Origin of the sequence: Lutibacter flavus, from assembly GCF_900188355.1 — a bacterium.
Taxonomy (GTDB): Bacteria; Bacteroidota; Bacteroidia; order Flavobacteriales; family Flavobacteriaceae; genus Lutibacter; species Lutibacter flavus.
Genome location: NZ_FZNX01000003.1, coordinates 65,172 through 122,842 on the forward strand (window position 1 = coordinate 65,172; position 57,671 = coordinate 122,842).

The 57,671-nt window shown below is 30.9% G+C and carries 49 protein-coding genes (2 of these 49 cut by a window edge); 19 read left to right on the plus strand and 30 right to left on the minus strand.

Annotated elements, in window-relative coordinates; all coding sequences use genetic code 11:
* Positions 1–1,154: the end of a sialate O-acetylesterase gene (locus tag CHB63_RS09235; RefSeq protein ID WP_089378191.1), read on the plus strand. The gene continues 1,519 nt to the left of window position 1, outside the view; 1,154 of the gene's 2,673 nt are visible here — the last part of the coding sequence; the start codon falls outside the window, past its left edge; it ends in the stop codon at positions 1,152–1,154.
* A 116-nt stretch (positions 1,155–1,270) separates the two neighbouring features.
* On the plus strand, positions 1,271–2,677 hold the full coding sequence (locus CHB63_RS09240; protein ID WP_217898406.1) for a glucuronyl esterase domain-containing protein: 1,407 nt from the start codon (positions 1,271–1,273) through the stop codon (positions 2,675–2,677).
* A gap of 133 nt (positions 2,678–2,810) precedes the next feature.
* Here CHB63_RS09240 and xylE read toward each other — a convergent pair whose 3' ends face one another.
* The 4 genes from xylE to CHB63_RS09260 are packed head-to-tail and all read right to left on the minus strand — an operon-like array spanning position 2,811 to position 8,074.
* Entirely contained in the window at positions 2,811–4,226 is a 1,416-nt protein-coding gene (gene xylE, locus CHB63_RS09245; RefSeq protein WP_089378192.1) for a D-xylose transporter XylE, read from the minus strand.
* A gap of 11 nt (positions 4,227–4,237) precedes the next feature.
* On the minus strand, positions 4,238–5,563 hold the full coding sequence (xylA, locus tag CHB63_RS09250) for a xylose isomerase (RefSeq protein ID WP_089378193.1): 1,326 nt from the start codon (positions 5,561–5,563) through the stop codon (positions 4,238–4,240).
* Between the two features lie 18 nt (positions 5,564–5,581).
* Entirely contained in the window at positions 5,582–7,069 is a 1,488-nt protein-coding gene (locus CHB63_RS09255) for a xylulokinase (RefSeq protein ID WP_089378194.1), read from the minus strand.
* Positions 7,070–7,072: 3 nt separating this feature from the next.
* Positions 7,073–8,074 carry a GntR family transcriptional regulator gene (locus tag CHB63_RS09260; protein WP_176420319.1) on the minus strand — a complete coding sequence of 334 codons (1,002 nt, stop codon included), beginning with the start codon at positions 8,072–8,074 and terminating at the stop codon, positions 7,073–7,075.
* A gap of 108 nt (positions 8,075–8,182) precedes the next feature.
* Between CHB63_RS09260 and CHB63_RS09265 the strand changes: the two genes are divergently transcribed.
* Positions 8,183–9,244: a LacI family DNA-binding transcriptional regulator gene (locus CHB63_RS09265; protein WP_317043600.1), complete on the plus strand. Its 1,062-nt coding sequence runs from the start codon at positions 8,183–8,185 to the stop codon at positions 9,242–9,244.
* Positions 9,245–9,255: 11 nt separating this feature from the next.
* On the opposite strand, the gene CHB63_RS09270 is transcribed toward CHB63_RS09265, so the two are convergent.
* The gene (locus tag CHB63_RS09270; RefSeq protein ID WP_089378196.1) at positions 9,256–11,520 is read right to left on the minus strand and encodes a glycoside hydrolase family 3 C-terminal domain-containing protein; all 2,265 of its coding nucleotides are present in this window, start codon (positions 11,518–11,520) and stop codon (positions 9,256–9,258) included.
* A gap of 234 nt (positions 11,521–11,754) precedes the next feature.
* Between CHB63_RS09270 and CHB63_RS09275 the strand changes: the two genes are divergently transcribed.
* Genes CHB63_RS09275 through CHB63_RS09290 form a run of 4 tightly spaced genes read left to right on the plus strand, consistent with a single transcriptional unit; the run spans position 11,755 to position 18,821 of the window.
* The gene (locus tag CHB63_RS09275; RefSeq protein ID WP_089378197.1) at positions 11,755–13,923 is read left to right on the plus strand and encodes an alpha-glucuronidase family glycosyl hydrolase; all 2,169 of its coding nucleotides are present in this window, start codon (positions 11,755–11,757) and stop codon (positions 13,921–13,923) included.
* Between the two features lie 33 nt (positions 13,924–13,956).
* Complete coding sequence (locus CHB63_RS09280; RefSeq protein ID WP_089378198.1) at positions 13,957–14,694, plus strand: SDR family NAD(P)-dependent oxidoreductase; 738 nt, start codon at positions 13,957–13,959, stop codon at positions 14,692–14,694.
* Positions 14,695–14,706: 12 nt separating this feature from the next.
* A complete protein-coding gene (uxuA, locus tag CHB63_RS09285; RefSeq protein WP_176420321.1) occupies positions 14,707–15,882 on the plus strand; it encodes a mannonate dehydratase in 1,176 nt (391 codons plus the stop codon).
* 38 nt (positions 15,883–15,920) lie between these two features.
* Positions 15,921–18,821 (plus strand): glycosyl hydrolase 115 family protein, encoded by a 2,901-nt coding sequence (locus CHB63_RS09290; protein ID WP_089378199.1) that lies wholly within the window; start codon positions 15,921–15,923, stop codon positions 18,819–18,821.
* A gap of 412 nt (positions 18,822–19,233) precedes the next feature.
* On the opposite strand, the gene CHB63_RS09295 is transcribed toward CHB63_RS09290, so the two are convergent.
* The 4 genes from CHB63_RS09295 to CHB63_RS09310 form a co-directional block, all read right to left on the minus strand.
* Positions 19,234–21,462, minus strand: a complete 2,229-nt coding sequence (locus CHB63_RS09295; RefSeq protein WP_089378200.1) for an endo-1,4-beta-xylanase — start codon at positions 21,460–21,462, stop codon at positions 19,234–19,236.
* A gap of 80 nt (positions 21,463–21,542) precedes the next feature.
* Positions 21,543–22,925, minus strand: a complete 1,383-nt coding sequence (locus tag CHB63_RS09300; RefSeq protein WP_089378543.1) for a glycan-binding surface protein — start codon at positions 22,923–22,925, stop codon at positions 21,543–21,545.
* A gap of 34 nt (positions 22,926–22,959) precedes the next feature.
* On the minus strand, positions 22,960–24,594 hold the full coding sequence (locus CHB63_RS09305; RefSeq protein WP_089378201.1) for a RagB/SusD family nutrient uptake outer membrane protein: 1,635 nt from the start codon (positions 24,592–24,594) through the stop codon (positions 22,960–22,962).
* Between the two features lie 18 nt (positions 24,595–24,612).
* Complete coding sequence (locus tag CHB63_RS09310; RefSeq protein ID WP_245856886.1) at positions 24,613–27,726, minus strand: SusC/RagA family TonB-linked outer membrane protein; 3,114 nt, start codon at positions 27,724–27,726, stop codon at positions 24,613–24,615.
* 573 nt (positions 27,727–28,299) lie between these two features.
* On the opposite strand from CHB63_RS09310, the gene CHB63_RS09315 reads away from it, so the two are divergent.
* On the plus strand, positions 28,300–28,740 hold the full coding sequence (locus tag CHB63_RS09315; RefSeq protein WP_089378203.1) for an Hsp20/alpha crystallin family protein: 441 nt from the start codon (positions 28,300–28,302) through the stop codon (positions 28,738–28,740).
* A gap of 102 nt (positions 28,741–28,842) precedes the next feature.
* Here the strand turns inward: CHB63_RS09315 and CHB63_RS09320 are convergent, their stop codons facing one another.
* A complete protein-coding gene (locus tag CHB63_RS09320) occupies positions 28,843–29,496 on the minus strand; it encodes a BON domain-containing protein (protein WP_089378204.1) in 654 nt (217 codons plus the stop codon).
* Positions 29,497–29,807: 311 nt separating this feature from the next.
* On the opposite strand from CHB63_RS09320, the gene CHB63_RS09325 reads away from it, so the two are divergent.
* The 5 genes from CHB63_RS09325 (at position 29,808) to CHB63_RS09345 (ending at position 35,333) form a co-directional block, all read left to right on the plus strand.
* A complete protein-coding gene (locus CHB63_RS09325; protein WP_089378205.1) occupies positions 29,808–30,326 on the plus strand; it encodes a GNAT family N-acetyltransferase in 519 nt (172 codons plus the stop codon).
* 271 nt (positions 30,327–30,597) lie between these two features.
* On the plus strand, positions 30,598–30,921 hold the full coding sequence (locus CHB63_RS09330; RefSeq protein WP_089378206.1) for an EthD family reductase: 324 nt from the start codon (positions 30,598–30,600) through the stop codon (positions 30,919–30,921).
* 231 nt (positions 30,922–31,152) lie between these two features.
* Positions 31,153–31,818, plus strand: a complete 666-nt coding sequence (locus CHB63_RS09335) for a DNA alkylation repair protein (protein ID WP_089378207.1) — start codon at positions 31,153–31,155, stop codon at positions 31,816–31,818.
* A gap of 139 nt (positions 31,819–31,957) precedes the next feature.
* Positions 31,958–34,753 carry a sugar-binding domain-containing protein gene (locus CHB63_RS09340; RefSeq protein WP_089378544.1) on the plus strand — a complete coding sequence of 932 codons (2,796 nt, stop codon included), beginning with the start codon at positions 31,958–31,960 and terminating at the stop codon, positions 34,751–34,753.
* 97 nt (positions 34,754–34,850) lie between these two features.
* Positions 34,851–35,333 (plus strand): GyrI-like domain-containing protein, encoded by a 483-nt coding sequence (locus CHB63_RS09345; protein WP_089378208.1) that lies wholly within the window; start codon positions 34,851–34,853, stop codon positions 35,331–35,333.
* Between the two features lie 18 nt (positions 35,334–35,351).
* On the opposite strand, the gene CHB63_RS09350 is transcribed toward CHB63_RS09345, so the two are convergent.
* The 15 genes from CHB63_RS09350 to CHB63_RS09420 form a co-directional block, all read right to left on the minus strand.
* On the minus strand, positions 35,352–36,140 hold the full coding sequence (locus CHB63_RS09350) for a patatin-like phospholipase family protein (protein ID WP_089378209.1): 789 nt from the start codon (positions 36,138–36,140) through the stop codon (positions 35,352–35,354).
* 172 nt (positions 36,141–36,312) lie between these two features.
* Entirely contained in the window at positions 36,313–37,155 is an 843-nt protein-coding gene (locus tag CHB63_RS09355) for an OmpA family protein (RefSeq protein ID WP_089378210.1), read from the minus strand.
* Positions 37,156–37,276: 121 nt separating this feature from the next.
* Positions 37,277–38,569: an MgtC/SapB family protein gene (locus CHB63_RS09360; RefSeq protein ID WP_089378211.1), complete on the minus strand. Its 1,293-nt coding sequence runs from the start codon at positions 38,567–38,569 to the stop codon at positions 37,277–37,279.
* Positions 38,570–38,603: 34 nt separating this feature from the next.
* Positions 38,604–38,990 carry a hypothetical protein gene (locus CHB63_RS09365; protein WP_089378212.1) on the minus strand — a complete coding sequence of 129 codons (387 nt, stop codon included), beginning with the start codon at positions 38,988–38,990 and terminating at the stop codon, positions 38,604–38,606.
* A gap of 26 nt (positions 38,991–39,016) precedes the next feature.
* Positions 39,017–40,969 carry an ATP-dependent zinc metalloprotease FtsH gene (ftsH, locus tag CHB63_RS09370; RefSeq protein ID WP_089378213.1) on the minus strand — a complete coding sequence of 651 codons (1,953 nt, stop codon included), beginning with the start codon at positions 40,967–40,969 and terminating at the stop codon, positions 39,017–39,019.
* Complete coding sequence (locus CHB63_RS09375; protein WP_089378214.1) at positions 40,969–41,319, minus strand: carboxymuconolactone decarboxylase family protein; 351 nt, start codon at positions 41,317–41,319, stop codon at positions 40,969–40,971. Before CHB63_RS09375 ends, ftsH begins: the two co-directional genes overlap by 1 nt.
* Positions 41,320–41,330: 11 nt before the next feature.
* The gene (locus tag CHB63_RS09380) at positions 41,331–41,696 is read right to left on the minus strand and encodes an arsenate reductase family protein (protein ID WP_089378215.1); all 366 of its coding nucleotides are present in this window, start codon (positions 41,694–41,696) and stop codon (positions 41,331–41,333) included.
* 10 nt (positions 41,697–41,706) lie between these two features.
* A complete protein-coding gene (locus tag CHB63_RS09385; protein WP_089378545.1) occupies positions 41,707–41,919 on the minus strand; it encodes a hypothetical protein in 213 nt (70 codons plus the stop codon).
* Positions 41,920–41,935: 16 nt separating this feature from the next.
* Positions 41,936–43,153: an ABC transporter permease gene (locus CHB63_RS09390; RefSeq protein ID WP_089378216.1), complete on the minus strand. Its 1,218-nt coding sequence runs from the start codon at positions 43,151–43,153 to the stop codon at positions 41,936–41,938.
* A gap of 9 nt (positions 43,154–43,162) precedes the next feature.
* The gene (locus CHB63_RS09395) at positions 43,163–43,906 is read right to left on the minus strand and encodes an ABC transporter ATP-binding protein (protein ID WP_089378217.1); all 744 of its coding nucleotides are present in this window, start codon (positions 43,904–43,906) and stop codon (positions 43,163–43,165) included.
* A 5-nt stretch (positions 43,907–43,911) separates the two neighbouring features.
* Positions 43,912–45,129 (minus strand): efflux RND transporter periplasmic adaptor subunit, encoded by a 1,218-nt coding sequence (locus CHB63_RS09400; RefSeq protein ID WP_089378218.1) that lies wholly within the window; start codon positions 45,127–45,129, stop codon positions 43,912–43,914.
* A 55-nt stretch (positions 45,130–45,184) separates the two neighbouring features.
* A complete protein-coding gene (locus tag CHB63_RS09405) occupies positions 45,185–45,634 on the minus strand; it encodes a hypothetical protein (protein WP_089378219.1) in 450 nt (149 codons plus the stop codon).
* A gap of 40 nt (positions 45,635–45,674) precedes the next feature.
* Positions 45,675–45,914, minus strand: coding sequence for a lipoyl domain-containing protein (locus CHB63_RS09410; protein ID WP_176420323.1), 240 nt, complete (start codon positions 45,912–45,914; stop codon positions 45,675–45,677).
* 10 nt (positions 45,915–45,924) lie between these two features.
* Complete coding sequence (locus CHB63_RS09415) at positions 45,925–46,950, minus strand: alpha-ketoacid dehydrogenase subunit beta (protein WP_176420325.1); 1,026 nt, start codon at positions 46,948–46,950, stop codon at positions 45,925–45,927.
* Positions 46,951–46,988: 38 nt separating this feature from the next.
* Positions 46,989–47,978: a thiamine pyrophosphate-dependent dehydrogenase E1 component subunit alpha gene (locus CHB63_RS09420; protein ID WP_089378221.1), complete on the minus strand. Its 990-nt coding sequence runs from the start codon at positions 47,976–47,978 to the stop codon at positions 46,989–46,991.
* Positions 47,979–48,122: 144 nt separating this feature from the next.
* Here CHB63_RS09420 and CHB63_RS09425 point away from each other — a divergent pair, with 144 nt between their 5' ends.
* Both CHB63_RS09425 and ppsA read left to right on the plus strand, forming a co-directional pair.
* On the plus strand, positions 48,123–48,965 hold the full coding sequence (locus CHB63_RS09425; protein WP_176420327.1) for a universal stress protein: 843 nt from the start codon (positions 48,123–48,125) through the stop codon (positions 48,963–48,965).
* Between the two features lie 17 nt (positions 48,966–48,982).
* On the plus strand, positions 48,983–51,370 hold the full coding sequence (gene ppsA, locus CHB63_RS09430; RefSeq protein WP_089378547.1) for a phosphoenolpyruvate synthase: 2,388 nt from the start codon (positions 48,983–48,985) through the stop codon (positions 51,368–51,370).
* A gap of 33 nt (positions 51,371–51,403) precedes the next feature.
* Here the strand turns inward: ppsA and CHB63_RS09435 are convergent, their stop codons facing one another.
* A complete protein-coding gene (locus tag CHB63_RS09435; RefSeq protein ID WP_089378223.1) occupies positions 51,404–52,042 on the minus strand; it encodes a hypothetical protein in 639 nt (212 codons plus the stop codon).
* A 186-nt stretch (positions 52,043–52,228) separates the two neighbouring features.
* Between CHB63_RS09435 and CHB63_RS09440 the strand changes: the two genes are divergently transcribed.
* The 3 genes from CHB63_RS09440 (at position 52,229) to CHB63_RS09450 (ending at position 54,458) form a co-directional block, all read left to right on the plus strand.
* Positions 52,229–53,398 (plus strand): baeRF7 domain-containing protein, encoded by a 1,170-nt coding sequence (locus CHB63_RS09440; protein WP_141107293.1) that lies wholly within the window; start codon positions 52,229–52,231, stop codon positions 53,396–53,398.
* Positions 53,399–53,483: 85 nt separating this feature from the next.
* On the plus strand, positions 53,484–53,690 hold the full coding sequence (locus CHB63_RS09445) for a dodecin family protein (protein WP_089378225.1): 207 nt from the start codon (positions 53,484–53,486) through the stop codon (positions 53,688–53,690).
* A gap of 129 nt (positions 53,691–53,819) precedes the next feature.
* The gene (locus CHB63_RS09450) at positions 53,820–54,458 is read left to right on the plus strand and encodes a class I SAM-dependent methyltransferase (RefSeq protein ID WP_089378226.1); all 639 of its coding nucleotides are present in this window, start codon (positions 53,820–53,822) and stop codon (positions 54,456–54,458) included.
* Positions 54,459–54,473: 15 nt separating this feature from the next.
* Here the strand turns inward: CHB63_RS09450 and CHB63_RS09455 are convergent, their stop codons facing one another.
* Entirely contained in the window at positions 54,474–55,049 is a 576-nt protein-coding gene (locus CHB63_RS09455; protein ID WP_089378227.1) for a DUF502 domain-containing protein, read from the minus strand.
* Between the two features lie 184 nt (positions 55,050–55,233).
* Between CHB63_RS09455 and rluF the strand changes: the two genes are divergently transcribed.
* Entirely contained in the window at positions 55,234–56,040 is an 807-nt protein-coding gene (gene rluF, locus CHB63_RS09460) for a 23S rRNA pseudouridine(2604) synthase RluF (protein ID WP_089378228.1), read from the plus strand.
* A gap of 1 nt (position 56,041) precedes the next feature.
* On the opposite strand, the gene CHB63_RS09465 is transcribed toward rluF, so the two are convergent.
* The 3 genes from CHB63_RS09465 to CHB63_RS09475 all read right to left on the minus strand — a co-directional run.
* On the minus strand, positions 56,042–56,389 hold the full coding sequence (locus CHB63_RS09465) for a glycosyltransferase (RefSeq protein ID WP_089378229.1): 348 nt from the start codon (positions 56,387–56,389) through the stop codon (positions 56,042–56,044).
* 29 nt (positions 56,390–56,418) lie between these two features.
* A complete protein-coding gene (locus CHB63_RS09470; protein WP_089378230.1) occupies positions 56,419–56,907 on the minus strand; it encodes a CAP domain-containing protein in 489 nt (162 codons plus the stop codon).
* Positions 56,908–57,162: 255 nt separating this feature from the next.
* Positions 57,163–57,671 carry the 3' portion of a response regulator gene (locus tag CHB63_RS09475; RefSeq protein WP_089378231.1) on the minus strand. Its footprint extends 628 nt past the window's final position, so only the last 509 of its 1,137 coding nucleotides appear in the window; its start codon lies beyond the right edge, outside the window; it ends in the stop codon at positions 57,163–57,165.

Genomic DNA, 57,671 nt, shown 5'->3' on the forward strand with positions numbered 1-57,671 from the left:
TAACTACAGATTTAGGTGAGTGGAATGATATCCATCCGTTAGACAAAGAAAATGTTGGAAAAAGATTGGCTTTAGGTGCTTTAAAGTTCGCTTATGGCGAAAATATTGTGCATTCTGGTCCTATTTTTAAATCATCAGAAATTTATGGAACTAAAATTATTATTTCTTTTGATTCAGTGGGAAGCGGACTTATTTCCAACGACGATGAACCATTAAACAGGTTTGAAATTGCTGGTGAAAATCAAAAGTTTGTATGGGCAGATGCTAAAATTGTTGGAAATACAGTGGAGGTTAAAAGTGAATCCATTTCAAATCCAAAATATGTTAGATACGCTTGGGCAGATAATCCTTTAGGAGCAAACTTATATAACATGGAAGGATTGCCTACATCACCTTTTAGAAATTATAACCCAAACACTTTAAATGACAAACCTTGGCAAGGTAAAAAAGCAGCTGTTATTTTAACTTATGACGATGCTTTGAATGTACATTTAGATAATGCAGCACTGCTACTCGATTCGTTAGGATTAAAAGGAACATTTTATATTTCTTCTTATTCTGAAGCATTTAGAAAAAGAATAAAAGATTGGAAAAAATTAGCCCAAAATGGACACGAATTAGGAAACCACACCATATTTCATCCCTGTACAGGAAATGATAATAGAACTTGGGTAAATGAAAATTATGATATGGGAACTTACACCGTTGATCGAATGGTAGATGAAATAAGAATAAACAATACTTTATTGGAAGCTTTAGACGGAAAAAAAGAAAGAACTTTTGCTTATACCTGTGGAGATTTTACTGTTGGTGGCAATCGTACTTTTATGGATCAACTTAAAGGGGATTTAGTAGCAGCAAGATCAGTTAGTCATGGCTTTAAAAAAATAGATGAAATAGACCTGTATAGTATAAATTGTTATTCTGTAAATGGACAAAGTGGAGAAGAATTAATTGCTTTGGCAAAAAAAGCTATGGAGTCTAATTCTTTATTGGTGTTTTTATTTCATGGTGTTGGTGGGGAGCACGATTTGAACGCAGATTTAGAGTCGCATAAGCAGTTATTGGAATTTTTGAAACTACATGAGAATGATATTTGGACAACCACAATGCTAGAAGTTGTTGAAAATATAAAGAAGAACCAATCTAATTAAACCTAAAACTTTTTAAAATGAAAAAATTATTTTCCCTGCTGTTTTAATATTATTTGCAGTTACACAATCGATTGCACAATCGGATTTATCATTTAGGACAAAAAAACCAAGCTAATATGATGGAACAACTTGGAATAAAAACATTAAGATCTGGACCTAGTGGTAATGCTTCAGCACCTAATTCTGCAAATTATAATGAATTATTGGCGAATCCTTGTCCTCAACTTCCAGAACTTTTAATTACAAATAGAGGTGAAAAAGTAAAAAATTCAAAGGATTGGTTTGAAAAGCGTCGCCCGGAAATTGTTGAAGATTTTGAAAGAGAAGTTTATGGAAGACTTCCAGGAAATATTCCAAATGTGACATGGTCTGTAAAAATAATAGATAATGAATTTGTACGCAGAACACCAGTTATTGCAAAACAATTGGTTGGACATGTTGATAATAGTACATATCCTTCAATAAATGTGGATATAAACGCAATGTTGGTAGTACCAACAAATGTTACTAAACCAGTTCCTGTATTAATAATGTTTGGACATCCCTCCTTTCCATCACCTGCACAACCATCTATGGAAGATCTGGAAAAAATAAATACATCCTTTAAAGATATGATGATTAAAAATGACCCTAAAATTAAGGCCATTTTTGACAAATATCCTGCTTATAGTCCAATAACAAGATTACCACCGCCAAATTTTTGGGCTCCATCACCTGAAGGAGATTTACCTTCAACAGAACAATTATTAGAAGCAGGTTGGGGTTATTTAACAATCGATCCATCAAGTATACAAGCAGATAATTCTGCCGGACTCACAAATGGAATTATTGGGCTAGTTAATAAAGGTCAACCTCGTAAACCAGAAGATTGGGGTGCTTTAAGAGCTTGGTCATGGGGTGCAGCAAGGGCTTTAGATTATTTAGAGAATGATGATTTAATTGACTCAAAAAAAGTAGGTATAGAAGGTGTATCACGCTATGGCAAAGCAGCCTTGGTGACTCTTGCCTTTGAAAAACGTTTTGCAATAGGATTAATTGGCTCTTCAGGAAAAGGTGGAGCTACACTTCACCGACGTATATTTGATGAAGCTGTTGAAAGTTTAACAGGCTCAGGTGAAAGTCATTGGATGGCCGGGAATTATATTAAATATGGGGCTTCAGAGGCTGATTTTGGAAGTAAAACTGGCTGTGATTTACCTGTTGATTCTCACCACTTAATTGCACTTTGTGCACCGCGCCCAACGTTTATTAGTTATGGTATTCCAGAAAAAGGTGATTCAAAATGGTTAGACCAAAAAGGAAGTTATATGGCTACCATTGCTGCTGGATCTATTTTTAAACTTTTAGGTGTTAAAGACCTCGGTGTTACAAATGAATATTTAACGGAAAAAATGCCTCCCTTTAATACAACTATGATGGATGGCCATTTAGCCTGGAGACAACATGATGGTGGACATACAGATTGGCCAAATATGAAATATTTTATTCCTTGGGCAAATAATTTATTGAACTACTCTAAATAATTTAGATTATTTAATAATAAAATTAGATTTATTATTAAATCCATGTGTACTCATTAATTAAGCAAAATACTTTCTCAAAAAAAACCTCCAAAATATAATTTTGGAGGTTTTTTTGAGAAAGGTTGAAATACAATTATTTCTCCCAAATTTTTTCCATTTCTTCTAAAGTTTTCCCTTTTGTTTCTGGCACAAATTTCCATACCAACCACATTGCCAAAACACCCATTAAACCATAAACCCAATAGGCAAAACCGTGATTGAATTTCTCTAATAAATAGGTATTCTTATCCATCATTGGAAATGTCCAAGATACCAAGTAGTTAGAAATCCATTGCGCTGCTACAGCAACTGCTAAAGCCCTTCCTCTAATTTTATTAGGGAAAATTTCAGATAACAATACCCAGCAAACTGGTCCCCAACTCATAGCAAAACTTGCTACATAAATTAACATAAAGATTAATGCTCCCATACCTACCGATTCCATAAAGAATGTAGTTCCTAAAGCAAACATTGATAGTGCCATTCCTAAGGCGCCAATTATCATTAATGGTTTTCTACCGTATTTATCAACCGTCATAATAGCCAATACTGTAAATAATAAGTTAACAGCACCCACTATAATTGTTTGCAACAATGCTGTATCTGTACCTGACCCCATAGTTTTAAAAATTTCTGGAGCATAGTATAACACTACATTAATTCCTACAAACTGTTGAAAAACAGAAAGTAAAACACCTATTACAATTACGGTCATCCCAAAAGAAAATAATTTTCCTGAATGACTTACAACCGTATTTTGAATATCAGCTAAAATCTTTTTACCTTCTTCAATACCGTTTACTTTTATTAAAACGTCTAACGCTTTTTCTGGTTTTGATTGTAATACTAAAGATCTTGGTGTGTCTGGCACAAAAAATAACATAATTAAAAATAAAGTTGCTGGAATTGTTTCCGAAGCAAACATCCATCTCCATCCAACGGTATTTAACCAAGTATCATCTCCTTGTCTAGCAATATAATAGTTTACAAAATATACTATTAACATCCCAAATATAATTGCAAACTGGTTCATTGAAACCAATTTCCCTCTATTTTTTGCAGGAGCAATTTCTGCTATATATAAAGGCGAAAGCATTGATGCTAGCCCAACTCCAATACCTCCAATAATTCTATAAACAATAAACACATAAATAAATGTGTGATCTGCTTCACCAATTGGTTTTACAAACATTTCGGGCATTGAAGAACCTAAAGCTGAAAATAGAAATAAAATAGCCGCTAATATTAAACCATTTTTACGACCTAATTTTTTACTAATTAAACCTCCGGAAATACCTCCAATAACACAACCAATTAAGGCACTGGAAACAACAAACCCCAAACGGGCATTGGCTCCTAATTCATCTAACCCAAAAGGTAAAACGAAAAAACTTTCAAGAGAACTAACAGTTCCCGATATTACCGCAGTATCATACCCAAAGAGAAGTCCTCCAAGTGTTGCTACTATAGTAAGTTTTAATAAATAACTAGAATTTGTTGAAACCGCCATAATTTTATTTATTAAATATATTGATTAATAATATTTTCAAATAATTCTTGCTTTCCGCTTTTTAATGATAACTCGCCATTTTCTTGAGCGATTTTATACAAATCTTGCATAGAAAGTTTTCCTTCTTCAAAAGCTTTTCCGTTTCCTGCATCAAAAGAACTGTAACGATCTTTTCTTAATTTTTCATAAGGAGATGAAGTAATAATTTTATCAGCAATTAGTAAAGCTCTTGCAAATGTATCTGCGCCACCAATATGTGCGTGGAATACATCATCCATATCTGTTGAATTTCTTCTGATTTTAGCATCAAAATTAACACCACCACCTTGTAAACCACCCGCTTTTAAGAAAACAAGCATTGCCTCTGTAGTTTCTTGAATATTATTTGGGAATTGATCTGTATCCCAACCATTTTGATAATCACCTCTATTTGCATCTAAACTTCCTAACATCCCCGCTTTTGCTGCCGTTTCAATTTCGTGTTGGAAAGTATGTTGTGCTAATGTCGCATGGTTTACTTCAATATTCATTTTAAAATCTTTATCTAAACCTTGGTCACGTAAAAACCCAATAGCAGTTGCTGAATCAAAATCATATTGATGTTTCATTGGCTCCATTGGTTTTGGTTCAATAAAGAAGTTTCCTTTAAATCCTTGTGCGCGTGCATAATCACGTGCCATTCTTAAAAACTGTCCCATATGGTCTAATTCTCTACCCATATCAGTGTTTAGTAAAGACATATAACCTTCTCTACCACCCCAAAATACATAGTTTTCACCATCTAAAGCAATAGTAGCATCTAACGCTAATTTTATTTGTCCACCCGCACGAGCAACAACATCAAAATCTGGATTTGTTGAAGCCCCGTTCATATAACGTGGGTTTGAGAAACAATTTGCAGTACCCCACAATAATTTAATTCCAGACGCTGCTTTTTTACCTTTTAAATATTCTGTAATTGTAGCCAATCTTTTTTCAGATTCAGCAAAAGTTGCACCTTCTTGAATTAAATCATAATCATGAAAACAGAAATAATCAAAGCCCATTTTACTAATAAATTCAAAAGCAGCATCTGCTTTATCTTTTGCAGCCTGAACTGGATCTGTTGCTTGATCCCAAGCAAAATTTTGTGTTCCTGGTCCAAATGGATCTCCACCTTGCCCACAGAATGTGTGCCAATATGCTATTGCAAATTTAAAATGCTCACGCATTGTTTTACCAGCCACAACTTGTTCTGGATTGTAATATTTAAACGCTAAAGGATTGTCAGATTCCCTTCCTTCAAACTTAATTTCTCCAATACCTTTAAAGTATTCTTTGTCTCCTAAAACTGCCATTTTTTATAATTTTTATTGTTAATTATTATATTGATTTTCTAAATCTTGTTTCCAAATTTCATACGCTTCGGAATATATTTTTTTATCTTTTAACGGGTTATAAGTCATTACGTGTTCGTTATCTGAAAAAGCTTCATCAAACGATTTAAAATCACCTGTACTAACACCTGCAGCCCTCGCAGCTCCAACCGCTCCAGTTGTATCTATAATATTAATATCTGTATCAACTAAAGTTGCAATCGTATTTGAAAATATTTCAGATCTAAATAAGTTGTCATTTCCTGCTCTAATTGCAGATAAATCAACACCATCATTTTTTAAGATGTCTATTCCATATACAAAGGAAAATGCAATACCTTCTAATGATGCTCTTAGTAAATGTGATTTGTTATGTTTATTGAAGTTTAAATTAAAAATACTGGCTCCTGTATTTTTACTATTTAACATGCGTTCTGCACCATTTCCAAAAGGCAAAATTCGCAATCCATCCGAACCAACGGAAACCGAAGATGCTAAATTATTCATATCATTATATGAATCCTTTGATGCTACCACATTTTGTTTCATCCAACTATATTGAATTCCCGCACCATTTATACATAGTAATTTTCCAATTCTTGGAGCTTCAGTAGCATAGTTTACGTGTGCAAAATTGTTGATTCTTGAGCTTTCTTTGGTTTTTGAACTATCCGTTATTGCGTATACAACACCAGATGTTCCTCCTGTTGCTGCAATTTCTCCCGGATGAAATGCATTTAAAGACAACGCATTATTTGGCTGATCTCCAGCTCTATATAAAACAGGAATTCCTGCTGGCAAACCTATTTCTTCAGAAGCTTTTTTTGTTACTGTTCCTTGATTTGAAAATGTTGGAACTATCGTTGGAATTAAATCTGTTGGTATTCCCAAATAATCAAACAACCAATCTGCTGGTTTATTTTGTTTGAAATCCCACATAATTCCTTCAGAAAGACCTGAAATAGTTGTAGTTGCTTCTCCTGTTAATTTTAGTGCAATAAAATCTCCAGGAAGTAATAATTTATCAACTTTTTCAAAAATTTCCGGCTGATTTTCTTTCACCCATTTTAATTTTGAAAGTGTAAAATTACCTGGTGAATTTAACAGGTTTGAAACACATTTGTCTTCGCCAACACCTTTAAAAGCATCATCTCCTATTTCAACTGCTCTGCTATCGCACCAAATAATTGAAGGCCTTAATACTTCTTGATTTTTGTCTACTACAACCAATCCGTGCATTTGATAAGCAATTCCAATACCTTTTACTTTTTCTGATGAAACTCCAGTTTGTTCCAATAACTTTTGAGTTACTTTACAAATATTTTTCCACCATAAATTAGGGTCTTGTTCTGCCCAACCCGCTTGTTCGGCTATAATAGCCATTTCTGTTTCTGGGAATTGGGTAATTCCTACCGATTTTCCAGTACTCGATTCAATCAAAGCGGCTTTGACTGATGAACTCCCTAAATCATATCCTATATAATACATAACTTATAATGATTCTCTTATAATTAATTTTGTTGCAACATATTCTTGCATTGATTTATCTTCCGTAATAAATTTAGCTGCTTTTGTACCCATTTCTTTAAAATCAGTTGAAATAACTGAAATGCCTTTATAAATAAACTTTTTCATTGGGGTTTCATTGTAAGATAAAAACCCAACATCTTTTCCTGGTTCTAAATTTACATCTCTGCATTGCTCAAGAAATACACCTAACATTCTATCACTCACACTTATGTAAGCAACATTTTTTTCTATCTTAAACTCTTTAGGGTTTGTAATAATCTTAAAGTTAAAAGAATGATTCTTACAATACCTCTTAAAATAAGTTACCGTTTCTAAAGGGTGATTTGTGAAATTGGGATATATAAAAACGAGTTCTTTATACTTTCCAAATAAGTCAGTTGCTCCTTCTAAAGCATTGTAAAAGGATTGCCCAAAATCTTGAAATACATAATTATTTTCAGGCTTAGAAAGAATGTTCCAATCTATTAATAATAGTTTCTCTTGGTTAATTTTTGAAAGTACTGGCGGAATTTCTTTATGATTAAAATTCATAACAACATACTTAAAGTATTTACCAATACTATTGTTAATTATCGTTTTAAAATTATCAATATTATAATGATGAAACTGAACGTCTGTAATAAAATTTTCTGGTAAATTATTTATAAATGAATGGTATAAAACTTCTTTATATGCTTTAAAAGTATCCAATACCAGCAATACTTTTCGAGTCTCATTTGCAACGTAATACCCTTTATTTGGGACCGATTCAATAACTCTTTGTTCTTTTAAAATAGAATAAGCCTTAAAAACAGTATCTCTTGATAATTGATTTGATTTACAAATACTATTTACTGAAGGCAGTGCATCGCCAGTATGTAAAATATTTTTTGCAATACATTCATTAATAGCAGTCACAATTTGCTGATATTTAGGAATATCGCTACTATGATTTATAATTAATTTGAAATAATCTTTTGCCATTTTAATCGTACTGTTCTGTTCCGGTAGGCTAATTTAATATTTTTTTTTAAATAAAAACCGATGTATTTAAAAAATATACCAAATAAAATTTATTTAAAAAATGTATATTTGAATAAGGAATCTCCTTTTTTTATGAAAGAAAATAAAGATGTAACTATTTATGATATTGCCAATAAGTTAAAACTTTCTAGTTCTACAATTTCCAGAGCATTAAAAGATCATAGTAGTATAAGCGAAAAGACTATAAAAAGAGTAAAAGCAGCAGCATTGGAAATGGGTTATCGCCCAAATATTTTAGCTGCAAGTTTGCGTAGTAAAAAAACAAAAACAATTGGAGTGTTGGTTCCAACCATTACTCAACCTTTTCTTTCTTCCTTAATCAGCGGTATTGAAATTACAGCACAAAAGGCAGGTTACAATGTTATTATTACACAGTCTCATGACTCTTACCAAGACGAAGTAAACAACGCCAAAGCCTTATATAACAGTAGGATAAGTGGACTTATTAGTTCTCTTGCTATGGAAACTCAGGACACATCACATTTTCAACAATTTATTGATAAAAATATTCCTGTTGTTTTTGTCGATAGGGTTCCTAAAAATTTTAATACCTATAAGGTAATGATTAATAACTATGCTGCTGGTTTTAAAGCAACTGAACATCTAATTAATCAAGGATGTATAAGAATTGCTCATTTTTATGCAGGATCTGAGTTTGGAAATTTATATAGTGAACGAAAAAAAGGTTATTTAGATGCCTTAAAAAAACATAACTTACCTATTGATAAAGAATTAATAATTCATATGAATGAAGTTACCTATGAAGAAGGTGAAAGAGCTAGCAATATATTATTACACCTAAAAAACCCTCCTGATGGCATTTTTTCCCCAAATGATACAACTGCTGTCGCCGCAATCCAGGTTGCAAAAAAATTAGGCTTTAAAGTTCCTGAAGATTTGGCAATAATCGGTTTTAATGATGATCCTATTTCTCGTATTATTGTTCCTGGTTTATCAACAATTACCCACCCAGCAATTAAAATGGGTAAAACTTCGGCTGAAATTATTTTAAAACATCTAGATTCAACCGAGAAAAATGATATCACTGAAATTACATTCTTAAATACTGAAGTTTTAGCTAGAGAATCTTCAAATAAATTATCAGAATAAAATTTATTTAGTTAATTTATAGTTATAACAGCCTCTGCCATTTTTGCAGCTCCAAGTTCAAAACTTCTTTTCATTGGACTTGAACCCCCAATTTGAATTTTAAAATCACCCGACTCTGTGCTCCTAGAACCATCATTATTTACCATCTCAAAAACTTTTGGTGAAAGTTCAAATATTACTTTTTTAGAAGTTCCTGGCTCTAAATTGATTCGTTTTGTATTAACAAGTTGTGAATTAGGTACCGTGACAGATGCTTCTAAATCTGAAATATAAACTTGGACAACTTCATCTGATTTTACATTTCCAGTATTCGCTACATTAACCTCTACAGTAAGGTTTTCTGTTTTTGAAATTGAAGATGATGAAACTTTAATATCATTATAAGAAAAAGTAGTGTAACTCAATCCAAACCCAAAAGGATATAAAGGATCTTCATTCATATACTTATAAGTTCTACCTATCATTGAATAATCATCATAAGCTGGTAATTGATCCAAAGACTTTGGAAACGTTATTGGCAATCTTCCAGAAGGAGAAACTTTTCCAAAAATAATATCTGCAACCGCCGTACCACCTTCTTCACCTGGATACCAAACAAATAAAACTGCATCGGATAATGCTTCAACTTCAGCCAAGTTTATTGGACTTCCTCCAGTAATTACAGAAACAATTGGCCTTTTATCTTCAGGATTTTGATCAGCAGTTTTTCTTAAATCTTTTAGGTAGTCTATTTGATTTTGTGGCAAATTATAATCTAGTCTGTCTCCGGCAGTATTTGAATCAATTGAATCTCCTTCTTCACCTTCTAATTGACTGGAAACACCTAAAACTACAATGGTAATATCACATTTTCCAGCATTTCCTGTAGCATAATTTATTGGATTTATGGAAGGCTTGTTAAGCATAGCCCCTAGTCTAAATTGCAATTGACTAGCAGGATTTATTGCGGCAGTTATACCTTCTAAAATAGTCACCATATTTGGGTTTACACCATAATAATTTCCTAAAAGTATTTCTATACTTGCTGCATTTGGTCCTGTGACAAAATAATTTGGTAAGTCATTCTTTAAAGGTAAAATTCCATTGTTTTTTAACAAAACAATCCCTTTTTGAGCAACTTCTTTAGCCAATAATCTATGTTCTTTACTATCTACAATATCTCCAGAAATAGCATCGTAAGGATTCGTTCCTAATGGATCAAATAATCCTAATTTAAATCTTGTTTTTAATAATATTGCAAGTTGCTCATCAATTTCTTTTTCTGTAATTAATCCTTTTTCAACCGCAAGTGGTAAAGCTCCATAAGAATTACCACAATTTAAACTTACTCCACTTTTTACCCCAATTGCGGCAGCCTCTTCAGCCGTTTTCACAACTTTATGACCGTTATCTGCATAAAAATCTACTATTGCCCAACAATCACTTAAAACATGACCTTTAAAATTCCATTGCCCAAGTAAAACATCGGATATTAAATATTCATTTGCACAACAAGGTTCTCCGTTTGTACTATTATAAGCGCACATCACTGCTTCTACATTTGCATCTTCAACCAATGCTTGAAAAGCTGGTAAATACGTTTCCCATAAATCCTTTTGTGAAACTTCCGCATTGAACTCATGTCTCAATTTTTCAGGACCGCTATGTACCGCATAATGTTTAGCACAGGCAGCTGTTTTTAAATAATTAGGGTTATCTCCCTGCAATCCTTTAACAAATGAAGTCCCAATAATACTCGTTAAATAAGGATCTTCTCCATATGTTTCCTGACCTCTACCCCATCTAGGATCTCTAAAAATATTAATATTTGGAGTCCAAAAAGTTAATCCATTATACTGAATATTATAACCTTTCGCTTTTGATCTATTATGTATTGCTCTTGCTTCATCTGAAATTGCAGAAGAAACTCTATAGGCTAAATCTGCGTCAAAAGTTGCACCCAAACCAATAGCTTGTGGAAAAACAGTTGCAGCTGCAGAACGACCTACACCATGTAATGCTTCATTCCAATAACTATAAGGTAAAATTCCCAAACGATCAATTGCGGAAGTATTGTGCATCATTTGATCTGCCTTTTCTTCTAAAGTTAAACGAGATATTAAATCTTCTACCCTTTCATTAATAGACAAAGAAGGGTTGTAAAAACCTAGAGCATCAAATTTTGTATCGATTGGATTAATTGCAACTGTCGAATTTTCAGTGTGTTTACTATTACAAGAAATTAATAATACACCTAAAATAGTTAGCCGAAATAAATATTCTACAATTGTTTTCATAAATCACTGTTTATTAGAATTATTAATAAAAAATATCTGGTTAAATTTATAAAAGTATCGAAAATATTTTTATGTTAAATTTCAATGTTTTACATTTACGCAACCGATTGCGAAATTATAAAATATTTGATAACTTTACAAGTAATTAGAACTTATATTATCTAGAATTCGAATTGAACAAATTTTACAATTTATAGTTTCTTTTTAAATTAAAGAACAAAAGAATTAAAAAATATGACAAATTTTTTATCAATAAAGAACTTTCTCGTTCAGCTATCCATACTTCTACTTTGCTTAAATGTATCAGCTAAAGATGGTTATAATTTATGGTTACAATATGATTATATTCAAAATAACGAATTACGATTAGCATATAAATCTAACATAAGTAATATTTTAGCCTTAGGAGATTCTGAAACTATGCAAGTGGCTTTGAATGAGCTGCAATTAGGTCTTTCTAAAATGCTAGGTACTGAAATTTTATCCCAAAAAGATTTAAAAGGTGAAAATTTAGTGATTTTTGGAACTCAATCAAACTTAGATAAAAAATTAATAAAAAAATTAAAAAAAGAGCTCGAACAAATTAATAATGAAGGGTTTATAATTAAACAAATTATAATTAAAGGAAAAAAACATATTATAATTACTGGAAAAACTGATGTTGGTGTTTTATACGGTGTCTTTAATTTTTTAAGAATAATTCAAACCCATAAATCCATAAAAAATATTGATGTTTTAGATTCTCCCAAGGTAGATATTAGAATGCTTAACCATTGGGATAATTTAGATAGAACAGTTGAGAGAGGTTACGCAGGTTTTTCGCTTTGGGATTGGCATAGGTTACCAGATTATATTGATAGCCGTTATGTTGATTATGCACGTGCAAATGCTTCAGTAGGAATAAATGGAACTGCAATAACCAACGTAAATGCAAATGCATTAATACTAACTCCTCAATATTTAGAAAAAGTTGAAGCTTTAGCAAATGTTTTTAGACCTTATGGCTTAAAAGTATATTTAACAGCCCGTTTTTCAGCTCCAATAGAAATTGGTGGATTAAAAACCGCAGATCCTTATGATGCTGAAGTTATTAATTGGTGGAAAGAAAAAACAAAAGAAATCTATAAACGAATTCCCGATTTTGGAGGCTTTTTAGTGAAGGCAAATTCCGAAGGTCAACCTGGTCCGCAAAATTATGGCAGAAATCATGTTGATGGCGCAAATATGTTGGCAGAAGCTGTTGCTCCTTTCGGTGGAATTGTAATGTGGCGAGCTTTTGTTTACTCAGAACATGATGCAGATGATAGAGCTAAGCAAGCTTTTAGCGAATTTGTTCCTTACGATGGCCAATTTAAAGATAATGTTATAATTCAAGTTAAAAATGGAGCTATAGATTTTCAACCAAGAGAACCTTTTCACCCAATGTTTGGTGCAATGCCTAAAACGCCATTAATGATGGAGTTTCAAATTACTCAAGAATATTTAGGATTCAGCACTCATTTAGTATATCTCCCTAAATTATTTGAAGAAGTTTTTGAAGCAGATACTTACAGGGCAGGAAAAGGTTCAACTGTTGCTAAAGTTATTGATGGATCTCTTCATAATAAAAAAATTACAGGAGTTGCTGGAGTGAGCAATATTGGTAATGATAGAAATTGGACTGGACACCCATTTTTACAAGCAAATTGGTATGGCTATGGGCGACTGGCCTGGAATCCTCATTTGAATTCTGGCGATATTGCTGAAGAGTGGATTCGTTCTACGTTTTCAAACGATACTCATTTTATAAACCCTATAAAAGAAATGATGCTCAATTCCAGAGAAACAGTTGTTAATTATATGACTCCGTTAGGATTGCATCATATTATGGATACTGGTCATCACTATGGTCCGGGTCCTTGGGTTGAAAACCTTTCTAGACCAGAATGGAATCCTGTTTATTATCATAAAGCAGATAAAAACGGAATCGGATTTGATCGTACAAATTCAGGTAGCAATGCAACAAATCAATATGCACCCGAAGTTGCTGACATTTTCAACAATACAGCAACTTGTCCTGAAAAAGACTTATTATGGTTTCATCATTTATCTTGGGATTATAAATTAAAAGATGGAAATACACTTTGGGATGGAATTGCATTAAAATATCAACAAGGAGTTAATGAAGTTGAAACAATGGTTCACACTTGGAAAAGTTTGGAAAAATATGTTGATAATCAGCGATTTAATGAGGTTGAGATGTTATTAAATATTCAACATAAAGAATCTAAATGGTGGCGAGACGCTTGTTTATTATATTTTCAACAATTTTCAGAAAAAGAATTACCAGAAGGAGTTGAAAAACCAATAAAAACATTAGAATATTTTCAGTCTTTAAAATTTCCTTTTGCCCCAGGAAATTAAAAATAATTAAATTAAATATATCGATAAAACTAAATGGAAAATAAAATAGCAATAGTTACAGGAGGAAATTCAGGATTAGGGTTTGCAACAGCCAAAAAATTATGTGATAATGGTATAAAAACTTACATTATTGGTAGAACAAAAGATAAAACTGAAAATGCTTGTATCGAAATTGGTTCAAACGCCATTCCTGTTATTTTCGACTTAAATAATTTAGCCGGAATACCTGCAATGATAAAAGATATTGCCAAAAATGGAAATATTGATATATTAGTAAATAATGCTGGAATAAATATGAAAAAAGATTTTACCGAAGTTACAGATGAGGATTTTTTAACTATAATTCACACAAATCTTTTAAGCGTTTTTGCTATAAGTAGAGAAGTTGTAAAAGTGATGAAACAACATGGTGGAGGAAACATTGTAAACATAAGTTCTATGGCATCGCAATATGGATTACCGCGAGTTATTGCCTATTCTGCAAGTAAAGGAGCAATTGAAACAATGACTAGAGCAATGGCAGTTGAATTGGCGCAATTTGGTATTAGAATTAATTGTATTGCACCCGGATTTATAAAAACTAAAATGACTGCAAAAGCATTAAACAGTGATCCGGAAAGAATGCAAAAAGTATTAGGCAGAACTCCAATGGGAACCATGGGAGAACCTTCTAATATAGCAGATGCAGTATATTTTTATTCAACTAACGAATCGAGTTTTGTTACTGGAACAGTTCTTCCTGTAGATGGCGGAAATAGTATTGGATTTTAATTAAATAGAAATATGAAAAAAATGCAACAAACTATGCGTTGGTATGGACCTAACGATACAATTAGTTTAGAAGATATAAGACAATGTGGTGTTTCAGGAATTGTTACTGCATTACATCAAATACCTGTTGGTGAAATTTGGACAGTTAAAGATATAAAAGAAAGACAGCAAATTATTAAAGATGCTGGAATGGAATGGGTTGTAATTGAGAGTTTACCTGTTCATGAAGATATAAAAAGAGCCTCTGGAAATTATAAAGAATTCATTGAAAATTATAAAATAAGCATAAAAAATATTGCAGAATGCGGGCTTAAAGTGATAACTTATAATTTTATGCCTATTTTAGATTGGGTTAGAACCAATCATGCATTTGAAAATCCGGATAGTACAAAAGCCCTACTTTATAATAAAGAAGCTTTTATATATTTTGATGTTTTTTTATTGAAAAGACCAAATGCAAAAAATGATTTTTCTGAAAAAGAAATTGCTGACTCTATTGAATATGGAAATAAACTTTCTAAATCTGAAAAAGAATTATTATTTAAAAATGTACTTCTTGGTTTACCTGGAAGTAAAATAAATTTTACACCTGAAAAAATACTTGCCCTACTTGAAAATTATAAAGATATTGATGATTCAAAATTAAGAGAAAATTTGATTCATTTCTTATCTGAAGTTGCTCCAATAGCTGAAGAATTAGGTGTTAAGTTGGCAATACATCCAGATGACCCACCGTTTTCAGTACTTGGTTTACCAAGAATTCTTTGTACAGAAGAAGATATTAAAAAGATTTTTAATGCAGTTCCAATTAACGCCAATGGTTTGTGCTATTGTACAGGTTCTTTAGGTGCCAATCCAGCTAATGATTTGGAAAAAATTATAGATGATTGGGGAGATAGAATACACTTTTTACATTTAAGAAATGTAATACGAGAAAACGACAGTGTTTTTAGAGAATCAGAGCATTTAAACGGTGACAATCCAATGGAGAGTATTGTTGAAAAATTGATTGTTCTTATGAAGAATAGAGATATAAGCTTACCTATGAGACCAGATCACGGTTTTTTGCATTCCTTGGAAGAAGGAAAAGAACAATATCCTGGCTATTCTCTTATTGGAAGATTAAAAGGACTGGCAGAATTACGAGGTTTAGAAAAAGGTATTATTTACAAATTAAACAACATTTAAAATAACATTTGGAAACAAACTATTCTCAAAATTATATTATGAAAAAATTCTTGAATAAATACATTTTTGTTTTTTCAACATTGCTACTCGTCTTTTTCATAATTGAAAATAGTTTCGCTACTAACCCAAATAATTATGTTTCAAATTTGTCTTCAAAAGGAAGTTTTCCTTTAGCTTCAAATGGAAATGTGGCTTCTATACTAATAAGTGATAATGATTTTACAGGAGTAATTCGTGTTGCAGGTCATCTTCAAAACGATCTTCAAAATGTTACAGATGTTCTTCCTAATATTTATAATAGAATATCACAACCTGAAGATTATATGGTGATTATTGGAACTGTAGGGAATAGTTCAATAATTGATCAATTAGTAAAAGAAGGTAAAATTGATGCTTCGCAACTTGAAGGGAAATGGGAAAAATTTACAACTCAAATTATTGAAAATCCACTAGAAGGTGTAAAAAAAGCGCTGGTTATTGCTGGTTCAGATAAACGAGGAACAATTTATGGCATTTATGATCTTTCAAGTCAAATAGGTGTTTCTCCATGGTACTTTTGGGCAGACGTTCCGGTAATAAAGCAATCAGAATTACATGTGCTTCCTGGAGTTCATACCTTAGGAGAACCTAAAGTTAAGTATAGAGGTTTTTTTATAAATGATGAGGCTCCAGCTTTAACAGGTTGGGTTTATGAAAAATATGGAGACTTTAACGCTCAATTTTATGATAAAGTTTTTGAACTTATTCTTAGAATGAAAGGAAATTATTTATGGCCAGCAATGTGGCCTCCAAGAAAGTTTAATGTTGATGACCCACAAAATGCAATTTTAGCTAATGAATATGGAATTGTAATGGGTACCTCTCACCATGAGCCTTTAACCCGTGCTCATGCGGAATGGGATAAATCGCTTGGAAAATGGGATTATGCAACTAACGCAAAGGGATTACAAGAATTCTGGAGAGGCGGAATGGAGCGTATGGGAAATAAAGAAACTCTTGTAACAGTTGGAATGCGTGGTGATGGTGACGAAGCATTGAGTGAAGAAACAGCAACAGAGTTACTTGAAACTATTGTAAAAGACCAACGTAAAATTATTGCTGAAGTTACTGGTAAACCTGCAGAAGAAACACCTCAAATTTGGGCTCTTTATAAAGAAGTTCAAGATTATTATGATAAAGGAATGCGAGTACCGGATGATGTGACACTGCTGCTTTGTGATGATAATTGGGGAAATATTAGAAAATTACCAAGTTTAGATGCTAAACCACGAAAAGGTGGTTATGGCATTTATTATCATTTTGATTATGTAGGAGGTCCAAGAAATTACAAATGGATCAACACCAATCAAATAGAACGTACTTGGGAGCAAATGCATCTTGCATATGAGCATGGTGCAGATAAAGTTTGGATAGTAAATGTTGGTGATATTAAACCAATGGAATTTTCTTTACAATTTTTCCTAGACTATGCTTGGAATCCTGAAAATTGGAATGCTGACAATTTACAAGATTATTATAGTTTATGGGCTAATGATGTTTTTGGTGGGAATCAGACAGCTGCTATTGCTGATATCATGAAGAAATACACCAAATATAATGCAAGAAGAAAACATGAATTGATAGATGCATCAACCTATAGTTTAACAAATTATAACGAAGCAACTAATATTGTTGAGGATTATAATTCACTTGCAAAAAAAGCGCTTGCAATAAACGATCAACTTCCAGCAATATATAAAGATGCTTATTACCAATTAGTACTTTTTCCTGTTTTGGCAAGTGCAAATATAAATGAGCTTTATGTAAGTGCTGCAAAAAACAATTTGTATGCTAAACAAGGAAGAACATCAACAAATTTTTATGCCGATAAAGTAAACCAGTTATTTGATAAAGACACAGAGTTAACAAACTACTACCATAAAGATATGGCGAATGGAAAATGGAACCATATGATGTCTCAAACTCATATTGGGTATACTTATTGGCAACAACCAAATGAAAATAATATTCCTGAAACTATAAAAATTGATGCATCAGATGACGCTGAAATGGGGGTGTCTATTGAAGGTTCTAAAGAGTGGTGGTCTGGTAATAATGAAGATGCTACATTCCCTATTTTTGATTCTTTTAACGACCAAAAATATCTTGTTGAAATTTTTAATAGAGGTAAAAAAAGTTTTAACTATAGAATAGAAAGCACAAATAATTGGATTGAAATTTCAGAGCCTGAAGGTATTGTAGAAAATAATAAAAAAATACAAGTAAGTATCAATTGGGAAAAAGCTCCGGAAAACACTCAAACCTCTTCAATAAAGGTATTTGGAGCTGGACAAGAAATACCAGTTTCAATAAAAATGAACAATTTTAAAAAAGGTTCTATAAAAGGGTTTGTAGAAAACAATGGATACATTGCTATAGAAGCAAAGAATTTTTCGAAAAAGTACGAGCCAAAACATTTTAAATGGAAAGTTGTCCAGAACTTAGGTAAAACAGGCGATGCTGTTATTTCGTTACCAATAAAAAAAGGTAGAATTGATTTGAACAAAAAATCTCCAAAATTATCTTATAACGTAAATTTTCTAAATGAAGGAATCGTAAAAGTTCATATGTATTTCTCTCCAACCATCAATTATTCAACAAGAGAAGGCATGTATTTTGGATTGTCATTTGATAAAGAAAGTCCAATAAAAATAAATTACGATTCAGATCCTACTATTTTTAATTATAATGGTAAGGTACCAAGTAATTGGCATTCTAATGTTGCTGATAATATTAAAATAATTACAACCGAATTTAAAATAAATGAAGCTGGAAATCATGTTTTGAATTATTACAGAATTGACGAAGGTTTAGTGCTTCAAAAAATAATTATAGAAACAGAAAAAAGTCAACTAAAGGAAACGTATTTAGGTCCGCCTGAAAGCTTAAAAATAGATTAAAAACAACAAATAAACATCTAATTCATACTTTCAATGATTCTGAGTTTGAAGTTCAAGTAAAAATAGACCTTTAAGTAACTGTTGCATATTTCACCTCAATAAAACGGCTATACAGGAGTCAGCACTTATAAGTTAAAAGCTATTAATGAGCGCCTTAACTCTAACAACCTACTACTGTTATTATCATGAGAATTGTAACTCTTTATCTTGCTAAATGTTATACTTGGGCACAAGAAGTCAAACCGAATACAGAAATATCTTATAATAATTATAAATTTGGTAGTCAAAGTTCTTAAGTGTATCTTATTGAAAGTAAAGACAACACATTTAAAGTAATTTCAATATTTAAAATCCCTTACAGTTAATTTTCATAAACTATAAGGGATAAATTTTTCAATAACTTTCTAAGGTTCTAGTTATCCAATTCCCCAGAAAAATCTTCACTTACATCTTTTCCTGCAAGACCATCAGCAACACCTTTATAAGCGTGTTTACGTTTGTAATTAGTATCCCATAAGTTTGGAGATTCATCTGGCAACCAATATTCATGTTCTTGAACATTATCTGACACACCCCATACAGTTACACCATATTGTTGAGCAACAGGAACATTTTTTTGAAACATTTCCATAATATATCTGTACATTTCAGCTTGTTCAGCTAATTGTGCTTCAGTTGGTGAATTTGTTCCTAACCTTACATCTAATTCAGAAATTTTAATCAACTTCCCACTAGCTGCAAGTTTTATAAACATTTGCTCAATTTTACTTTTATCACTATTTAGAGAAACGTGCATTTGTGTTCCAATTCCATCAACAGTAGCTCCTTGACTTTCAATGTATGTTACATATTCAATTAACCCATCACATTTTTCTAAAGAATACTCAAGGTTATAGTCATTTATAAATAGGACATCATTTGCATTTCCATATTCGCGAGCGTATTTAAACGCTTTAACCGCAAAATCTTCACCCATATATTTTACCCAATAAAATTCATCATCAGCTAAATCCGTAACATTTCCATCTCGAAGCGAACCACCTTCTTTCATTGGTTCATTTACAACATCCCAGGCAAAAACATCATTTTTATAATGGCCAACCATTTTAGAAATCCAATCTTCCATTGATGCATCAATAATTTCCGCCTTTTCAGCATCCGTTTTTTCAACAATAATTGGACCTGAACCTCCTCCACTTCCTGATGAAGCGTCTAAATCTGTTATAATAATATTATCAACATCAATAAGGTAGGTTACACTTGGTAATTTCCCTAAATCAAATGCCATTTTAAATGTATCACCTTGAAAATCGTTTACCGTAAATTTAATTTGTGTCCAGGCAGACGTTGTTGGAAAAGAACCTGTCCAATCTCCTCCTGTACTAAACCAATCTTTATATGGATAATTGTTTTCTAAACCATCAAATGAAATACGACCGCTACCAGTTTGATCAGATTTAATATAGAATGATATTTCATAATTATGTCCTTGAGTAATTGAAATACTTGGAGTTATTAATTGTAAATTATATTCAGCTGAAGACGTTGCACTAGCAATCATTTGAACTGCCTGAGCTGTTCCTGTTAAGCCAGAATTTTCAATTACTGAAATTCCATCACCACTATTCCATGCTCCCCAATCACTTAACGAACCATCTTTTAAACTTGATAGATTAAGTATTGCTTCTGGTTCAGCATCCAAATCAACTACATTAATATTATTAATATCAATATAATAAGTAACGCTTGGTAATTTTCCTAAGTCAAAAGCCATTTTAAAGGTATTCCCTTGAAAATCATTCACATTAAATTTAACTTGTTGCCAAGCAGAAGTTGTTGGAAAAGAACTTGTCCATTCTCCGTCTGTACTAAACCAATCTTTATATGGATAGTTGTTATCTAACCCCTCAAATGAAATACGTCCACTACCTGGTTGATCGGATTTTATATAGAACGATATTTCATAATTATGTCCTTGAACAACTGTAATATCTGGCGAAACTAATTGTAAATTATATTCAGCTGAAGAAGTTGCGCTTGCAATCATTTTAACTGCCTGATCCGTTCCTGTTAAACCAGAATTATCAATTACAGTAATTCCATCTCCACTATTCCAAGCTCCCCAACCGTTTAGTGTACCATCTTTTAATCCTGATAAATCTAAAGAGCTACTTCCGCTTGCTCCAGGAATAACAGTTGGAGCTATTAAACCATTAAGGTAGCTTGCATTTTGATTTTGATGCCAATTTAAAGTATGGCCAAACACTTTTAATCCAGCCTCTTTTGTTGCTGCTATAAAAGCATCAACTTTTGTAAAATTTAATTCTCCATTTGAATTTACCATTGGTCCATGTTTCATGTCATAACCAGCGGTAACTTCATCAAAATTTTCGTTAATTATTTTTTGATAAACTACATCTTCTAAATATAAATTAACACCAATTCCATTTCCAAGAACAAAGTCGGTATAGGTATTTAGAGCATCATAGCGTGTAATTTTTTCAGCCAACTCTAAAGGTAGTTCTGCTGTAGTTACTTCGCCATGAGAAGGGTCTTTTTCCCATTCCATAATCTGATCATCACAAGATGAAAAGATTAGAGATGTCAGGGCCAATATTGGAAATATTTTTTTGTATTTCATTTTTCTATATATTTTGGATAAAATGATTTATTTCATTAGTCTTATTAATTGATGAATTTACATTCATCTTCTTTAAATTGTTAGTCAACAAAATCACTATATTCTTGTGTTTTTAATGATACAATTCTCCAGTTATCAGTATAAACATCTATTGATGTAGCAGATGAAAGAAACTCTATACCGCTATCACTTTCTTTTCCAGTTATATTACTCAATGTAAAATCTGAGTTTTCAAAATAGATACCGAAATTTTTATATGAAGCGGCATCTCTTTGTGCTATAACATCATTAAAAATAAACTCACCATCAGAAAATTGATAGAACTCACTAAATGGAACTGTAACGGTTGTCCAACCTGCAGTTTCAAAAGGAACAACTTCACCATTTACAACCCAAGGCACATAATTATACGCATCTTTAGACCATTCTCCTCCATTAAATGCATTCTCCATACAAATTTTTAAAAATCCTGTAGAACTCCATGCATTTGGTACATAAACATCAAACTGAAATGCTATTTCTTCAACTGGAGTTCCTGCTGGGATATATGGCGTTATTTGTCCACGCCAATCGTCTACATCATTTCCTGCAGTCCAAACTTCTGTTAATCTATTTTTTGCAGGGGCAAAACTAGCAATACGCGTTGGTCGGTGTGCAACATAATTTCCTTGAGAAGTATTTCCTTCACCAATAAGCTCAGAAGATAAATCATTAGGGTGAATCATACCTTCGTCTTCTGCTCCCCAAAAACCGTGTTGTCCCAAACCATCAAAGTCTAAAATAATACCTTTTTTAAAGTTGAAATAGGCAGGAGAATATGCACCTCCATTAGCGCATTCAACTAATATTGCACCACCTTCATCTGAAATTCCACTTGGAACAACCACCGTAAAAAATTCGCCATCTACGTCAGAAACAATTCCATCTGTTACAACAACATCTCCAGGAAATGTTACTTTACTAACTTCAATTAAACCTGTACCATTAACTGTAATAGTTTCTCCAGGTAAAGGCATTGTATTTGAAATACTTGTAACTGTTGGAGCAGAAGAACGAATTTCAAAAGAATAGATTGTTTCGTTATTATCATTTGCAAAACGAATAGTATTACGTACTTCTTCATCTGCTTCTACAGTTGGTGTAGATCTTGAAATACTAACTAATATAGAGTTGTCAGATACATATACTGGGTTAAAGTACGTTGAAAATCCGTTAACATATATTTTTTTAATTCCTGTAAATCCAGCACCTTCAACTCTTAACAATTGACCCAAACGAGCAAATGTAACTTCTCTGTCTGGTACTGTTGAATTTATGTCTTCCAAAAACACTTTGTTAATGGATATTACACCTCCAATGGCGGTATCATCATCTTCACAAGCTGTAAAGAACATGGAGATAACCACCATTCCAAAGAATGCTGCGGTTCTCCAATAATTTTTATATAAAATATTTTTCGTCATATCAATTGATGTTTTAAATTTAATAATTTTCATACTAATTGAATAAATCTGTTATTCTAGTTTCAGTAAATTCATATGGAACAGCGCCTTCTCTTAATAGAGGATTTTGAACTACTTCCGATTCCGGATAAGGTAAAATGAAAATAGATGCATCAACCACTCCTACAGATCTAGATTCATTATCACGACTAGCATCTACTTCAATACCATTTGTTGCTGTGTCATATAAAAATGGTACAATAACTCCTCTTTCTTGTCCAGTAATATAATTTACTACTTCTTGTTGTCTATAGTAAGATCTACGTACTAAATCGTACCAATATTGACCTTCCATACATAATTCTACTCTACGCTCATGAATTATATCTTCATATGTTAAACTTGCTTTATTTTCAAGCCCAGCTCTTTCTCTTAATTGATTTAAATACATTAATGCCTTTGCATCAGAAGTGCTACTATTATTTCCTAAAGCAGCTTCAGCATAGTTTAAATGAACCTCAGCTAAACGCATCATATACGTGTTTAAAGCAGAATTCATTCTCGAAATGCTCGCATTATCTTTTGTTGAACCTACAACACCTTTTTTAGCCGTAAGAAAATCATCTCCGTGTTCAACAGTATATCCGCCATTTGCTTTACCAATTTCAGGATAATAATCATCGTTACCCATCCAAGTAGCCTTACGCCGAGCATCGTTTGTTTCGTATTCTTTTAAAACATCGTAAGAAGCTCTTGTCCAATATCCCCAAGCAGCATCATCACCTGTAACATCAGATCCTAATGCAAAAAATGCTTGATGCATATTATTTACACCATAATCTCCATTTGGTACCCATTGTAAGGCAAAAATAGATTCTGAATTGTTATTGTTTTCTATTTTAAATAAATCAGCGTAATCATCCATTAACATATATGGTCCTTCTTCAATTACCTTTTCTGCAGCTTTTTTAGCTAAATTAAGATACTCTTCATTTTTTGTTCCACTATTTGGATTATCGCTTAAACCGGCATATGATAAATAAACACGAGACAATAAACCAAACGCACTATACTTTGTTAAACGCCCTGCTCTAGTACCTTGTTCTGGTAAATATTTTGCAGCATATTCTAAATCGCGCATTGCAAACTCGTAAACATCTTTCGCCGAATTTTTATTTACAATTGGATTGTTTACTAACTCATTTGGATTTGTAGAAATTATTACATCTCCCCATAATGATGTTAAATACCAATAAGCTGTGCCTCTCATAAAACGAGCTTCAGCAATATAAGGGAGTTGCTTTTCTGCTGCAACACTGCTTCCTTCAATACCAATTATTACATTATTGGATTGTTGAATAACATTGTATAATGAAGCCCAAGCTTCAACTAATGGTCCTGTTAAACCCGTTTCTGTTAGATCTGTAAATGGATAAATATAGTCTGAGTATGGTGCATATAAATTATATGATCTACCGTCTCCTAATCCATAATAAAATTTCGCATTAAAATCGAACCAAACTTTATTATAAAGTGGTGAAGTTGCAGCCTGAAAATCATCTTCCGTCAGGTAAAAGTTTTCTTTTGTAATTTGATCCTCAGGTTCTACGTCCAAAAGATCATTACAACCTGTCCAAATAAAGGCAAAAACCAATATTAAACTAAAGTTAATTATATTTTTTGTTTTCATATTTCTTTGATTTTTTTGTTAAAATTTAACGTTTAGTCCAAGCGTGAAAATACGTGGCGATGGATAACGAGCGTTATCTATCCCAGTTAATAATGCATCTTGATTGATTGAACCAATCTCTGGATCTAAACCAGTATACTTAGTGAATGTATATACATTTTGTAAGTTCGTGTAAACCTTTAGGTTTTGTATTCCAAACTTTGAAACTAATTTTGGTGGAAAATTATAACCAATTGAAATATTTTTAATTCTTAAGTAAGAACCATCTTCTACAAAATTGTTACTATATCTATAGTTAGAAGTTGAAGAAGCCGATGAAGCTCCTATACGTGGCATATAGTCATTTCCTCCTATAATTTGAATATTTCTATAATCGTTAGGTCCATCAGGATTTATTAAGGCTAAATCTGCATAACCTAAAGCTGTTTGCAATAAATTAGTGTTTTCACGAGGGTTTTCTAACCATCTGCGTTGGTAGTTAACTGCATCGTTACCATATGAACCAGATAAAAACACATTTAAATCAAATCCTTTATATGAAAACGAATTTCCAATACCATAGGTAAAATCAGCTTCTGGATTTCCAATATAATCACGATCTTGTTCATTAATTACACCATCTTTATTAATATCTTCAAAAATAAAGTCACCAATCCAAACACTGTTTTCTCCAATAGCCATTCCTTCCGGTAAAGCTGTCGGTACTATTTCACCTGTACTATTTTTATAATAAAAATCTGTAGCTTTTTCAAAACGACCAATAACTTTATATCCGTAGAATTGACCAATAGATTCTCCTACAGCTGTGCGTGTTACAATTGTAATATCTGAACCTTGTTGAAGCGTTCTATTTAAAATACCTGTTTCAGTATTTAATTTAAGCACTTTATTACGGTTCATAGAGAATACAAAATTAGATCTCCATTGAAAATCATTTTTATCAACATTTACTGTATTTAAAGTTAACTCAATCCCTTTATTTTCAAGTGAACCAATATTTACCCAAGGAGCAGAAGTTGATCCCTGACCAGTAGTACCAACATAAGCTGGTAAAGGCAATTGCAATAATAAATTTTTGGTTTTTTTGTAATAAACATCAGCAATAAACTCTACTCTGTTATTAAATAAATTTACATCTAAACCAACGTTACTAGAGTAAGTAGATTCCCATTGTAAATCCTGGTTTGCTGTATTTGCAGCTAATAATCCTGTTCCCCAGTTTGTAGCTGAAGAAGTATATGTAGAAGTATATGCATAGTTTGGTACATTTTGATTACCAACTGTACCCCAACCTAAACGTAATTTTAAATTGTTAATTACTGAATTGTCTTTTAAGAAATCTTCGTTTGAAACTTTCCAAGCAAAAGCTGCTGATGGAAACCATCCCCAACGATTGTCTTTATAAAATTTTGAAGAACCATCGTAACGTAATGTTCCTGTTAACAAATACTTATCATTGTAAGAATAGAACATTCTTCCAAAATAAGAGCTAATTGCACTTGTCCCACTTCCATTTGAGTTTTTTGCAGTAGTTGCATCACCAGCATTTAAATCTGTAGCACCATTTGTTAAAAAACCTGAACGATATCCGTATAAATTCTCCCAATGAGATTCCTGAATTTCTTGTCCAAGCATCATATTAACATTATGTAAACCAAACTCTTTAGTATATGTTAAAATATTTTTCCAGTTCCAATATTTATTATATGATTTATTTCTTGAACCTTCTCTAACATCATTTGCCAATGCACCAAATGAATAAGATGGATTAAATTGGTATGCGTTTGAAAAACCAAAATCAATAGCATATTCTGTTCTTAATTTAAGATTATCTGTAAAAGATAACTCTGCAAAAGTTGAAGCTCTAATTCCTGCTTTTTCGTTTCTATTATCTCTAATTGAAGCTAAACCAACTGGGTTATTTTGCACAAACTCATCTGTATCTGGTCCATCAAAATTACCATCAGCGTTGCGAACTGCAACATTTGGAGTTTGTTTAAAGGCCGTTAATATTAAAGACTCGTCTGAAACTGTAGTTTTTTGCTTAGAATTGTTAAAAGCAAAATTAATTCCAACTTTTAAATAGTCTTTAACTTGAGAATCAAAAACACCTCTCATATTAAATCTATTAAATCCAGAACCAATTGCAATCCCTTCTTGATCTAAATATCCAACACCCATTGCATACGTACTTTTATCTGTTCCACCAGAAACAGATAAATTATGACTTTGCATCATAGCACGAGAAAACATTTCATCCTGCCAATCTGTTCCTGCTCCTAAAAGTTCTGGTCTAATAAAATTATTATCACGCTGTACAATTCCTAAATCAGCTCTTTTATTTTTATGAATAGCATATTCTTGTAGATTCAACAATTCTAATTTGTTAGGAATCTCTTGAAATCCTACATAAGAATCATATGTTATTGAAGCCTCTCCTTTTTTTCCACGTTTGGTAGTTATAATAATTACCCCGTTTGCAGCTCTAGAACCATAAATTGCTGTCGCAGATGCATCTTTTAAAACATCTATAGAAGCAATGTCAGACGGACTAATTGAAGACAATGCATTTTCATTTCCAGAACCTGTAGAACCGTCAATAATAATACCGTCAATTATAAAAATAGGCTCATTAGAACCGTTTAATGAACTAATACCTCGAATTCGAATAGATGAACCTGCACCAGGAGCTCCACTATTTTGTTGTACTTGAACACCAGCTGCGCGCCCTTGCAAAACCTGATCTATAGAAGTACTAACCGATTGTGATATTGCCTCACTCGAAACTGAAACAACTGAACCAGTTAAATCGCTTCGCTTCATTTTACCATAACCAACAACAACAACTTCATCTAAAGTTGTTGTATCAAACTCTAGGGTTACATTAATTTGATTTTTATTATTTACTGAAATTTCTTTAGCCTTATAGCCTAAAAAGCTATATACTATAACTCCACCTGATGGCACATTATTAATCGTGTATTCTCCATCAAAATTGGTAATTGTACCATTTGTTGTTCCTTTTAAAAGGACATTAGCTCCGGGAATAGGACCGTCCGCATCCGAAACTTTACCAGTAACAGTAATTTGAGCATTCATTGCAGCGGTAAACAGCAATAACAGAGTAAGCAACCGCAAGCGTTTAAAGCATCTTGATTTGCTTTTAAAAAATAAAAAGTAGGTCATAGATAAATTGATTTATAAAAAATTATATTTGATTAACTATCAGCTTTTTATCTAAAATTAGAGTAGTTACAACTTTAAAAAGTTTACTTCTATCATCCTTTTAAATAAAAAATCAACATCCAAATTTATATAATTTAATTTATATACGCAATCGATTGCGTATATTATTTCAATCGATTGCGTAATTTTTTTAGTTAGCTTTCTAATCATTCTATAATTTTCTTTTTAAAATAAGAACACTTAGTATTGTATAGCTCCTGTTTTTTCATTATTTTCATAAAAATTACTCCTATTAATTATATACGGTTAATTCTATGATTTATCTTTTACTTTTATATATAGTAATTGATAAATATCAATTATCAATCTTTTTAAATAAAAATTTAAGTTACAACCTTAGCATTTATTAGTATTTAGAAATAAATATTAAAAATATGTAAAGTTGAGAGATATCATTTCAAAAAATTACTTCTAAACCTAACTTAGTAGTATAAAAAGTATAACTTAAATATATATATTATGTCACTAGTAAAATTTAGAAGAAGACCATGGGAAAATCTACTTTCAACAGATTTGTTAGATTTAACCCCAAACAGTTTATTTAATGATAGAATGTGGTTAAAAAGAATGGATGAACCTGCTCTAAACATTAAAGAAAAAGATGATTTATTTGAAATCGAGTTAGCAGCTCCTGGATATTCAAAAAAAGATTTTAAGGTTACTATAGATGATGGTTGTTTAAACATCTCTGCAAAAAGAAGCCAAACAAAAGATGAAAAAGAGGAAAATTACACGCGTCACGAGTTTAGTTATGAATCTTTTGAAAGATCTTTAGAACTGCCAGACAGTGTATCCGATGATAAAATAAAAGCTAATTACGATAATGGAATTTTAAAGTTTAGCTTAGCTAAAAAAGAAGTTGCTAAGAAGCAAAAACCAAAAGTAATTGAAATTGCATAAGTACTGTTGCATTAAAATTTAGCACTAAAAAAGTACGTCATTCTAAATTTAGAATGACGTATTTTTTTGTGTGTAAAAAACCCTTAATAATAAATTCAGAAATTAATATGCTACCTCAAGTTCATTTTCTACATCATATACTCCAGGTGCAAAAAATGCTGTTTTTCTGGCTTCTTCTTTTTCTGCATAAGAGTGTACTTTTCCTTTTAATTTTACTTTATGCCCATCTACCTCAACCTTAATTTGATTTGCATCAAGATCTGCTAAACGCTTAAATGCTTTTGCTATTTTCTCCTTTATATCAGTAGGTTTAATAGCTTGTTCCAAAGTTATATTATTAATAACCTTTCTTACTCCAAGTAAATTTTCAACTGCTTTTCTGGCAGCTTCTTTTTGATAAAACCATTGTAATTCACCAGTTAAATAAACCCAACCATCTCTCACTTCAATTTTAACTTTATCTTTTGGTACAGATGAGTTCCATTCAAATGCATTTACAACAGCTTTAGCAATTTCTTTGTCAGTTTTTTTGTAAGCTGTTCCATATTTAACTTCAATATCATCAGCTACAGCTTTTACCCCTATTACATTTTTTACGGCTTTTTCTGCAGCCACTTTTTTAGAATAAGTATCTACAATACCCGTTAGAGTTACAACTCCTTTTTCTACAATAACACCAATTTGTGTCTCATCGATATTTGGTTGCCACATTAATTCATCAAGAACATCCTCTTTAATTTCGCTATCACTTTTCATAATTAAATAATTTTAAATTAAACAATATATAATCTTTAGCAAAGCTATATACATATTGTACTTATTAAAATGATAAGCCTCAATTGAAAGAAAATTTCATTAAAAATGTGTTTAACCCATTCTAAATCTTCACTTAAGAATTGAATTTTAAGTCAATTGTAAATACTTAATTTCTTAAAAATCAAGCTAAACTGACCCAAATCATTTTTAACAACCCATAATTTAAATTTACCTAGGACTAATAAAAAACACATGTTGAATTAAAACCTTTATTTAGTTATATTTGATTTTCTTCAATAAAACCAATTTAAATGGAAAAATATGCCTCATTTGAAACAGAAAGATTATTACTAAAACCTACTTCAAAAAAACACGCTCCGTTTATATTAGAACTTCTTAATACCCCAAAATGGCAACAATATATTGGGGATAGAAATGTACACTCTATTAAAGAAGCTGAAAAATATATAAAAGATAAAATTACACCTCAATTAGAAAAACTTGGCTTTGCAAATTACACAGTTATACTTAAAAAAGATAGCGTAAAAATTGGTTCCTGCGGACTATATAATAGAGAAGGATTGGATGGAATTGATATTGGTTTTGCATTTTTACCAGCTTATGAGAAACAAGGTTATGCTTTTGAAAGTGCACAAAAAATCATTGAAATAGGCATTCACATTTTCAACATTAAAAAATTAAGTGCAATTACTGTAAAGGAAAATTATGCTTCACAAAAATTATTAGAAAAGCTAGGTCTGCAATTTATTGAAATCATAAAAATTCCAAATGATGATGAAGAATTATTATTGTACCGACTTGAAATTTAGTACAATTGATACTGTAAAATATATTGAAAACTAGAGAAATTTGCTCCTATTAAATGAGAAACAGTATATTTACTTTAAAATAACTAGTTAACCTCCCTTTAAAAATTCAGCAATTTTAGAAATGGCTATTGTCATTTTTATAAAAGATTTTTTAAACCGAACAATATTTTTAATTATAACTAAGATTTATAAACGTGAAGGCTAGAAATCACTTTAAAAAACGGGGCCCAACTGAAAAGCCATATGAGTAGGAAAACTAAAAACTAAAAAAATGAAGAAAGGTAACATTAAAGTAAGTATTTTGTATCCAACTGGTGAAGGTAAAACCTTTGACATAGATTATTACTGCAACACACATGTACCAATGGCGGCTAAATTATTAGGTGATTCTGTACTTGGAGCAACTGTTGAGAATGGTCTTGTTGGTGGAGATCCAGGATCAAAACCTACTTATGCAGCAATGGGAAATTTATATTTTACCTCGATAGAATCGTTTCAAAATTCCTTTGGTCCTCACGCTGAAAAAATAATGGGAGACCTTCCCAACTTTACTAACATTAACCCTGTTATTCAAATTAGTGAAGTAATGATTTAAAAACATAGTGGATTTTTAACCTATAGTCATATTTTTGAGCGAGACCGAATTAACATTTCTGAAATTATGAGCCGAACCTCTAAATTAAGCAGTGATGGTAAAATTAGATTTTTACTTAATAATTGGCTCAGCTGAAAAAAACGAAGGTGTTAAAGCTAAATATCTAAAAAATTGCGATTTTTGTTCTCAGCAAAAATAAATATTAGGTTGAAACACAAAAATTAATAAATTATGACACTAAAGGAAACACTCGAGCAGCTAAAAGCAATGAGTGATGAAAAGACATTCGCTTACAACTCAAAAAATGGTGTAGGAGATAACCAGTATGGTGTAAAACTGGGCGACCTCCGAAAAGTGGCTAAGAAGATAAAGAGCAATCATGAACTTGCACTGGAATTATGGGGAACTCAAAACTATGATGCTCAAATGCTTTCAATGCTTATAATTAATCCAAAGAAACTATCAACCGATGCATTGGATGCAATTGTTCGGTCAGTGAAATATACCCGAGTAGCCGATTGGTTAAACTCCTATGTAGTAAAGATACATCCGGAAAACGAAAAACTGCGTCAAAATTGGATGAACGATAAGAATCCTATGGCAGCACGTGCAGGTTGGAACCTGACTACTCAACGCATTGTAAAAAACCCAGAAATGGTAAACATACCAAACCTCCTTAATCGAATTGAAAACGAAATGTCTAATGCTGCACCTGAGGCAATGTGGACAATGAACTTCAGTTTGGCTGAAATAGGTATTAATCATCCCGAATATAGACAACAAGCCATTGACATTGGTGAAAAGCTGGGCGTATATCGTGATTATCCTACTTCAAAAGGTTGTACATCCCCATTTGCTCCAATTTGGATAAAGGAAATGGTGAATAGAAAAGGATAATTAAAAACTAGTGCCAAATTATATTTGTATCGCTTCACTAATAACACTATTTTAGACTTAAATTTATGCGTTTAAATACACGCTACATTTGATGTTAAAAAAATTATACTTCACACATAAAACCCATAGAATAAACAAAATGAAATATATTTATATGCTTTTGTTAATTGCTATTATTTCCTGTAAAACAGAAAAAGAGCAATACAGAAAAACTATTAATTTACAAGGAGAATGGCAATTTGCGTTGGATACAGCAAATGTTGGGTTAAAAGAAAAATGGTACTTATCTGACTTAAAAGACAAGGTGGAATTACCAGGAACGACCGATACAAATAAAAAGGGGCTTCTAAATCAAGATACTACTACCATGCATTTAAATAGAGTATACAAATATGAAGGTATTGCTTGGTATCGAAAAAAAGTAACCATCCCTGAAAATTTTAATAATAAACACATTCAGTTATTTTTAGAACGTTCTAAATCATCAAAAATATGGATTGACAGTATGTATGTTGGAACCTCTCAACTACTTCAATCTCCTCAAATGTTTGATGTTTCAAACCATTTATCACCAGGAGATCATTCTATAACCATCCAAATAAATAACGATTTAAAACTAACCCCCTATGGGAATGTCCATATATATTCAGACGATAGCCAAACTAATTGGAATGGAATAATTGGTAACATTCAATTAGAAGTTTCATCAAAAACATATATAGAAAACTTGCAGGTATATCCTGATATTGATAAGAAAAAAATTGAGATTGAATTAAATATTAACAATCAATTAAATATTGAAAAATTGGATATAGAGCTTCAAGTATTTAAAACTCTAAATAACAAAACCACTCAATTAAAATCGAAACAGCTAACTATAAATTACCAACCAATTATAAAGTTGGAATATGAGCTAAATGATACCGCTATCTTATGGGATGAATACCAACAACCTATATATCATCTAACCGCAATTATAACCAATGGAGCTATTAAAGATGCTAAAACAGTTTCATTTGGAATGCGAAATTTTGAAGTTGACGGTACACAATTTTCAATAAATGGCCGTAAAACATTTTTAAGAGGAAAGCATGATGCTGCCGTTTTTCCACTTACAGGCTATCCACCAATGAATGTTGAAGATTGGATAAAAGTATATAAAATAGCAAAATCATATGGTATAAATCATTATCGTTTTCATTCCTATTGTCCGCCAGAAGCTGCTTTTACAGCTGCAGATAGAGAAGGAATATACCTTCAAGCGGAATTACCTTTTTGGGGTGGATTGGAATCGGACACAATTGCTCAAACAATTAAAGAAGAAGGTATTGCTATGTTAAAAGCTTATGGAAATCACCCATCTTTTGTAATGTTTTCTCCTGGTAATGAAATTTGGAGTGGTCATGACAATGTAGAAAAGAATTTGCTGGCTTTAAAATCTTCAGACAGTCGTCCTTTGTACACAATGGGTTCAAACAACAATATTGGCTATCTTGAGCCACGTGAATATTCCGAATTTTTTGTTGGAGCAAGAACTCCCTACAAAAAAGATAGTATCCTTACGCACACCAGACTTACACATGCATATGCCGACTCAAATGAAGGAGGTATATTAAATACACAAACTCCATCAACAACTGTAAATTTTAACTATGCAGTTTCGCAAATGAAACAACCTATTGTGAGTCATGAAATTGGACAATATCAAATTTTTCCTGATTATAAAGAAATTGATAAATATACCGGTGTAGTGCGTGCAACCAACTTAGAAGTATTTAGAGATCGCTTAAAAAATGCCGGAATGGAAAGTATGGATAGCATTTTTCAAAAAGCATCTGGTAAGTGGTCTGCACTTTGCTATAAAGCAGAAATGGAAGCTGCAATTCGCACAAAAGGAATGGCAGGATTTCATTTATTGGATTTACAAGATTTTCCTGGTCAGGGAACTGCTCTTGTAGGAATATTAGATGCATTTATGGATAGCAAAAATGTAATTACACCCGAAGATTGGAAACAATCTTGTAATGACGTGGTTTTATTACTTGAATTTCCAAAATATTGCTATTCAAATAAAGAAAAATTTTATGCTAAAGCGGTAGCAGCAAATTATTCAAACACGACAATTAACAGCAACATAAACTGGGAACTGAAAAAACAAGACGGAACAACATTAAAAAAGGATACTTTTTTAAATTCAAAAATTCCAAATGAAGGTTTATCAAGCATTGGAGAAATAAACATTGATTTTTCATCAATAAATAAAGTCGAAAAATTAATAGTTGAAATCAAAATTCCAGAAACTGAATATAGCAACTCCTACCCTATTTGGGTGTATCCTTCAAAAGAAAACGATGTTATAATTCCTGAAAATATCACTGTTGCTAAAAAATTAAACAATCAGGTTCTTGCACAATTAGAAGCAGGTGAAAAAGTTTTGTTATTTCCGCAAACAGAAGATGTAAAAAACAACAGTTTTGCAGGCCATTTTCCTCCAGAATTTTGGAACTATGGAATGTTTAAAGGAATAAGTGAATGGGTTAAAAAGCCAGTTTCTCCAGGTACTTTAGGATTATTAATGGATCCTGAACACAAGATATTTAACGATTTCCCTACCGATTTTTATACCAACTGGCAGTGGTTTTCAATTATTAAGGCCAGCAACTCAATTATTCTTGATAGTACTTCAAAAGAATACAAACCTATTGTACAAGTGATTGATAACCTTGAACGAAATCATAAATTAGGACTCGTTTTTGAATTTAAAATTGGTAAAGGGAAATTGCTTGTTTGTATGTCGCAATTAAACAAAATAAAAGATAAACCTGAAGCTATTCAATTATATCAATCAATTATTAACTATATGGATTCCGATAGCTTTAATCCGAGTTATCAAATAAGTAGCGTTGAGTTAGAAAGTATATTTAATAAAAAATAAAACCAGTAATTTCCATAATTAATTTCTTATTATGGTCTTTTTATGAAAAATACAACTGGATTATTGAACTAGTTTTTCTCTAACATTTAAAATTGCAATGAATTTACAACCAATAATAAAAACAACTAAAGAAAAAAAATTAATAGGAATACGAATTTCAATGTCGTTAAATAAACCGAAATACATTGAACTTTGGAGCAGTTTTATGCCTAGAAAAAAAGAAATTAAAAATCAAATTGGTACTAATATTTTTGATCTACAAATTTATAATAGCTCTCATTTTAAAAACTTTAAACCTACTAATATATTTGAAAAATGGGCAGCAATAGAAGTTTCAACTTTTGAAAGTATTCCATTACATATGAAAAGTTTTACTTTAAAAGCTGGGAACTATGCTGTTTTTAATTATAAGGGATTAAATACTGATACCACCGTTTTTGAATATATTTATGGTGAATGGATAGAAAATTCTGAATATGAAATTGATGACAGGCCCCATTTTCAAGTATTAGGACCAAAATATAAAAATAATAATCCCACGTCTGAAGAAGAAATTTGGGTACCTATAAAAAATAGCTAGTTATGCTATAATAGTAAGTTATTTTATTGAATAATTTTCTTGCAAAAACTTCATTCCTTTTTCGCTTTCTAAAATTTCAATGGCTTCATTATAACCTAAATTAAAAATTTCTTCAGAATTTTTTACATAAAAAGTACTATAATTATTTAAGCCTTTTGGTGAAATTAATAAATCACAACCATCAAATTTTGAAAGACACTCGATACCATTTTTTATTTTTAAAGCCCGTTCTACGACATCATAAGAATGTTTAAAATCGCCATTTTTCAATTTATTAAAAGGATTTACATAAACTCCAATTATTTGATCACAAAACTTTGAAATTAAATCAACCGGAAAATTATTTAAGGTACCACCATCTATATAATACTCATTATCAATTTTTACTGGGGTAAATAATCCGGGAAATGCTGCAGAAGCTAAAATAGGTTTGATTAGTTCTCCAGCACTAAATATTTTCAACTCTCCATTTAACAAATTTGTAGCTGTAATATGTAGACTTTTTTTAAGGCTTTTAAAATCATCTTCAGGAAAAAAGGGTGCAAGGCTATCATAAAATTTTTCAGTATCTATAAATCCAGGTTTATTTATCGCGTATTTATTTAATTCAAATAATTGAATGTTATTAAAATAATCTAACATTTCTGCCCAACTACAACCAGATGCATATAATGCACCTACAATTGCTCCTGCGCTTGTACCCGCAATATGTGTGGGATATATATTGTTCTCCTCCAAAGCTTTTATAACTCCTATATGAGCAATTCCCCTAACTCCTCCACCCGAAAGCACTAAACCTATATTCATTATTTGGATATGTTACTTTTAAATTTACCTATAATTTTAAAAGTACAGTATGACTCCCATCATTTTTAATCGCCATAAAAGTGGATTTAAAATGACTTATATCATAACTAAAAAACAACAATTTGGCATACAATATTCAAGCAAGGTTATTAAAATGGGTTCTTAATTATAATTATTTTGGTGGCTCTAACAAATTAAAAAACTGATCTAATTTTGGTAAAATAATAATCTCTGTTCTTCGGTTTATTGCACGCCCTTCAACTGTTTCGTTAGTAGATTTTGGAACGTATTCTGATCTACCTCCAGCTGTCATTCTCATTGGCTGAACTCCAAATTCGGTTTGCATTAAACGTACAATTGAAGTGGCTCTTTTAACGCTTAAATCCCAGTTATCCATCATACATTCCGTATAAATAGGAACGTTATCTGTATGTCCTTCAACTAAAACATCCAGTTCATTATGATCGTTTATAATTTTAGCTATTTTTCCAATAACCTCTTTTGCATTGTTACTAATTTTATAACTACCAGATTTAAATAACATTTTGTCTGAAATTGAAATATACACTACACCTTTTTTCACTTCAATAGTTATATCTTCATCATCAAAATTATCTAAAGATCTTTTTAAATTCATTACTAAAACTAAGTTTAGCGAATCTTTTCGTTGCATTGAAGTGGTAAGGTCTTTTATGTATTTGTTTTGTTCATTTAAAGCTTCTAACGATTTTTTAATACTTTCTGCTCCAGTTTTACTAACTACAGAAAGATCTGAAAGTCGTTCCAATAAATTAGTATTGGTACTTTTAAAGTAGTCTATTTGACTATCTAATTTACTTACTTTGCTTTTTTCATTGGCTAAATTTGTTTCCAAAACCATTTTTTCATTTTTACAAAATGATAAATCGTTTTCAAGTTTTTGTGCTTCATTTTCTAATTCGCTATATTTTTTTTGACTTACACAAGAAGTAAACAGCACAAGAAAAACTAATAATATAAATTTTATTGTTTTCATTTTATTACATTTTAAACTATTACACCTATTATTCTAATACAAAGTGAATTATACTTTTTCATATACAAAATGATTAGCGTCATTTCGGAATATATTTTTTATTTTTAATTCTAATTAAAGGTTAGTTTAAAATTTGAAAACCAACTATACCTGCAATAAAAATAAAACCATATCCTATTAGAACATATTTTTTTAATTCAGAGCTTCCTGTCCAAACTGCAATTCCAATTTTTGCAATTGTATTGGCAAGCGTAGCCAATAAAATGGCATTTTGAGCTGTTAATAATTTAATAGTTGTACCACCTAATTTAGATACTGAAATTGCAATTGCATCAATATCTGTTAAAGCACTTATAGCACTTGAAACATAAAGCCCCTTTGCTCCATAAACACTATTCGCATAACTAACCAATAATAATATTCCTATATAAAAAACACCAAAAAAAACGGCATTTTTTATGTTAAGAGGGTCACCTAAAGACAACTTATCTTTATAAGGTGGTTTTGTTAATTGCTTTTTGTAAAAGAATAAAGTAATTCCAATTGCGGTTAAAAAAATAATTAATAAAGGAATTACCAAATCACTTAACATAGGTTTATTAAAAATATAAACTAATAAAGCAATTCTTAATATCATAATACTGGCTGCAGCAAAAATACCAACCGTAAAATTTTTTGAAAGCTCTGGTGTTTCTTTACTTTTTTTAGAAAACGTATATGTTACAATTGTACTGGATACTAAACCACCTAAAATACTAGTTAATAATATTCCCCTATCGGTTCCTAAAAATTTCATCAAAATATACCCAACAAACCCAATTCCTGAAATTAAAACAATTACCCAACCAATCTCTTTTGGGTTAATTACATTATATGGTCCAAAATAATTACTTGGTAAAAAAGGTAAAATTAAAAGTGCAATTATAACAAAACGAATAAGAGCATAAATCTCTTTTTGTGTTAGTTGCCCTATTATGGTTCTCAGTTTTACTTTAAGAGATAATAATACCACTGTTATTACCGTAAGTGCCAAGCCAGCATTAATGTTTCCAATAAGTATGAATGCTCCAAGTAAAAATGTGACAATAGTTGCAAATTCGGTTGTACCACCAATATTCCCTTTTTGTGAGGTTACCCAATAAGAGATGGCTACCATAAAAACAACGCTTAAAAAACCCGCTATAAAAATCCAGTGAGTAAATGTAATACCTAAAAATGTGGTTAAAAATCCTAACAATGCAACAAGTGTAAAAGTCCTTACACCTGCAAAAATTTCTTCATTTTCTGAATAATGGGAAAATTCACGTTCTAACCCGATTACAAAACCAATACCTGTAGTTACAAGCAATCTTATTAGAAATTCAAGTTCAGAAAGTTTAAAATTTTCTAATTGAATTATAAAACCATCTTCCATTAAATTAGATTTAAACAACAATTAATAAATGGCTTCACATATATTCTGAAAGAAATTTGTAAAATTCTTTTTTAAGATTTGTATACATATTTCTTTGAACCTCCATATGGTTTCTAAATTCGATATGTTTTTTTACTAAATCTTCGTTTAGAACATCCTCTCCTTTTTTGTAATGTGCTGCAATATTGGTTTCATGTAAAAATATTTCATCATGAAATTCATTTATAACCTCTTCCTGTATCATAAACTGGTTTTGATAATGCTCCAATTGAGCCAACATGTTTTTATCTGTCCACCGTTTTACAAGTTCATCTAATCTTTTTTGAAAAGATTTTAATTCATCTTCCCAAAAAAAGAGTTCTCGTCTCCATTGTTTGTGCTCAAAATGCAAATCCGAATTAAAAATAACTGCTGTTTCCATAATAGTTGTTTTTGTTTAAATAATATTCAATCCTTTATATTTAATGGGATGTCTTTAATTCTTTTTCCTAATATTTTTTCAAGATCTTCTAGGTAAACAACCTCTTTTTTCAATAATAACTCAGCTAAAGTTTCCAACTCGCTTTCATGTTCTGTTAGTAAATTTTTTGTTCTTAAATATGCCGAAGTAATTAAATCCTGAACTTCTTTATCTATTAACACTGCCATATTTTCGCTGTATGGTTTTCCTAAAAAACGTTCATTTTCACCTGTTGAATCATAAAAACTCATAGGCCCAAGCTCGTCATTCAAACCATAAAAGGCAACCATATTATAAGCTTGCTTTGTAACTTTTTCTAAATCATCCAATGCACCTGAAGAAACTTCATTAAAAATTAATTCTTCCGCAGCTCTTCCTCCTAAAGAAGCACAAATTTGATCTATAAACTGAGATTTTGTAATAATTTGATGCTCCTCAGGTAAATACCAAGCCGAACCTAATGATTTACCTCTTGGAATTATTGAAACTTTAACCAATGAATCTACATTTTTTAAGTACCAACTTGCTACAGCATGACCGGCCTCATGATGTGCTACAATTTCTTTTTCTTTTGCTGAAATAATTTTACCTTTTCTTTCCAAACCTCCTACTACCCGATCTCTTGCCTCCATAAAATCTTTTTGTTCAACCTCTTCCTTTTTTTTACGTGCTGCAATTAAGGCTGCTTCATTACAAATATTTGCTATATCTGCTCCTGAAAAGCCAGGACTTAATGATGCCAGTAATTCCACATCAACATCTTCAGATTTTTTTATGGGTCTTAAATGAACTCCAAATATTTCTAAACGCTCTTGTTTATTTGGTAATTCTAAATAAATATGTCTGTCAAACCTTCCTGGACGTAATAAAGCTTTATCTAAAATATCGGCTCTATTGGTAGCTGCTAATACTATTACACCTGTATTTGTTCCAAATCCGTCGAGTTCTGTTAATAATTGATTTAAAGTGTTTTCCCGTTCATCATTTGTTTGAAATGAATTTAATTTACTTCGTGAACGCCCAACAGCATCTATTTCATCTATAAAAATGATACTTGGTGCTTTTTCTTTGGCTTGTTTAAAAAGATCTCTTACCCTAGAAGCTCCAACACCAACAAACATTTCCACAAATTCTGACCCTGACAATGAAAAAAATGGAACTTGAGCCTCTCCTGCCACTGCTTTTGCCATTAAGGTTTTACCGGTTCCTGTTGGTCCAACAAGCATAACTCCTTTTGGAATTTTGGCTCCAAGTTTTGTATATGTCTCCGGGTTTTTTAAAAAATCCACAATCTCTTCAACCTCACTTTTGGCTTCTCTTAACCCTGCTACATCTTTAAAAGTTATCGTGCTTTTTGTGTCTTTGTCTATTAATTTTGCAGTGGACTTCCCAAAATTAAACACAGAGCTTCCAACGTTTCCTCTTCCCATTCCGCGAAACATAAGAATCCAAAATAAAATAAGCACTCCAAATGGTAATAACCAAGAAAGAATACTTCCCCAATTTGCTCTGCTCTGATAAGTTATTTCAACTTTTTCCTCTGGTAAAAACCCTTCTTGTACCTGAAATAATTTATTTTCAAAACTCTCAACGGAACCAATTTGTATTACATAATGTGGCCCAATAGTTGACGTAAATGCATTTTTTGAAACTTCAAAATATTTTGGATCAGAAAGCCTCTCGGGTTTAATATAAATTTCAGCAATTTCTTTATTTACAACTACAATTTTAGCAACATCATGCTTACTAAGCATTTTATTTTCAAAATTTAACCAACTTATTTCTTTTGTTTTAATTAATGGGTTTATAAAAATTAATAAAACCATTGATACCAGAAAAAAAATATAAATCCAATATGGTTTAAAACCAATAGGAGGTTTCTTCGGATTTTCATTTTCCGATACATTTTTATTTTTGCTATTTTTAAAATTGCTAATCATTATTTTTCTAAAACCATAAATTGGTTTAATGCTTCTAACGCTTCACAGCCATAAATCACTGAAGCTTCTCCACCCATAAAAATGGCTACCTCAATTGTTTCTAAAATTTCTGAAGTATTCGCTCCAGCAATTAATGCATCATTTACATGAAGTGCAATACAACCCGTACTTCCCATTGAAATAGCAATTCCCAAAGCAATAAGTTCTTTCGATTTTAAAGTTAATGTCCCATCGGTTAAACTTGTTTGTTGAAGATTCTGATACCCGCTAACGGTTGTTGGAATAGCTTCTTCTAATTCATCTAATCCGCGTTTTAAGTCGCTATAATATTTACAATAATCCCTAATCATATCTTACAGTTTTAAATTTTTATTATATCAGTTGGAGTTTCAACCAAAATGGTTTTTTCCCCTCTTAAAGCAATTGGTTGCTTCATGATTTCAGGATTATTTTTAATCATTTTAATCCAGTCTTCAGAAGAAAACTCATGATGTGCAAAATGCGACATATAAGTTGGGTGTCCCTGATTTACTAAATCTTTAATTTCTATTTTTAACCTACCTGCTAATTCTGCAATTTGTGTTCCTGTTAATGGTGTTTTTAAAATATCAATTTCTAAAATTGGTAAACCTTCTGCTTTTGCATATGCCAAGGTTTGTTTTGCTCTTAACGATATTGAGCTGTAAAACAATGTAATCTGTCGTTTTGATGTAGCTATTTCTCCCATGATAATTGTTTTATTTAATTGTATGAGTTTCTAGATGATGACTTAATAATTGCTTTAAACTCTCCAAATAATCCTGTAGCTCTTTTTTATTAATTTCAGGATGATATTTTGAAGGAATTGTTTGCGGATTTTCATCTAAAAACTGATACAATTCCGGGTATTTTTTTTCTATTTTAAAGGTTAGCTCTGTTATTTCTTTAAGTAATTCCTGTAAATTTTTCATAAGATTTAAAGTTTTTTTATTCATACCTTAAAGCATCTATTGGATTTAATTTGGCGGCTTTTCTGGCAGGAAAATACCCAAAAGCAATTCCTACAAAAGCTGCAAATCCAAAACCAATTAGTATCGAATATAGCGCCGTAGGTATATAAAAATTAGTTATTTTATAAATTACGTGATTCCCAATTACACCAAGTAAAACACCAAAAATACCACCTGCCAAACTCAGGGTAACAGCTTCTATTAAAAACTGAGTTAAAATGTCACTTTCACGAGCTCCAATTGCCAAACGGGTTCCAATTTCACGAGTTCGTTCAGTTACGGATACCAGCATAATATTCATAATTCCAATACCCCCAACTAACAATGAAATACTTGCTATTGCACCCAAAAGAATGGTTAAAATACCTGTAATATTTCCCGTTATTTCCTGAAGTTCAATTTGAGTTGTAATTTCAAAGTCATTTTCTTCTCCTTCTAAAATTCTGTGTGTTTCTCTTAGTAATTCTGTAGCCTCAATTTTAGCGTCAGTAATATGGTCTTCACTATTTGCACTAGCCATTATAATATCATAACCTCTTCTATATCCAGATAATCTATTTTGAATAGTTGTATAGGGCGCCAAAATAATATCATCCTGATCTTGTCCCATTGCTCCCTTTCCTTCCTCTTTTAAGAAGCCAACCACCGTAAATGGAATTTTATCTATTCTAATTTGCCTGCCAATTGGATCTAAATCTAAAAACAATTCATCTTTAATAGTCTTACCAATTACACATACTTTTCGAGCTGTTTTTACATCTTCTTCTTTAAAATATTCCCCAGTTAATAAATCTCTACTTAAAATATCAAAATATTGATCTGACACCCCATAAATCGCTATAGATTTATACCCATTTGGGCCTATAGCTTGTGCTACAGACACAACTAAAGGCGATAGTTTTGAAATCCAAACTGAGTTCTTTTGTAACATCTCAAAATCTTTTTTATTGATTGGTTTTCCCATTCTAACATGCGCACCCGCTCGGTGTTCGGTTTTAGTGTAAATCATTAATAAATTAGTACCCAAACCTGATATTTGATCCTGAACCTGTTTGGTGGCTCCTTCTCCTGCTGAAATTGTCATAATAACCGCTCCAACACCTATAATAATACCAAGCATCGTTAATAAACTGCGAGTTCTATTCTTGTAGATCGCTTGAAAAGCCACTTTAAATGTTTTAAATAACTGTCGCATTTCACTTTATTAAGCTGTTAATTCCAAATCTCTTAAAGCACTTTCTTTAGTACTTCTATTTTTAATAATCTCATCAGTTAAAACTCGGCCATCTCTTAAATAAATCATTCGTTTTGCAAATTGTGCAATTTCAGGCTCGTGAGTGATCATTACTATGGTTTTTCCTTTATCATTTAATTCAACAAATAAATCAGCAACATCAATGCTTGCTTTACTATCTAAATTACCCGTAGCTTCATCGGATAGAATTAAAGCTGGATCATTTACCAAGGCTCTTGCAATAGCTACTCTTTGCAGTTCACCTCCTGAAAGTTGGTTCGTTTTATGGTATAATCTATCTCCCAAACCAACTTGTTCCAACGCTTTTTTAGCCAGTTCTTTTGAATCCGAAAACCTTCCTGTTCTATCATAAACCAATGGTAATTCAACATTTTCTATAGCTGTAGTTCTTGATAATAAATTATAGCTTTGAAATATGAATCCAATTTTTTGATTTCTAATATCTGCCAATTCATTTTTATTGAGATTATTTACATGTACACCGTCCAAATAATAATCGCCAGAAGTAGGTTTATCCAAACACCCTAAAATGTTTAAAAATGTTGATTTACCTGATCCAGATGCTCCCATAATCGCTACAAACTCACCTTCTTCAATTAATAAATCTACATCAGTTACAGCATGTACCTCTATTTCACCATTTTTAAATACACGACATACTTTTTTGGTTTCTATTACTTTTTTAAGTGGCATTTTTTCTACTTTTTAGATTTTATACCATTAATTGCTTTTATTTCTTCAGATAATTGAGAACCATCTAGAAATCTTATAATTTGCGACTGCAAGCCAGTTTTTATACCTGTTTCAATAAATTTAAAGTCAAGTTTTCCGTCTGAATTGGTGTAAAAGAAAATATTAATATTGGATGGTAATACTTTTTTAAAATTACCTGGCGTGTATGATTCTTCGTTGTTAATCGAATTTTTAAACTTTTGATACAATGAATCTGAAAGTACACTTTTTGAATTTTCCTCTAAACTTGATTTGATTTCTTTTAACATTACCTCATTTGGTCTAAACCTTAATGCAGAATTATTAATAAGGAATACGTCTTTAGCTGTATTGGTAATAAATTCCAAACTGGTTGTCATACCAGGAAGCAACAATCCTTTTTTATTATCAACATCAACAACTACCTGATAATTAACTACATTGTTTATCTCAATTGGTTGCAACCGTATTTGGCTAACTATGCCATAAAAATCCTTCTCTGAAAAAGTTTGAACTGTAAAGCGTACCCGCATACTATCTCGTATATAGCCAATATCGCTCTCATCTACATCCGCAAGAATTTGCATTTTTGAAAGATCTTCAGCAATTATAAACATTCTTGGAGTTGCAAAAGAAGCAGCAACAGTTTGGCCTTCTTCAACGCTCCGTTCTGTAATTGTACCGTTTATTGGTGAAGTAATACGAGCATAACCAATACTGACTTGTATATTTTTAACAGCGGCCTCAGCTGCTTTATATACGCCTTTGGCTTGATCGTATATATACTTGAAATTGGCTAAATCTTTTTCTGAAATAACATTTTTATCAAACAATCCTAAATTACGTTCATATTCTTTTTTTGAATGCTCTAATTGGGTTTTACTTACAGCCAAATTTGCTTGTGCACTTATTAAGTTGGTATTCAATAATTTTAAATCCATTTCTGCTAACAATTGTCCAGCCTTCACTTCATCATTATAATCAGCATATATTTTTTTGATAGTTCCAGATATTTGTGTTCCAACCTCGACAGTATTGATGGCTTCCAAAGTACCTGTGCTGGATACAATAGCCTCAATTGCTCCTTTCTCCAGTTTTGTATAGGTAAATTCAAGATTTTTGGCTTCTAATTTTGGCTTATAATAAAAATAAACTCCAGCCACAATAATTAATAATCCAATTAGTATCCATCTATATTTTTTCATGTTAATTTTTAATAATAAAAGGTTACAATACCCTAACTATTTGCTAACGTTACTTTTAATCTATAATTAAATGTTCTAATTTTTCACTTTCAATTACATGTTCAGTTACTGCAAAAACTTTCTTTCTATTATCTCTAAAAGTCTTCACAAAACCAGCTAATTTATCCTCTAAAATTTGATGTTCTGTTCTAAATTTATGTGAATCATATTTAAAAGGATCTTCCATTAAACCAGCAAGATGAGAAAGGTGTTTATTAACTTGAAGTAATAAAGTTGAACATAGTTTATCAGTTTCAACAAGGCTTACTTCAATCTCTCTCACTTGATCTATGTTTTCCTTTTTTGAAAGCCAAATAAAATATTTATCAATTAAATGATCTAAGAATTTTAAATCGTCTCTGTAAAATAATAAATCAGATTTCCAGTGTTTTGTAAGCACATATAATTCTTGCCAGTTGGCTTCAAAAATGTAATTACCATTTGGTCTGTTTCTAAAATCGCTCATAATATTCTTATTTTAAAATTATAAAAAAACTCTATTTTAATTAATAAGCTGTCCCTATTACCTGCCCACCTTTTGCAGTTTCACCGCGTTTTATTTTTACTTCTGCAAGTGTTCCTGAAAACGGAGCTGCAACTTCAAAAGAAACTTTATCCGTCTGAACTTCAACCAACAATTCACCTTCTTCAAAAGCTTCACCAGATTCTTTATTCCAAAAAACAATTAAACTTTCTACATCTACTCCCAATTCTTTTGGCAGTATAATTTCTTTGAGATCAGACACAATAAACTTCTTAAACTGTTACTATTTTTAAAACTGCTTCAACTATTTTTTCTGAATTGGGAATTACAAATTTTTCCATCACTCGGCTATAAGGAATTGGCACATCTGGTATTGCCAATCTACCAATTGGTGCATTTAAACTATTAAAACCTTCCGATGCCACAATAGCACTTATTTCAGCAGTTATTCCATATGATAAATAATCTTCATCTACTACCAGTAAATGATGTGTTTTTGCAACTGATTTTAATATGGTTTCCTTATCTATAGGTTTTATAGATCTTAAATCTATAACCTCTGCATCTATTCCTTTTTTTGCTAATTCTTCAGCTGCTTTTAAAGCTTCAACAGTCATCATTTGAGCACCAACAATAGTGATATCTTTTCCTTGTTTAACAACTTTTGCTCTATTTAAAGGAATTGCATATGCGTTTTCAGGAACCTCACCCAAAGAAGCTTCTAATTGATCCATCCAACCAAGCCCTTGAAGTGTTTTATGAAACATAAAAATTACCGGATTGTCATCTCTAATTGCAGAGATTAACATTCCTTTAATGTCATAAGGAAATGTTGGCGCAACCACTTTTAAACCTGGTAAATGACCAAAACTTGCGTATAAAGTTTGAGAATGTTGAGCAGCATCACTATAACCTCCACCCACTGCTGTCATTAAAACAATTGGTAATTTAACCCTTCCACCACTCATATATTGAATTTTTGCCATATGATTGTATATCTGATCCATTGCAACCCCATGAAAATCAACAAACATCAACTCAACTACTGGCCTTAAACCTTCTGCTGCAGCTCCAATAGCTGCTCCAATAAAACCAGTTTCAGAAATTGGTGTATCCATAACTCTTTCTTTTCCAAACATGCTATAAAGCCCGGTTGTTGAACCAAATATTCCACCATATTTTCCAACATCCTCACCCATTATAAATATGCTATCATCAATGGTCATTTCTTGCTCCAAAGCTTGAATCATTGCTTTACTTCCAGTAAGTTTTTTCGTTTTTTCTATTGTTGTTTCCATTTCATTCTATTTTAAAGTTATTTAGTCCCTAAAAAGTACTAACAGAATACATCTCCCAATGCTTCCTCTGGCTTAGGATACTCGCTATGTTTAGCAAACTCATAAGCTTTATCAACTTCTTTAATAATTAAAGAATCAATTGTACTTAACTCTTGAACTGTTATATAGCTTTCTTTTATTAACTTTTTTTTCAATTTTTCAATAGGATCCTTTGCTCTTAAAGCAGCTACCTCATCTTTATTTCTATAAAACTCCGGATCCCCCTGAAAATGACCTAAATAACGATCCGTTTGAATTTCAATAATTGAGGGTCCTTCACCATTTCTTGCTCTATCTATAGCTTCTTTACTATCTCTATACATTTCAATTGGATTATTTTTTTTTACATAATATCCATTTATATCATATGATTTTGCCCTAATACAATTAAAAGGCACACTGGTTGAATCTTTTTTAGCTACTGAAATTCCCCATGAATTATCTTCTACAACAACAATAAGAGGTAATTTCCAAAGAGCTGCCAGATTTAAGGATTCGTGAAAAGCCCCGGTATTAGTAGCTCCATCGCCAATAAATGCAACTGCAACCCAATTTGTATTTCTTTTCTTGTTTGCCAATGCAGCACCTGCAGCATGTGGTATTCCAGCACCTACAATACCTCCACAAGAAAACTTCACATTAGGATCAAACAAGTGCATATGTCCACCTTTACCTTTGCTTAAACCAGTTTTTTTGCCAAAAATTTCTGCAGTCATTTTTTTTAGATCTACTCCTTTAGCAATGGCTTCATGATGTGGTCTATGTGTTGCTGTAACAGTATCATTTTTTGTTAAATGAACAATCATACCAGCAGCTGCAGGCTCTTGTCCGTTAGATAGGTGCATTTCACCAGGAACTGGTCCCGCCCCTATATTAAAAACGGGTTGTTTTCCTTCTAAATATGCTTTTTCCATTCGTTCTTCAAAGTATCGTGAAGTTTTCATAACGCGATACATCCAAAGAAGGTCTTTTTTTCTTATGTTATTCATGATACTAAAATTTATATATAAAATTACTAATGCTTGTAAGGGCAAAAAATGACCACAATCATTAATAAACATTCACTTAATGAGAGATATCATTTAATACTTCTTTATTGATGGATAACTTTATTTTATTAAAAAATGATTCCAATGAAAACTATAATACATGCAACTGATTTTTCTCAAAATGCCATAACTGCATTAAAATATGCGTACGCTTTAAGTAAAAAAATAAATGCTAGTTTATGGGTAATACATATTTTTGATTCTACTAGATTAAGTTCTAATCTAGATGAGCCATATCTTTTTACAAAAGAAGAGTTAAAAGAGCAAAAGGAACTCAAAATCAAAAACTTATGTATTGAACATTTAGAAACTAATTTTGAGAAAAAGAATTTTCAAATTGAAGCTATTGAAAATAGTTCTGTTGTTAATGGAATAATTTCAAAAACAGACGAATTATATGCTTCTTTAATAATTACCGGAATGAAAGGCAAAAGTGATTTGAAAGACTTTCTAATGGGTAATACTACTAAAGTATTAATTGAAAAAGCTCCATGTCCAGTTTTAGCAATTCCAGAAAACGCCTTTCTAAATAACATTGAAACAATTGTTTATGCATCCGATTTTGAACAGGAAGATATTAGTGCAATTTACAGACTTGCAGAAATAGCAAAGATTTTTAAAGCAAAAATTAAAATAATTCATATTTCTACTAAAAAAGAATACAATGCAGAAGAACAAATGCAATGGTTTAAGGAAATATTAGAACAAAAAGTAAGCTATAAAAAAATTGAATATGCTTTATTTTACTCTGATGATATTTTTAATTTTCTAAAAATATATTTAACAGAAGTAAATGCCGATTTAGTTGCTATGCTAGAACGAAAGAAAAAAGGACTTGTTAAAAAATTATTCCATACCGATTTAGTTAAAAAAATGAAAAATCAAAGCAATGTACCTTTAATTAGTTTTAATGAAGTTAATTATTGACGCAAACACAATTAAAAATGAAACTATTCATAAAAAAATTTAGTGAAATAGGTTTAAAAGATTTAGCTATAGTTGGAGGTAAAAATGCTTCATTGGGCGAAATGTATACAAAACTGGTTGGGAAAGGAGTTCATATTCCAAATGGATTTGCAACAACATCTGAAGCATTTTATTCATTTCTTGAAGAAAATAAATTACAAAATAAATTAAATGCTATTTTAAATGAACTAAATAAAAAAGACTATTCCAACTTAAATACAGTTGGGCTAAAAGCTAGAGAACTAATTTTAAATGGTGTTTTTTCTAAAGAGTTTTCAAATTCAATTATTGAGGCTTATAAAATTTTATGCTCTGGAGATTATTTTGAAGTTGCAGTAAGAAGTAGCGCAACAGTTGAAGATCTACCTGAAGCAAGTTTTGCCGGTCAACACGAAACTTTTCTTAATGTTTTAGGAGAAACAGACCTGCTTAAGGCTGTTAAAAATTGTTTTGCTTCATTATATACAAATAGAGCAATAAAATACCGAGAAGATAAAGGATTTAAACATATTAATATTGCCATTTCTGTAGGTATTCAAAAAATGGTTCGTTCAGATAAAGGGTGTTCTGGGGTTGGGTTTACATTAGAACCAGAATCAGGATTTGAAAACATAATTTTACTGTCAGGAGTATGGGGTTTAGGGGAAAATATTGTGCAAGGAATTGTAAATCCAGACGAGTTTTATGTTTTTAAACCAACGCTTAAACAAGGTAAGGATGCAATCATTCAGAAAAAATTGGGTAGTAAAGAAAAAACAATGATTTATTCAGAATCTAATAAACCTATAGCTACCTTAAACGTAGAAACTCCATTATCAAAACAAATTCAATATGTCTTAACTGATGTTGAAATTCATAAACTTGCAAAATGGGCACTTGTAATTGAAGAACATTATAATAAGGCAATGGATATTGAGTGGGCTAAAGATGGTATTACCAACAAATTATATATTACCCAAGCTCGACCAGAAACAGTGCATCAAACCAAGAAGAAAAACATACTTTATGAATATGAACTATTGGAAAAAAGTGAGATTCTTTGTACTGGAAATGCTGTTGGATCTAAAATTATTGTTGGTATAGCAAGAGTTCTAGAATCACCTAAAGAAGCCTATAAACTAAAAAAAGGTGAAATTGTAGTAACCGATACTATTACGCCTGATTGGGATCCAATATTAAAACAATGTGGTGGTATTATAACTAACAAAGGAGGACGAACCAGTCACGCTTCTATTGTAGCAAGAGAACTTGGTGTTCCAGCAATAGTAGGCTGTAATATTGCAACAAAAGTGATAGTTAATGGACATATAATTACTATTTCTTGTGCTCAAGGTAAAACGGGTTTTGTTTATAAAGGGAAACTTTCTTTTGAAAAAAAACAACTTGATTTTACAAATCTTAAAATGCCAAAAACAGAAATGAAACTAATTTTGGCAGATCCGGAAAAAGCATTTCGTTTATCTTCTTACCCAAATAATGGTGTGGGTTTATTACGTATGGAATTTATAATTACACATACTGTAAAAATACATCCAATGGCATTGATAAAATTTAATGAGATTAAAGATACTGTTGTAAAAAGTGAAATTAGAAAACTAACTGCTTTCTATTTAAATAAAGAAGATTATTTTGTTGATCAATTAGCTCAAGGCATCTCTCTTATTACTGCAGCTTTTTATCCTAAAGAAGTAATTGTAAGAACAAGTGATTTTAAAACCAATGAATATGCAAATTTAATTGGAGGTAAACAATTTGAACCTCAGGAAGAAAATCCTATGCTTGGTTTTAGAGGTGCATCCAGATATTATCATGAATTATATAAGGAAGGTTTTGGATTGGAATGCAAAGCGATTAAAAAAGTTAGAGAAACTATGGGATTTACCAATCTTAAAGTAATGATACCTTTTTGCAGAACTGTAGAAGAAGGTAAAAAAGTAATTCAAATTATGGCTAAAAATGGATTGATACAAGGTGAAAATGGATTGGAAATTTACACGATGGTTGAAATTCCAAGCAATGTAATTTTAGCTGAAGACTTTGCCGAAATTTTTGATGGTTTTTCTATAGGTTCTAACGATCTTACGCAACTTACATTAGGAGTTGACAGAGACTCTCAGTTAATGGCCAATCTTTTTGATGAAAATGATAAAGCTGCAAAAAAAATGATTGCAATGGCAATTGAAAAAGCTAATAATACTGGTACAAAAATTGGCTTTTGTGGTCAGGCGCCAAGTGATTTTCCTGAATATGCCAAATTTTTGGTTGAAAAAGGAATTGACAGTATTTCGTTTAATCCAGATGCATTGTTAAAAGGAATTGAAAATACCTATAAAGCAGAAAAACAAAAGTTAGCTATGCAACACTAACTTTTGTTTTAATTCAATTCTTATAATTTTAACTTAATAATTTAACTTAACAATTAAGTTTTCTTTTTCAAGTTGTTTAATTATTCTATCAACATAATCTTTCACTGTTGATGAGATTGTTTGTGGGTTAACAAGATCTAATGCTCCTACCCAAACCAGCGATTTATTTTCAGCTCCGTTAAGGTTATAAATTGAAGTTTCAACATGATAAACATTGTAGGTATCATAATATCTTGGTGTATAATAAATATCTTGATATCTATAATAGTAACGCCCAAAACGAGACCATCTGTAACCTATTGTATAATAACCATCATCATAACCTATTTTTTCATCAACACCCTTAATGGCGGTAATTACAACAGCATCAAATCCATCTTTGGAAATTTCATTTATCATTTCATTTATTTCCGCTTCAGTTTTTTTAGAACTTGTAAAAGTATTGTCTAAAACAGTATTGCTTTCTATTGCATTTATGTTTCTTTGAACAAATGCCTTTTTCAAATCTTCTTCAAAAATTTTACGAGCAGTTAAGTTGTCTGTAATTCCAACCACCAAAACTTTTTCTGGTTTGAATGAAGTTACTTCAGGATTTTTCCAACTATCAACAAATCTAGTTGAAGAACAAGATACCAAAACCAAAAGTCCAATTATTACTATTATTTTTTTCATGATTCAAAATTTTAGTTTAATAAAGTTAGGATACATTGGTTTTAATTGTACTGATTTATATCAATTAGAAAGAATGATTTATATCATTTAAATAATTTAATTCTCAAGAAAAAATAAATTCACGCCTTGATTTGTATCATATTAAGGAATTAATAATAATGATAAATTAGTATAAAAATAAAAGTTATGTATATCTCGAACAACCATCCGTTACCACTAAAAACTTTTAAATCTTTAGCAAAAGATCATAACTTACATTGTGTATCTATTTATTTACCTATGGATAAAAATGGGAAAGAGCAAAATGAACATTTGGCACAATCTAAACTAAGTAAATGTATAAGAGATGTGCATAAATCACTGCTCGAACATGAAATTAACGAAAAGGAGATAACCAATTATCTTATGCCTATACAAGCATTAATAGTTGATTCAGAATTATGGAGAAATCCATCAGATGGTTTAGCTCTTTTTCTCGATAAAAATGGTTTAAAATATTATACTTTACCAATTCCTTTTGAAGCTTTTACTTTTGTTGCTGATCATTTCTATTTAAAACCATTGCTCCCTTTATATCATGATGATGGTCTTTATTATGTATTAGAATTAAGTGAAGACTATGTGAAACTATTTGAAGGCTCTAGGTATAGTTTTAAGGATCTTTATTTTGAAGATTTTACACCAGATCAATTGGAAAAAGTAGTTGGGTCTGATTATAAACCAAAAATGTTTCAATTTAGAAGTGGGCAAAATGCATTCGGATCTGGATCTTTTCACGGTCATGGTGAAGGTAAAGATGATAAACAAAAGGAACTAACTGCATTTTTTAAAGCAATTGACAAAGGTGTTAATAAAGCTATTAAAAATAAAAAAGCACCACTACTTATTGCAGGTGTAAGCAAATTATATAGCGGATATAAAGAAGCGAATACCTATCCCAATTTTTATGATAAATATATTTCAGGAGACCCACAATTTAAAGATAAAAAGAAATTACATGAAGAGTCCTGGAAACTGATGGAAGGATATTTTGAAAAAACAAAAAAAGACAAACTAAATCAGTTTACAGAATTATATAGTACCCCAAAAATATCATATCAAGTAAATGAAATTATTCCGGCAGCATTAAATGGCAAAATAGATACCCTTTTTGTGCAAAAGGATATTGATATCTATGGTACTTATAACAAAGAAAATGGGTATTTAACTCTTAATTCAAAAAAGAAATTGAGTAATGGTTCACTTACAAATTTATCGTCTATAAAAACTTTTATGCAAGGTGGTAATGTTTACATTTTAGAACCTCAAGATATGCCGGAAAAAGGACGCCCACTAAATGCAATTTTAAGATATTAATTTTTTGTATGAATTGAGCAATATCATTTCTTATTAGTAATAGAACTTATAATTTTATTAAATATTAACAATTAAAACAAAAACAATGTCTGTATTAAAAGTAATTGAAATCTTAGGGAATTCAAAAGTTAGTTTTGAAGATGCCGTGCAAAATGTAATTAATGAAGCATCAAAATCTGTAAAAAATATTAAGTCGGTGTATCTAAAAGATATGCAAGTGACAGTTAACGATAACAAAATCAAAGAATACCGAGTGAATACAAAAGTAACATTTGGTATTTTAGATGATTAGTTCTTTTTAGTTAGTAGTTAGTTGAGTTAATGAGGCATTTTCAAATTTGCAAATAAACTAATAGGTTAATTAGTTGAGAATGCCTCTTTTTTTTTATGAATTTTATAACTCGAATAAATTTAATAACATATGAAAAAGTCAGTACTATTTAATACACATGTTAAACGATATGAAGATTGGTTTAAAAAATATCCAGAAGTATATCTATCTGAAGTTGCGGCTATAAAAGAACAACTTATAAAGTTACCTGAAAATATTAAAGGAATTGAAGTAGGCTTGGGTACTGGAAGGTTTGCACAAACATTAGGAATTAAGGAAGGTATTGAACCTTCACCAGAAATGGCTGCCAAAGCAATAAATAGAGGAATTGAGGTAGTAAATGGTTATGCTGAAAATTTACCTTATAAAGATTTACACTTTGATTTTGTGCTTTTTGTAACTATTTGTCATTTAGATGATATAAAAATAGCCTTAAAAGAAGCACATCGTGTTTTAAAACATTTTGGAAGTATTATTATTGGTTTTATTGATAAAGATCAAAAAATTGGTAAAGCTTATGAAGAAAAACGAAAACATAATAGTTTTTTAAAATATGCTAATTTTTATTCCGTAAATCAGGTTGAAAAGTTACTAATCGAAACAGGTTTTAAAAAACTGGAATTTAATCAAACATTGTTTGGAGCCTTAGATGAAATAAAAGAAGTGCAATTACCAAAATCAGGTTTTGGAAAAGGTTCTTTTGTAGTTGTAAAAGCAATTAAAAAATAAATTCTAAATACCTTTTTAATCATTTTTCCAACCTGTTAAACCAGCTGAAACAATAAATTTCATTAATTCACTAGAATTAACAGTAATAGGTTTAATATGTTCTTTTGGAACAATAAATAATTCTCCAGAAAAATTATATGAATGCGGAAAGTATACTGCAACCTTATCCTTTTCACCAAGAACAGTTAAATTTTCTTCAGTAATAAACCCTAATTTTTCAAGGTTAGAAACTAAGTTTACCTTTACTAAAACCGGTTGATTAAACTTTTTCTCTTTTCCAACAAATGCAGAAAATAAATCATTAAAAGCAGAATAAACAAAATTTATTAAAGGGATTCTTTCTATCACTTTTTTAAAGAATTGTTTTAAAGGATCTGCAATTATATATCTTCCAATAAAACCAACTAAAATTAAAAACACCAACAACGATAATATTCCTAAACCTGGAATTTCAAAATCAAAAAATTTGGCAAGTAGTTTTTGTGAAATCCCGTCTAAAAACATAAAAAAGGTATAAATAATATAACCCGTTATTGTTAACGGCGCTATATATAATATTCCCTGAAATAAATAATTGATAAGTTTTTTCATATTCTTAAATTTTATACAACTCAATTCTAAAAATAGAATTTATATGCTATCTTGAGTTTTTTAAATTTAACTATAATTTACTTAATAATTTGAAATATTTAAAGAATCGTTTTAATTATTTCAAAAAATTCTAGATGATTTAAAATAAGAATATTTAGTAACTTGCACCCCCAAATAAAAGTTTGTGGAAAATATCAACAAAAATTCAATCAATTTAAACAAGTACATAAGTAGTACGGGTATTTGCTCTCGAAGAGAAGCGGAAAAATTGATTATTGATGGCAAAGTTACAATCAACGGTAAAACAACTCAATTAGGAAACCGAGTATTTGATGGAGACGTGGTTAAAATTAACGGTAAACCATTACAAGCCAAGCCTAAAACTTTATACATTGCTTTTAACAAACCTGTTGGAATTGTTTGCACAACCGATTCTAAAGAGCGAAATAATATTGTAAAATACATTAATCACCATGAGAGGCTTTTCCCAATTGGGCGACTTGATAAACCCTCTGAAGGTTTAATTTTTTTAACCAACGATGGCGATATTGTAAATAAAATTTTACGAGCTGGTAATAATCACGAAAAAGAATATATTGTAACTGTTAATCAGCGCATTACTGATGATTTTATTAAAAAAATGAGTAATGGATTGCCAATTTTAGGGACTGTTACAAAAAAGTGCAAAGTTACTAAGATAAATGACTTCACTTTTAAAATTATTTTAACTCAAGGATTAAACAGGCAAATTCGTAGAATGTGTGAGTATTTAGAATATGAGGTTACCAAGCTGCAACGAACTCGTATTATGAATGTAAATTTGGTGAATTTAAAAATTGGTGAATGGAGGGAATTAACAAAATTAGAATTGGATCATATCAACAAAATGGTTTCAAACTCTTCTAAAACAGAAGAAGCTTCAAAAGATACTTCTAAAAAGAAATTTGTACCAAGAAGTGAAAAAAAGTTTAGACCAAAAAGAAAGAGGTAGTTTACGCATTCAACAATAATTTACCTGAAATTTCTGAAAACAATCTCATTTTATTTAAATTTAAATGATTCGAAAAATTTATTTTAATAATATTTTTCTTATTTAATAAATATCTAAACCCAACTTTTAAAGCTGCATCTTCTCCTTTGTTATTTTTAATATTAACAACACTTAAATTTTTCGGAAATTTTTTATTTAATAATTCCAAAACATTTAGGGTTTTATCTGTGCTGCCATTATTTACAAAGCAAATATTGATCTCCCTGTTTTCATTTAAAAAGCTCTCTATTCCTTGAGTATTGATTTCTTCTTCCTTATTTGTTAATACAATTACAATTCCTGACTTCATATTGATTTAAATTTTAAATAAAATAATTTTTATTTTGTAATAAATATTTGAGTGAAATAATTTATCCCTTCTATATTTGTTTCTGTTGAAATACCAAAATGAGTGAATTTCCCTTCTTCTATTACAAGTCTATGAGTATCGTTAAAAATCCAAGCATTAAAGACTCCTTGAGCTGAATTGTATCCATACCCCACATTTTCCCCAACAGATTTAGCGCTTGCATTATTAACTAATTTTTTATGACGATCAGAAAAATTATCATGACTTACTTTTCCAGTTTCAGCCATATGTTTTGAATGTGTTAATGCTACTGCCGAAACTATATCTAATTTATTTAATTTTGTAAGTCCCAAGCTATCTCTGTAATTGTTAACCAAATTTAAAATCTCTAATTCAATTTTAGAATAAGCGTTTTTTGACTCATTTATTTGGTAAATATAAATTTCGTCTTTTTCTTGAGTGCAAGAGGCTAAACTGCTTAAGATAATTAATGTTAAAAGTAGTTTGTAGATTTTCATTTTTTTGATTTCTTTTAGTTATTTACACTTCAAAAGTACTCTAAACACTGCCTTTCCATCAATTTATTAGATTAAGAAAAAGGTTGTTACGACGAATGGTAATTTTCCTTCGATTAACAAAAAAAAAGATGGTTTCAATGAATTTTTAAGCCCTTAAAATTCAAATATTCTGAAAGTATAAAGCACAAAAAAATGCAGCTTAGAACTGCATTTTTTTAAATCATTTAATTATTTTAATTATTTTTTCAAGATTATTTATCTTAAAACCCACGCAATTTGACCAAGTTGTCCAATAATTTTAATTGAGTCTTTCATAGACAGTTTTGAACCATCAGCATGGATCCATCTTTTTAATGGTTTTTCACATAATATTTGTTTTGCTTTTTGAAGTCCGTACTGTTTTCTAACTCTAATAAATATCTCAACATCAAATAACCACTTTGTTAAAAATTTTGAACTAAACGCTGTATTAATAATGTCTTTATGGAATATTTTGGCTCCGCACTGCGTATCTTTAAATTCCATTTTTAATATTTTTCGAATTATAAAATTAACTGTTAGACTTATAATTTTTCGAGCAGACTCTTTTGTAATATCAGCTCCCATTCTAGCAATTCTAGATCCACTTACAATTTTATATTCAGAGTTTTCTATTGTTGAAACTAAGTCATCAAAATCTGCTAAATCTGTTGAAAGATCTGCGTCTAAAAATCCAATATAATCTAAATCTTCTTTTTTAGCCATATGAAGCATTCCAAGTCTCA

Coding starts and splice junctions, on each gene's coding strand:
- CHB63_RS09320 (WP_089378204.1), bottom strand. CDS start 29,496: ATGAAAAGTGATAGCGAAATTAAAGAGGATGTTCTTGATGAATTAATG.
- CHB63_RS09340 (WP_089378544.1), top strand. CDS start 31,958: ATGAAATATATTTATATGCTTTTGTTAATTGCTATTATTTCCTGTAAA.
- CHB63_RS09255 (WP_089378194.1), bottom strand. CDS start 7,069: ATGTATTATATAGGATATGATTTAGGGAGTTCATCAGTCAAAGCCGCT.
- CHB63_RS09355 (WP_089378210.1), bottom strand. CDS start 37,155: ATGAAAACAATAAAATTTATATTATTAGTTTTTCTTGTGCTGTTTACT.
- CHB63_RS09350 (WP_089378209.1), bottom strand. CDS start 36,140: ATGAATATAGGTTTAGTGCTTTCGGGTGGAGGAGTTAGGGGAATTGCT.
- CHB63_RS09400 (WP_089378218.1), bottom strand. CDS start 45,129: ATGAAAAAATATAGATGGATACTAATTGGATTATTAATTATTGTGGCT.
- CHB63_RS09435 (WP_089378223.1), bottom strand. CDS start 52,042: ATGAAAAAAATAATAGTAATAATTGGACTTTTGGTTTTGGTATCTTGT.
- CHB63_RS09300 (WP_089378543.1), bottom strand. CDS start 22,925: ATGACGAAAAATATTTTATATAAAAATTATTGGAGAACCGCAGCATTC.
- CHB63_RS09425 (WP_176420327.1), top strand. CDS start 48,123: ATGAAAACTATAATACATGCAACTGATTTTTCTCAAAATGCCATAACT.
- ftsH (WP_089378213.1), bottom strand. CDS start 40,969: ATGATTAGCAATTTTAAAAATAGCAAAAATAAAAATGTATCGGAAAAT.
- xylE (WP_089378192.1), bottom strand. CDS start 4,226: ATGGCGGTTTCAACAAATTCTAGTTATTTATTAAAACTTACTATAGTA.
- CHB63_RS09440 (WP_141107293.1), top strand. CDS start 52,229: ATGTATATCTCGAACAACCATCCGTTACCACTAAAAACTTTTAAATCT.
- CHB63_RS09325 (WP_089378205.1), top strand. CDS start 29,808: ATGGAAAAATATGCCTCATTTGAAACAGAAAGATTATTACTAAAACCT.
- CHB63_RS09395 (WP_089378217.1), bottom strand. CDS start 43,906: ATGCCACTTAAAAAAGTAATAGAAACCAAAAAAGTATGTCGTGTATTT.
- CHB63_RS09360 (WP_089378211.1), bottom strand. CDS start 38,569: ATGGAAGATGGTTTTATAATTCAATTAGAAAATTTTAAACTTTCTGAA.
- CHB63_RS09390 (WP_089378216.1), bottom strand. CDS start 43,153: ATGCGACAGTTATTTAAAACATTTAAAGTGGCTTTTCAAGCGATCTAC.
- CHB63_RS09465 (WP_089378229.1), bottom strand. CDS start 56,389: ATGAAGTCAGGAATTGTAATTGTATTAACAAATAAGGAAGAAGAAATC.
- CHB63_RS09415 (WP_176420325.1), bottom strand. CDS start 46,950: ATGGAAACAACAATAGAAAAAACGAAAAAACTTACTGGAAGTAAAGCA.
- CHB63_RS09270 (WP_089378196.1), bottom strand. CDS start 11,520: ATGAAAACAATTGTAGAATATTTATTTCGGCTAACTATTTTAGGTGTA.
- CHB63_RS09290 (WP_089378199.1), top strand. CDS start 15,921: ATGAAAAAATTCTTGAATAAATACATTTTTGTTTTTTCAACATTGCTA.
- CHB63_RS09345 (WP_089378208.1), top strand. CDS start 34,851: ATGAATTTACAACCAATAATAAAAACAACTAAAGAAAAAAAATTAATA.
- CHB63_RS09295 (WP_089378200.1), bottom strand. CDS start 21,462: ATGAAATACAAAAAAATATTTCCAATATTGGCCCTGACATCTCTAATC.
- CHB63_RS09445 (WP_089378225.1), top strand. CDS start 53,484: ATGTCTGTATTAAAAGTAATTGAAATCTTAGGGAATTCAAAAGTTAGT.
- CHB63_RS09315 (WP_089378203.1), top strand. CDS start 28,300: ATGTCACTAGTAAAATTTAGAAGAAGACCATGGGAAAATCTACTTTCA.
- CHB63_RS09470 (WP_089378230.1), bottom strand. CDS start 56,907: ATGAAAATCTACAAACTACTTTTAACATTAATTATCTTAAGCAGTTTA.
- CHB63_RS09335 (WP_089378207.1), top strand. CDS start 31,153: ATGACACTAAAGGAAACACTCGAGCAGCTAAAAGCAATGAGTGATGAA.
- CHB63_RS09455 (WP_089378227.1), bottom strand. CDS start 55,049: ATGAAAAAACTTATCAATTATTTATTTCAGGGAATATTATATATAGCG.
- CHB63_RS09385 (WP_089378545.1), bottom strand. CDS start 41,919: ATGAAAAATTTACAGGAATTACTTAAAGAAATAACAGAGCTAACCTTT.
- CHB63_RS09405 (WP_089378219.1), bottom strand. CDS start 45,634: ATGAGCGATTTTAGAAACAGACCAAATGGTAATTACATTTTTGAAGCC.
- CHB63_RS09330 (WP_089378206.1), top strand. CDS start 30,598: ATGAAGAAAGGTAACATTAAAGTAAGTATTTTGTATCCAACTGGTGAA.
- CHB63_RS09375 (WP_089378214.1), bottom strand. CDS start 41,319: ATGATTAGGGATTATTGTAAATATTATAGCGACTTAAAACGCGGATTA.
- CHB63_RS09365 (WP_089378212.1), bottom strand. CDS start 38,990: ATGGAAACAGCAGTTATTTTTAATTCGGATTTGCATTTTGAGCACAAA.
- CHB63_RS09260 (WP_176420319.1), bottom strand. CDS start 8,074: ATGGCAAAAGATTATTTCAAATTAATTATAAATCATAGTAGCGATATT.
- CHB63_RS09240 (WP_217898406.1), top strand. CDS start 1,271: ATGATGGAACAACTTGGAATAAAAACATTAAGATCTGGACCTAGTGGT.
- CHB63_RS09275 (WP_089378197.1), top strand. CDS start 11,755: ATGACAAATTTTTTATCAATAAAGAACTTTCTCGTTCAGCTATCCATA.
- CHB63_RS09450 (WP_089378226.1), top strand. CDS start 53,820: ATGAAAAAGTCAGTACTATTTAATACACATGTTAAACGATATGAAGAT.
- uxuA (WP_176420321.1), top strand. CDS start 14,707: ATGAAAAAAATGCAACAAACTATGCGTTGGTATGGACCTAACGATACA.
- CHB63_RS09305 (WP_089378201.1), bottom strand. CDS start 24,594: ATGAAAACAAAAAATATAATTAACTTTAGTTTAATATTGGTTTTTGCC.
- CHB63_RS09380 (WP_089378215.1), bottom strand. CDS start 41,696: ATGGGAGAAATAGCTACATCAAAACGACAGATTACATTGTTTTACAGC.
- ppsA (WP_089378547.1), top strand. CDS start 48,983: ATGAAACTATTCATAAAAAAATTTAGTGAAATAGGTTTAAAAGATTTA.
- xylA (WP_089378193.1), bottom strand. CDS start 5,563: ATGGCAGTTTTAGGAGACAAAGAATACTTTAAAGGTATTGGAGAAATT.
- CHB63_RS09280 (WP_089378198.1), top strand. CDS start 13,957: ATGGAAAATAAAATAGCAATAGTTACAGGAGGAAATTCAGGATTAGGG.
- CHB63_RS09420 (WP_089378221.1), bottom strand. CDS start 47,978: ATGAATAACATAAGAAAAAAAGACCTTCTTTGGATGTATCGCGTTATG.